This is a genomic window from Mycobacterium sp. 1465703.0, assembly GCF_001672975.1.
Classification (GTDB): Bacteria; Actinomycetota; Actinomycetes; order Mycobacteriales; family Mycobacteriaceae; genus Mycobacterium.
On the sequence record NZ_LZKU01000026.1, the window covers coordinates 1 to 47,171 of the forward strand.

42 protein-coding genes and 4 pseudogenes are annotated in these 47,171 nt (G+C 61.8%); 26 read left to right on the forward strand and 20 right to left on the reverse strand.

Annotated features, from left to right (window positions below):
• From A5625_RS29895 to A5625_RS02115, 4 genes and pseudogenes are all read right to left on the reverse strand, one after another.
• Positions 1-290: pseudogene (locus tag A5625_RS29895) on the reverse strand (hypothetical protein); the annotation flags it as partial.
• A gap of 155 nt (positions 291-445) precedes the next feature.
• Positions 446-562: pseudogene (locus tag A5625_RS30620) on the reverse strand (helix-turn-helix domain-containing protein); the annotation flags it as partial.
• Between the two features lie 232 nt (positions 563-794).
• Positions 795-1,457: a 3-oxoacid CoA-transferase subunit B gene (locus A5625_RS02110; protein ID WP_066988722.1), complete on the reverse strand. Its 663-nt coding sequence runs from the start codon at positions 1,455-1,457 to the stop codon at positions 795-797.
• A complete protein-coding gene (locus A5625_RS02115; RefSeq protein WP_066988757.1) occupies positions 1,454-2,230 on the reverse strand; it encodes a CoA transferase subunit A in 777 nt (258 codons plus the stop codon). The genes A5625_RS02110 and A5625_RS02115 overlap by 4 nt, the downstream gene beginning before the upstream one ends.
• A 130-nt stretch (positions 2,231-2,360) precedes the next feature.
• Between A5625_RS02115 and A5625_RS02120 the strand changes: the two genes are divergently transcribed.
• The 7 genes and pseudogenes from A5625_RS02120 to A5625_RS02145 all read left to right on the forward strand — a co-directional run bounded on the left by A5625_RS02120 (position 2,361) and on the right by A5625_RS02145 (position 10,019).
• Positions 2,361-3,263 (forward strand): LysR substrate-binding domain-containing protein, encoded by a 903-nt coding sequence (locus A5625_RS02120; protein WP_066988723.1) that lies wholly within the window; start codon positions 2,361-2,363, stop codon positions 3,261-3,263.
• A gap of 777 nt (positions 3,264-4,040) precedes the next feature.
• Positions 4,041-4,360: pseudogene (locus A5625_RS27970) on the forward strand (transposase); the annotation flags it as partial.
• 271 nt (positions 4,361-4,631) lie between these two features.
• A complete protein-coding gene (locus A5625_RS02125; RefSeq protein ID WP_066988724.1) occupies positions 4,632-6,080 on the forward strand; it encodes an aldehyde dehydrogenase family protein in 1,449 nt (482 codons plus the stop codon).
• Positions 6,081-6,147: 67 nt separating this feature from the next.
• Positions 6,148-7,374: a cytochrome P450 gene (locus A5625_RS02130; RefSeq protein ID WP_066988725.1), complete on the forward strand. Its 1,227-nt coding sequence runs from the start codon at positions 6,148-6,150 to the stop codon at positions 7,372-7,374.
• Complete coding sequence (locus tag A5625_RS02135) at positions 7,371-7,670, forward strand: hypothetical protein (protein WP_066988726.1); 300 nt, start codon at positions 7,371-7,373, stop codon at positions 7,668-7,670. The genes A5625_RS02130 and A5625_RS02135 overlap by 4 nt, the downstream gene beginning before the upstream one ends.
• Positions 7,671-7,768: 98 nt before the next feature.
• Positions 7,769-8,005: pseudogene (locus A5625_RS02140) on the forward strand (alcohol dehydrogenase catalytic domain-containing protein); the annotation flags it as partial.
• A gap of 1,312 nt (positions 8,006-9,317) precedes the next feature.
• Positions 9,318-10,019 (forward strand): PDR/VanB family oxidoreductase, encoded by a 702-nt coding sequence (locus A5625_RS02145; protein ID WP_232003360.1) that lies wholly within the window; start codon positions 9,318-9,320, stop codon positions 10,017-10,019.
• A gap of 103 nt (positions 10,020-10,122) precedes the next feature.
• Here the strand turns inward: A5625_RS02145 and A5625_RS02150 are convergent, their stop codons facing one another.
• A complete protein-coding gene (locus A5625_RS02150) occupies positions 10,123-10,755 on the reverse strand; it encodes a TetR/AcrR family transcriptional regulator (protein ID WP_066988729.1) in 633 nt (210 codons plus the stop codon).
• A gap of 337 nt (positions 10,756-11,092) precedes the next feature.
• Between A5625_RS02150 and A5625_RS30625 the strand changes: the two genes are divergently transcribed.
• The 8 genes from A5625_RS30625 to A5625_RS02185 all read left to right on the forward strand — a co-directional run bounded on the left by A5625_RS30625 (position 11,093) and on the right by A5625_RS02185 (position 19,878).
• Positions 11,093-11,512 (forward strand): heme-binding protein, encoded by a 420-nt coding sequence (locus A5625_RS30625; RefSeq protein ID WP_369829969.1) that lies wholly within the window; start codon positions 11,093-11,095, stop codon positions 11,510-11,512.
• 556 nt (positions 11,513-12,068) lie between these two features.
• Positions 12,069-12,824, forward strand: coding sequence for an IclR family transcriptional regulator (locus tag A5625_RS02160; RefSeq protein ID WP_066988731.1), 756 nt, complete (start codon positions 12,069-12,071; stop codon positions 12,822-12,824).
• 66 nt (positions 12,825-12,890) lie between these two features.
• Entirely contained in the window at positions 12,891-13,862 is a 972-nt protein-coding gene (locus A5625_RS02165) for a 2Fe-2S iron-sulfur cluster-binding protein (protein ID WP_369829970.1), read from the forward strand.
• A gap of 464 nt (positions 13,863-14,326) precedes the next feature.
• Positions 14,327-15,013, forward strand: a complete 687-nt coding sequence (locus A5625_RS02170) for a TetR/AcrR family transcriptional regulator (RefSeq protein WP_066988732.1) — start codon at positions 14,327-14,329, stop codon at positions 15,011-15,013.
• 403 nt (positions 15,014-15,416) lie between these two features.
• Positions 15,417-16,037, forward strand: a complete 621-nt coding sequence (locus A5625_RS02175; protein ID WP_066988733.1) for a TetR/AcrR family transcriptional regulator — start codon at positions 15,417-15,419, stop codon at positions 16,035-16,037.
• Positions 16,030-16,395 (forward strand): hypothetical protein, encoded by a 366-nt coding sequence (locus A5625_RS28905; protein WP_156747857.1) that lies wholly within the window; start codon positions 16,030-16,032, stop codon positions 16,393-16,395. The genes A5625_RS02175 and A5625_RS28905 overlap by 8 nt, the downstream gene beginning before the upstream one ends.
• A gap of 786 nt (positions 16,396-17,181) precedes the next feature.
• A complete protein-coding gene (locus tag A5625_RS02180) occupies positions 17,182-18,714 on the forward strand; it encodes an FAD-dependent monooxygenase (RefSeq protein WP_066988759.1) in 1,533 nt (510 codons plus the stop codon).
• A 204-nt stretch (positions 18,715-18,918) separates the two neighbouring features.
• Entirely contained in the window at positions 18,919-19,878 is a 960-nt protein-coding gene (locus A5625_RS02185; protein WP_066988734.1) for an SDR family NAD(P)-dependent oxidoreductase, read from the forward strand.
• A 1,160-nt stretch (positions 19,879-21,038) separates the two neighbouring features.
• On the opposite strand, the gene A5625_RS02190 is transcribed toward A5625_RS02185, so the two are convergent.
• The 11 genes from A5625_RS02190 to A5625_RS29455 all read right to left on the reverse strand — a co-directional run bounded on the left by A5625_RS02190 (position 21,039) and on the right by A5625_RS29455 (position 30,641).
• Positions 21,039-22,235, reverse strand: a complete 1,197-nt coding sequence (locus tag A5625_RS02190) for a Rieske 2Fe-2S domain-containing protein (RefSeq protein ID WP_197515934.1) — start codon at positions 22,233-22,235, stop codon at positions 21,039-21,041.
• A 116-nt stretch (positions 22,236-22,351) separates the two neighbouring features.
• The gene (locus tag A5625_RS02195) at positions 22,352-23,242 is read right to left on the reverse strand and encodes an alpha/beta hydrolase (protein ID WP_082984223.1); all 891 of its coding nucleotides are present in this window, start codon (positions 23,240-23,242) and stop codon (positions 22,352-22,354) included.
• Positions 23,187-24,200 carry an LLM class flavin-dependent oxidoreductase gene (locus A5625_RS02200; protein ID WP_066988737.1) on the reverse strand — a complete coding sequence of 338 codons (1,014 nt, stop codon included), beginning with the start codon at positions 24,198-24,200 and terminating at the stop codon, positions 23,187-23,189. The genes A5625_RS02195 and A5625_RS02200 overlap by 56 nt, the downstream gene beginning before the upstream one ends.
• A gap of 57 nt (positions 24,201-24,257) precedes the next feature.
• Positions 24,258-24,674, reverse strand: coding sequence for a heme-binding protein (locus tag A5625_RS02205; protein WP_066988738.1), 417 nt, complete (start codon positions 24,672-24,674; stop codon positions 24,258-24,260).
• 635 nt (positions 24,675-25,309) lie between these two features.
• A complete protein-coding gene (locus tag A5625_RS02210) occupies positions 25,310-25,870 on the reverse strand; it encodes a TetR/AcrR family transcriptional regulator (protein WP_082984224.1) in 561 nt (186 codons plus the stop codon).
• 1,667 nt (positions 25,871-27,537) lie between these two features.
• The gene (locus A5625_RS02215; RefSeq protein ID WP_066988740.1) at positions 27,538-27,753 is read right to left on the reverse strand and encodes a hypothetical protein; all 216 of its coding nucleotides are present in this window, start codon (positions 27,751-27,753) and stop codon (positions 27,538-27,540) included.
• Between the two features lie 183 nt (positions 27,754-27,936).
• The gene (locus A5625_RS02220; RefSeq protein WP_082984225.1) at positions 27,937-29,151 is read right to left on the reverse strand and encodes a DUF3500 domain-containing protein; all 1,215 of its coding nucleotides are present in this window, start codon (positions 29,149-29,151) and stop codon (positions 27,937-27,939) included.
• 432 nt (positions 29,152-29,583) lie between these two features.
• On the reverse strand, positions 29,584-29,814 hold the full coding sequence (locus A5625_RS30630) for a DUF3500 domain-containing protein (protein ID WP_082984226.1): 231 nt from the start codon (positions 29,812-29,814) through the stop codon (positions 29,584-29,586).
• The gene (locus A5625_RS30635) at positions 29,717-30,133 is read right to left on the reverse strand and encodes a DUF3500 domain-containing protein (RefSeq protein WP_197515936.1); all 417 of its coding nucleotides are present in this window, start codon (positions 30,131-30,133) and stop codon (positions 29,717-29,719) included. The genes A5625_RS30630 and A5625_RS30635 overlap by 98 nt, the downstream gene beginning before the upstream one ends.
• Positions 30,070-30,453, reverse strand: a complete 384-nt coding sequence (locus A5625_RS30640) for a DUF3500 domain-containing protein (protein WP_082984227.1) — start codon at positions 30,451-30,453, stop codon at positions 30,070-30,072. Before A5625_RS30640 ends, A5625_RS30635 begins: the two co-directional genes overlap by 64 nt.
• A complete protein-coding gene (locus A5625_RS29455) occupies positions 30,402-30,641 on the reverse strand; it encodes a hypothetical protein (protein ID WP_066988742.1) in 240 nt (79 codons plus the stop codon). Before A5625_RS29455 ends, A5625_RS30640 begins: the two co-directional genes overlap by 52 nt.
• Positions 30,642-31,056: 415 nt before the next feature.
• Between A5625_RS29455 and A5625_RS28910 the strand changes: the two genes are divergently transcribed.
• Positions 31,057-31,215 (forward strand): hypothetical protein, encoded by a 159-nt coding sequence (locus tag A5625_RS28910; RefSeq protein ID WP_156747858.1) that lies wholly within the window; start codon positions 31,057-31,059, stop codon positions 31,213-31,215.
• Positions 31,216-31,686: 471 nt separating this feature from the next.
• Positions 31,687-32,271: a 2-keto-4-pentenoate hydratase gene (locus A5625_RS02230; protein ID WP_156747860.1), complete on the forward strand. Its 585-nt coding sequence runs from the start codon at positions 31,687-31,689 to the stop codon at positions 32,269-32,271.
• Between the two features lie 1,461 nt (positions 32,272-33,732).
• On the opposite strand, the gene A5625_RS02240 is transcribed toward A5625_RS02230, so the two are convergent.
• The gene (locus A5625_RS02240; protein WP_082984228.1) at positions 33,733-34,815 is read right to left on the reverse strand and encodes an IS110 family transposase; all 1,083 of its coding nucleotides are present in this window, start codon (positions 34,813-34,815) and stop codon (positions 33,733-33,735) included.
• Between the two features lie 648 nt (positions 34,816-35,463).
• Here A5625_RS02240 and A5625_RS02245 point away from each other — a divergent pair.
• A complete protein-coding gene (locus A5625_RS02245) occupies positions 35,464-36,135 on the forward strand; it encodes a hypothetical protein (RefSeq protein ID WP_066988745.1) in 672 nt (223 codons plus the stop codon).
• A 14-nt stretch (positions 36,136-36,149) separates the two neighbouring features.
• Here A5625_RS02245 and A5625_RS02250 read toward each other — a convergent pair whose 3' ends face one another.
• On the reverse strand, positions 36,150-36,650 hold the full coding sequence (locus A5625_RS02250) for a hypothetical protein (protein ID WP_066988746.1): 501 nt from the start codon (positions 36,648-36,650) through the stop codon (positions 36,150-36,152).
• Positions 36,651-36,730: 80 nt separating this feature from the next.
• Here A5625_RS02250 and A5625_RS02255 point away from each other — a divergent pair, with 80 nt between their 5' ends.
• The 8 genes from A5625_RS02255 to A5625_RS02290 all read left to right on the forward strand — a co-directional run bounded on the left by A5625_RS02255 (position 36,731) and on the right by A5625_RS02290 (position 46,321).
• Entirely contained in the window at positions 36,731-37,087 is a 357-nt protein-coding gene (locus tag A5625_RS02255) for a hypothetical protein (protein ID WP_066988747.1), read from the forward strand.
• On the forward strand, positions 37,080-38,198 hold the full coding sequence (locus tag A5625_RS02260) for a hypothetical protein (protein ID WP_156747864.1): 1,119 nt from the start codon (positions 37,080-37,082) through the stop codon (positions 38,196-38,198). Before A5625_RS02255 ends, A5625_RS02260 begins: the two co-directional genes overlap by 8 nt.
• Positions 38,199-38,226: 28 nt before the next feature.
• Positions 38,227-39,159, forward strand: coding sequence for a conjugal transfer protein (locus tag A5625_RS02265; RefSeq protein WP_232003357.1), 933 nt, complete (start codon positions 38,227-38,229; stop codon positions 39,157-39,159).
• Between the two features lie 18 nt (positions 39,160-39,177).
• On the forward strand, positions 39,178-39,471 hold the full coding sequence (locus A5625_RS02270; protein ID WP_066988750.1) for a hypothetical protein: 294 nt from the start codon (positions 39,178-39,180) through the stop codon (positions 39,469-39,471).
• Positions 39,471-39,836 (forward strand): hypothetical protein, encoded by a 366-nt coding sequence (locus A5625_RS02275; protein WP_066988751.1) that lies wholly within the window; start codon positions 39,471-39,473, stop codon positions 39,834-39,836. Before A5625_RS02270 ends, A5625_RS02275 begins: the two co-directional genes overlap by 1 nt.
• The gene (locus A5625_RS02280) at positions 39,833-42,433 is read left to right on the forward strand and encodes an ATP-binding protein (protein ID WP_066988752.1); all 2,601 of its coding nucleotides are present in this window, start codon (positions 39,833-39,835) and stop codon (positions 42,431-42,433) included. Before A5625_RS02275 ends, A5625_RS02280 begins: the two co-directional genes overlap by 4 nt.
• Positions 42,427-44,451 carry a hypothetical protein gene (locus A5625_RS02285; RefSeq protein WP_066988753.1) on the forward strand — a complete coding sequence of 675 codons (2,025 nt, stop codon included), beginning with the start codon at positions 42,427-42,429 and terminating at the stop codon, positions 44,449-44,451. The genes A5625_RS02280 and A5625_RS02285 overlap by 7 nt, the downstream gene beginning before the upstream one ends.
• A gap of 94 nt (positions 44,452-44,545) precedes the next feature.
• Positions 44,546-46,321, forward strand: a complete 1,776-nt coding sequence (locus A5625_RS02290) for an AAA family ATPase (RefSeq protein ID WP_066988754.1) — start codon at positions 44,546-44,548, stop codon at positions 46,319-46,321.
• 55 nt (positions 46,322-46,376) lie between these two features.
• On the opposite strand, the gene A5625_RS02295 is transcribed toward A5625_RS02290, so the two are convergent.
• Together A5625_RS02295 and A5625_RS02300 are read right to left on the reverse strand one after the other, a co-directional pair.
• Positions 46,377-46,622 (reverse strand): hypothetical protein, encoded by a 246-nt coding sequence (locus tag A5625_RS02295; protein WP_066988755.1) that lies wholly within the window; start codon positions 46,620-46,622, stop codon positions 46,377-46,379.
• A gap of 131 nt (positions 46,623-46,753) precedes the next feature.
• Entirely contained in the window at positions 46,754-47,044 is a 291-nt protein-coding gene (locus A5625_RS02300; RefSeq protein ID WP_232003359.1) for a DUF4333 domain-containing protein, read from the reverse strand.
• Positions 47,045-47,171 lie beyond the last annotated feature (127 nt).

The window sequence follows — 47,171 nt, forward strand, 5'->3', positions numbered from 1 at the left end:
GCGGTTAAGTAATCACTGGGCGTGCATAGCCCGTCGATCGGCCGCTCATTGGGGCGTCGAGAGCGCAGTCGAGGGCTCGCAGACAGAGTTCGGGTGAGATCGGCACGCGAGATATTCTGCAACTGAATCCATTTCACGCAGGCCGCGCGAACGAACGCTAACCAGCCCTCGACGGCGATCTCCGCGGCGCCGCGCTGACATCCCTGCGCGGCGAGTTGATCGATCGGACAACGGCCCACGACGTTGAGTTCCTGGGAGATGATCGCTTGGATTGCCGGGTCATCCGACAATGCGCGCGGTTGATCGTGACGGCTTCAACGGGATGATCAACAAACGCTTGGATGTGGGCGTGGAGTCCAGTAACAAGCTGCTCAGCCGGCGGTAGCTGCGGATCAACGCTGCGCGTCCCAGACCGCCTAGTGGCGCGCTTGAATATCGCTACGTACAAGTCTCGCTTATTCGGAAAATAGCGATACCGCAGTCCTCTCGACACACCCGCGCTCGCGGCGATGTGCTCCATGAAGACATCTTCATACGGCTTTTCCGCGAACCACGCCGGCACCGGCGTCGAGCAACTGTTCGCGTCGCTGGTGTGAGTCTAGGCGGTAGCGAGTCACGTCCCGCCCCCAACCAGAAGCGACCCCGGGCCACTCACCGCCATGCGGCAACAGCGCCAGCTACGCTCACCGATGAACGACGCTCGCTCGCCGTGGACCAGTTCACGCCAGTCCGTCACGACCGTTTGCTCGCTGGCTGGATATCTCCATGTATTTCTCGCGATCATGGCCGCGCGATCAGACCGAGGCGGTACGAACAATGTGCTTACGCGCGTCGCTGACCCGAGCCGCGGTTTTTGCGGCAACTTCCGGGTAGCGGACTCCGGGTGCCAGCTCAACGAGGTCAAATCCGGTGCCCGTCACGTCGAGTACGGCGAGGTCGGTGATGACGCGGTCGACGACCCCGCGGCCGGTGAGGGGCAGGTCGCACGTCGTGACCAGTTTGGCCTGTCCAGTCCTGGTGACGTGATCGGTGAGCACGATGACACGGCGCGCGCCGTTGACGAGGTCCATCGCGCCGCCCATGCCCTTCACCATCGCGCCGGGCACCATCCAGTTGGCCAGGTCGCCGGTCATGGCGACTTGCATGGCGCCGAGAACTGCGACGTCGACGTGGCCGCCGCGGATCATGGCGAAGCTGGTGGCCGAGTCGAAGTACGAGGCTCCAAAGACCACCGAAACCGTTTGCTTGCCCGCATTGATCAGGTCGGGGTCGACCTCGTCGTCGTATGGAAACGGGCCAACTCCGAGGATTCCGTTTTCTGCGTGCAGCGTGACGTCAGAGCCTTCCGGCAAGTGGTCGGGAATCAGAGTGGGCAAACCAATCCCAAGGTTGACGTATTCACCGGCGCGCAGTTCTTGCGCGGCTCGTGCGGCCATCTGTTCGCGGGTCCAGCTCACCCTTTTGCCGCCCGAGTCCGGGTCGTACGTTTTTCAATGTCCTTGCGGGCGGCCTGTTCTGGCGTCAACGCGACAATGCGCTGAACGAAGATGCCCGCCAGGTGGATCTCGTCAGGGTTCAGTTCGCCGACGTCGACGACGCGCTCGGCCTCGACGACAGTGATCCGACCGCACATCGCAGCGGGTGGGTTGAAATTACGTGCCGCAGCGTGGAATCGACAATTGCCAGCCTTATCGACGACGGCGGCGCGGATCAACGCGTAGTCGGTGACGATCGCCTCCTCGAGTACCATCTGCTTACCTCCGAAGCCACGGACTTCTTTGGCCGGTGAAGCGAGCGCGACACTGCCGTCGGAGTCATAACGCCACGGGATGCCGCCGTCGGCCACCATCGTTCCGACTCCGGTGGGCGTGTAGAAAGCCCCAATCCCGCTGCCCCCGGCACGCATTCGTTCCGCAAGGGTGCCCTGCGGGGTGAGTTCGACCGTTAGTTCGCCGCAAAGGTATTGGCGGGCGAATTCCTTATTTTCTCCGACGTAGGAGGCGATGACGCGGCTGATCCGGCGGGCATCTAACAGGCGGCCCAGTCCGGCCCCATCAATACCACAGTTGTTGGACACGATGGTGAGATCCCGGGCGCCTTGCTCGAGCAGCGCGTCGATGACAAACCACGGGATACCGGCCAGGCCGAACCCACCTACCGCAACGCTAGATCCGTCGGAGATGTCGGCGACCGCCTCGAGTGCGGAATCGACCAACTTGTTCAAAGGCATGCGTTCTCCGCGGGTCATCCGGGCCTGCAAACTGACGATCTGAAGGGCCGCGCCACTTCACAGTAGGTGTACGCCCCGATATCAAGAAATACCTGTTTCACCCTTATTGAGAGGATGTCAGTATGAGTACGTGGAGCTACGTCATCTTCGTTACTTCCGGGCCGTCGGTGAAGAGTTGCATTTTGGCCGTGCAGCTGACCGGCTACATATCGCGCAACCGCCGCTGTCCCAGCAGATCCGTCAGCTGGAGCACGAGCTAGGAGTGAAGCTGCTCGAGCGCAACACCAGACGAGTGGAACTAACCCCCGCGGGCGCCGCCTACCTGCGCAGGGTGGTGACGATTCTCGATGCTGTCGATGACGCGACCTGCCACGCGCGGCGCATCGCTGACGGCATGGAGGGGCGTTTTGCGATCGGCTGCGTCGGATCGGCGACGTATTCGCTGCTGCCCCAGCTCGTCAGAGTGCTGCGCGAGGATCTGCCTGGTGTCGATGTGAGCATCCGCGGCGAGATGCTCGCACCGGCACAACTTACTGCGCTGCTCAGTGGTGAGATCGACCTCGCCCTGTTGCGCCCTCCCGTCCCGCGGCCAGACCTTGAAGTGCAAACGGTGCGCCGCGACCGATTGCTGGTTGCCTTGCCACACGGCCATGCCCTGACATCTCGCCGCGAGTTGCGCATCACCGACCTGCGCGATGAGGAGTTCGTGGCGCATGCCGGGAGCGGCCGGTCGGTGATGAATACCGTTTTGACGTCGCTGTGCGCCGACGCTGGATTTGTGCCGCGAGTCCGCCACGAGGTCGAGGAGACTTCTACGCTGGTAACCCTCGTCGCCGCAGGGCTCGGCGTCGCCGTAGTTCCGGACCCCACGGCATCCCTGGGACTCGCCGGGGTCTGCTATCGACCCTTGGTTCCGGCCCAGTTGGGAATTGAGTTGGTGGCTGCGCATGCGGCCCAGGCGAATTCGCCTCTCATCAAGCGTGTGTTGGCCATTTTGCGGAATGTCGCGCGGCACGTATCAGTGCCGGGGTAAGTCGGCGGAGCCAGCTCAATTCACATTCAGTCGTTATGAACACTATCCACCGCTACGGCGCTATAGACCGGCGCGAATAGTCGCGCCCAGTCCAGTCGGCGGCTAGCCAGCCCGGCGGGGGTTGCCCATCCGCCTAAAGCCCTTTTGCAATCGTCGTCGGCCACGCCGATCATGTCGGCCAACGGTCGAAGTAGTTGGCCCTGCTTTTGGTGGAACCCGCAGTCCTTCAATGACGATGCGAACCTAGCATTGCCCGCACTCGCCTTTGCGACAGTGTGAAATAACCCGGCCCAACTCTTCCAGCGCATCAAGAAAGGGGCCGACGGTCGCGGCAGCCCAACAGTGGCCTCGATGCCCCGCCGGAAAACCGAGCGACAAACACCTCAGCGTCGTACCATCCTTTTTCCCGCAGATTTCGTAACCCATAGCGGCGGCCGACAGTCCCCTCAAGCCACCGACGTGTGATCGAGTCCACGAGGCGCATCAGGCCGCGCATGTTCAGCTCTGTGGCCCGCGCTCGATACTTCGTCCAGCGACGACGGTGTTGCAGCACCGCCTCGTCGATTAGCTGCGTGATCAGACCAAGGAACCGCTGGAATGATCGGGGACTTACGGATTTCCGTGCTGGACGGTAAGGCCTTGTACTGCAGGCAGTCTCACACATCTGATACCTGAACGACCGAGCCGTCACCAAAACGAAACTCAACGTCGCAGCACCGCCACCAACGCGATTACCGCCACTGTGAACCGACACCCCAGAGGGAAGACATGGACACCCTGGCCACCTGTCACCTGCTCGGTGTGTCGACGCGGCGAATGGACAAGCTCGTCGAGAGCCTCGGGGACAGCAGCTTGTCGAAGTCGCAGGTGTCGGTTATGGCCAAAGAACTCGACACCGCCGTCGGGGCGTTTCGCACCCTGCCCCTAGACACCGGCCCTACACGTGTATGGCTGCCGGCGCCTTGGTGTCGAAAGTGTGGGAGGCCGGTCGGGTGGTCAACGTCCACACCCTGATCCGCCTCGTCGGCGCCGTCCTAGCCGAACAACTCGACGAATGGGCCGGATCACGCCGCTATCTCGGCCTGGATGTCCTGAGCAAATCCCAAGCCACGAACGCACCCCAACAGAACAGGAGGCCGCCCGGCCGCACTGACCGCCTAAATCACAAAGCCGGAGAATCACACGATGACGTCATACACCACGTCCCTGGACTTGACCCACTGCCCGTGGCGCCAGACAAGCAAGTTTGCAGCGGGCTGCCTTTTTCTCTCAATCGGTGAAAAGCCGGTAGTCCAAGCCTCTGCTCGCGAGTGATCCTGGCTGCGGCGTAGGCAACTGCGTCGTCGTTCTGTACCGAAAGGGCTTGAGATGACGACCGGGACCGCGGTTCCGCAGATCGGGCACTTGATCGGCGGAGAAGCGTCGGTGAGCAGCCTTCGGGACGTTCACGACCCGGGGCGTCTCAGCGACATCGTCGCCCAGGTAGCTGCTGGAAACGCACACGACGTGGATCTCGCCGTTGGTGCCGCACACGCGGCCTTTCCCGCATGGCGTGACACGCCCAGCGCCGAGCGAGTGCAACGACTTCAGGCCGCTGCGGAAGTCGTTGCTGCGAGCAGCGAGGAACTCGCCCCATTGCTGGTGCGTGAGCACGGTGGTGTCCTCTGGGAGGCTGCGGCCGACTTCGCCCTGGGCGCAGCGGTGCTCAAGCACACCGCGAGCCTCGTGGAGGACTTCCTCCGCCCCGTCCAGTACGACGACAAGCAGTGCTTTATCAGCGTGGAAAAAGTCGGGCGAGGAGTCGCGGCAGCCGTCGTGCCGTGGAATATGCCCGTGGTCTTGGCCATGATGAAGTTGGCACCCGCACTGGCCACGGGCAACACTCTGGTGCTGAAACCGTCGCCGTTCGCCTCGGCCGCGCTGACCCTGCTCCTGCAAAAGATCGCTGGAGATTTACCGGCCGGGGTGGTCAACGTGGTCCACGGCGAACATGACGTGGGAGCCGCACTATGTAGTCACCGGCTAGTGCGAAAAGTGGCGTTCACCGGCGGCACCGCCACCGGGTCTAGGGTCATCGAGGCCACCGCGCCGACGATCACGAACGTCACGCTCGAACTGGGTGGCAACGACCCAGCGATCGTCTTGAGCGATGTTGACATCGATGCCGCGCTGGACCGAATGCTGAATGGCATCTTTGCCCGCACCGGCCAAATATGTTTCGCCATCAAGCGCGTTTACGTGGCCCGAAGCATCTATCAGCAATTCGCAGACGCGCTCTGTGATCGGGTGAATCAGTACGCCGTCGGCCACGGCTTGGACCCGCAAGCCTCATTCGGTCCGCTCAACAACGAAACCCAGTACAACAAGGTGCTGAATCTGCTTGAACGTACCCGCAATTCTTCGGCGACGGTACTTGAGCTCGGCCGCAAACTTGACCCGTCGTCTTGGGCCAACGGTTACTACATGCTGCCCCATGTGGTTCGCGACGTCGAGCACAGCGCACCACTTTCGTGTGAGGAGCAGTTTGGTCCGGTTATCCCGTTGATCGCCTACGACAATGAGGAGCAGGTCATCTCATGGGCCAACGATGGCAACTACGGTCTCTGCTCGTCGGTATGGACGACAGATCCAGGGCGAGGGCTTGCGATGGCCCGTCGTATCGAGGCTGGCAGCACGTTTATCAACGCTCACTCGTTTGAGGCGCTGGATCTACGGATGCCTTTCGGAGGCATCAAGCAAAGCGGTCTCGGTCGGGAGTACGGCGCCGCCGGCCTGTCCGCGTACGTCGAGGAACACGCGATCCGTTGGCTCAAATGACCCAGCTTCAACCGAAATCTTCTGTTGCGCACGGTATGTGGGTAAGTATCGAATCGGAGGGGCCGCGATGAGGGTCGTCGGACCGCCTCGCAATTTGCCAACCTCTGAGGTGGATCCATTCTCCCACGAAGTACTCGAGGAACCTGGTGGGTTGCAGGCCGAGCTTCGGGACGCCGGACCGGTCGTTTACCTCACCCGTTACCGCGTATATGGCCTTGCCCGTTATGAGCAAGTACGCGACGCGGCGGTCGACTGGCAATCATTCCAGTCGGGCGCGGGCGTCGGGCTGGCGAACTTCCGTACCGAGAAGCCCTGGCGAACACCGAGCTTGCTCCTCGAGACCGACCCACCCCAGCATGACGCCCCCCGCGCGGTCCTGTCGAAAATTCTCGGCCAACTTCGGCTGCACAGCTTGCGCGAGGGTTGGTTTGCCGATGCCGAGGAATTGGTCGACGAGGTATTGCTCGAGCGCGAATTCGATGCGGCACAACGGCTGGCCGCTGCCTTCCCGCTGCGGGTCTTTCCCGATGCCGTCGGCCTACCCAAGGAGGGCCGGGAAAACCTTTTACCCTACGGCGACCACAACTTCAATACGTTCGGCCCACCCAACGACCTAGTAACAATGGGTATGCCAGGGGCGCCCAGATTTTCGGCATGGGTGGACGCGCACTGCCAACGTCCGACACTCGCAGAAACAGGCTTCGGCGCGCAGATCTGGGCCGCCGCCGACCGCGGCGACATCACTCATCGCCAGGCGCCGCTGGTTGTGCGCAGCTTGTTGTCAGCCGGCGTGGACACAACGGTTCACGGTCTTGCAGCAGTGCTCTACGCGTTTGCTACGTGTCCCGAGCAGTGGCAGCGATTGCGGGGAGACCCATCGCTGGTACGGGTCGCCTTTGACGAGGCGGTCCGCTGGGAGTCGCCTGTGCAGACGTTCTTCCGCACCGCGACCTGCGACATCGAGGTTGCTGGAACAGTGGTGCCGCGGGGCGAGAAGATTTTGATGTTTCTGGGAGCCGCCAATCGTGACCCTCGCCGGTGGACCGATCCCGATCGCTTCGACTTGACGCGTGATCCTTCCGGCCATGTCGGATTCGGGATGGGGTTGCACCAATGTGTCGGTCAACACATCGCCAGACTGGAAGCGGAAGCGTTGCTCACCGCATTGATCAAGCGAGTGGAGCGGATTGACATCGCCGGACCGATGGTGCGCCACCACAACAACACCTTGCGTGGATGGGATTCGATCCCGTTGCGTGTTGAGTTGACGCGAAAGGTGGTGTCTGAACCGTGACGGACGAGCGACCGGAGACGCTGTTTCTACGCTCCGAGAACGACGGAGCGGCATTACGCACGGGTGGCGAAGACTCGGGGTTCTATATGCGACCGCCGTTGTCTGCCAATCCCGCGGTGCTGGTTGCTGATGCAGGCCGCGCCTTTGGGTTTCTGCTGGCGAATGTGTGGGCGGCCGGCTACCGCGCGTTCGCGGGGGTGGCACTGTCGAATCTGGGGTCCGGCCTCGCCTATGCTGCGGTGAGCAGGAGGTCGGCTGATCATCGAGATATCCGAAACCCCAACGGGTTCCAGTGATACTGCAGAGCGAGCGGGCACGTTCAACGGTCGACGGCTGCGTGCGAGCTCATCAGCGATAGACGTCGGTAGCGAGATAGCACGTGAGGTCGAACCCGTTGAACCAGCACGTACGGGGCGTGATTTCGCGGAGAAGGGCCGAACCGGTCGAGTTGGTGGACATCGTCATCCCAGAGCCCGGTCCGTTCGAGGTGGTGGTCGAGATCGTCGCGTGCGGCGTGTGCCACACCGACTTGACCTACCGTCGGGGCGGTATCAACGACGAATACCCCTTCCTGCTCGGTCATGAGTCCGCTGGCACAGTGGATTCCGTGGGCTCGGGCGTCACGGCTGTCTAGCTTGAAGAATCCCGCTTCGATGCACACCTCATCTCCCGCGACAGGCGCGCTTGCCGATCTGGTCTGAAGCGTCGTCGTGATGACAGCGATTAGATTCGGTTCATCTAGACATGTCGGCCGCTCGATAGGGACAGTGGACCGCGGCAATGGCGACGCGGCGGTGTCCCGTAAGGGGATCCCCGTACGGGCCTTCGAAAACTATCAGCGTCGTTGGGTTGCTGAGGCGACGCCAATATCGCCCGTCCGCGTTATGTATTCCTGCCTCGTTTATGGGCGAGCAGGGTGCTGCGGTCGCCGGTGGTCGGCGGCGATCGACGTCAACAAACCCCACTCTGTCGGTGCGATCTCGGAGAATCCGATCATCGACAACGGCCTTCGGGGATCAGTGGTGAGTGGCGGCGATGGAGGTGATCTCGGGGGCCGACGGTACTGTCGGCTTGACGGGTACGGCGCGGCGCGGCTCTATCCCATTGGGCGGCGGCGCATTGGCGCAACATAACGTCTAATGTCGGCCCGACGCCGCTTCAAGGCCATCCGATGTATGTCGCCAACCAAGGCTGGTGTGGCTCATCCGCCAAGGCTGGTGTGGCTCATCCGCGGGCCGGAGGCTGGCCGTTGGCGTGCCATCCACTGTGCCTTGAATACGTGGAGGGGCGGCAGCAGCGAAAACCGTACCCGGATTTTGGTCAACATAGGCGATCGGGCGTCGTGACCACGGATTTGGGGCTCGCTGCGACGGGTGGCCGGCTTCGACGAGGACGCTTTCCTACCTCATCTCCAGCAGGTGACGGGCGCTCGCCTACGACTGTTTTCCGCGGTTTACATCTATTCAATGAATCTTGACAAATATTCATCAAGAGTAGACGGTGGGGGTGTTGGGTAGCTGCTGGAGTTCCGCCATGCGGTGACGGCTGGACATCTTGCGGCTCGCATGGTTGCCGCCGCGGATGTTACCGAGGGACTAGATCTCTAAGGGGAAAGTGTGTCAAATGTTCCGTCTTCTGGGTGGGACACTGGTGCGCCCCCAGGGGGGGCCGACCAGCCGAGCGCGTCGGGAGCGTGGCTGAACGCCGTCGTCATTGATCGAATTATGGTGACCCCCCGGGTGGTAGTGCTTGACCTCGAGCCGGCGGACGGCAAACCATTCCCCGAGCATGAGGCCGGCGCACACATCGACGTGCGGTTGGACCTACCCGAACTAGACCGACCGCTGGTGCGGCAGTACTCGCTGTGCGGAACTCCCGGCGATCGAAAGCAGTACCGAATCGCGGTGCTTCGCGACGAGCAATCCCGCGGTGGGTCGGTGGCCATGCACGAGCTTCACGTCGGCGAGACGATCGGGATTTCGGCGCCCCGTAATAACTTCCGCTTAGCTCCTGCACAGCACCACCGGCTCTTCGCGGGCGGAATCGGGATCACTCCATTGCTTGCAATGGCCAAGCAACTCGATGCCACCGGCGGCGACTACACGCTGCACTATTGTGCTCGAACCGCCGCCGAGGTGTGCTTCGCAGCGCTGTTCAGGGAACACCCACGAACCACTGTGCACGTCGATGACGGTCCGCATATCGAGAAACTGGACCTGTTGCGAGACCTCGGTACACCGCAGCCAGATACCGCCGTCTACGTCTGCGGACCGGAACCCTTCATCGCCTATGTGCTTGATAAGGCTACCGCCCTCGGGTGGCCTAAACAGGCGCTGCACAAAGAGCGCTTCAGCCCGAAAGCCTCCGCATCCGAACCGGGACAAGGTTTTACCGTCCGGCTGGCATCTACGGGCGCGGAGTTTCAGGTGGCGCCTGATGAGTCCATTCTTGATGTGCTGGAACGCAACGGCATTGAGGCAAGGTCGTCCTGCCAACAGGGCATCTGTGGTGAGTGCATTGTCAAGCTGCTCGCCGGTCAGCCGGATCACCGCGATGACGTGTTGTCAGACGACGAGCGGGCCGATGGCCTATTTACTCCCTGCTGTTCGCGCGCGTTGAGCCCGACCATCGAGCTCGACCTGTGAGGTGCAACGCCACGACTAGCAACCAATAGAACAGATTTAACTACGGTCCGCGGCGTGCGAATCGGGCCTCGTATGCCCAAATCGAGCCCCTGACAACATGAGTTCAGCCTGAGGCGGTAAGTGGTGCAGCGAGATATTTGGCGACCAGGCTCAGTTGCTGAGCGTAGTAGTCGACGAACTTTGGGTCGTCCGGTTCGATCTGACAAAGCGCTCGGGTGATGTGGGGGAGCGTCGTGGGGGCGAGGTTGGCCGCGATTAACATAAGCGTGACGATTCCGGGGTCGAGGTCTGGCGCGATCTCACCACGCTCTTGGCGCCGGCGAGAATCGTCTAGGAACGGCGCCAACCGCTCGACCAGGTGGCCGTGGTCTACGCCGGCAAGCCCCTCGCGGATCAATGTGCTGATCCACGAGGGATCTTCTCGCGCTAGGTGGATAAATGAGGTCAGCACATCGGTCAGCGGTGCGTCGCCTTCTAATTGGCTTCTGCTGGTGCTCACCCACCGGTCACTGAGTGCGTCGAACAGGCCCTTCTTGCCGCCGAAATGGTAGGTGATGAGTTGATGGGCGACGCCAGCGCGTTCAGCAATCCGCATCACTCGGGCGCCGTCGTAGCCGAAGCGTCCGAACTCGTCGTTTGCTGCGTCCAGGATTAGCTGTCGGGTGCGAGCGGGGTCGCGTTGCTGTCCCGGATCGTTGGAGCGGCGTCGCCGCTGCGGATTTGCGGTCGCGTCCACACGCAGTGAACCGTCTACAGAACGAGCGCGAGCTTTGGTTGCCGCAGCACGACGCGCCGGCGCGTCCGCGCGCTGATTCCCGGCAGACCGTGCGGAGGTACTGCGGGGCATGGGTTGAAGGTACCTCAGGCGTCTGACGGGGTGAACAGGCGCCACGCCGACGTTTCTGCAGGGAAGGGCGAGGTGCTGTCGCGGTCGTTGCTGGGCCACTTCGGAACAAGTGGGGATACAGTCAGTTGCTGCGCTGTATCGACCGGTCCGATGAGAACGTCATTGACGTGCGTACCGTGCAGGACTGAGTTGAAGTCAGTTCCGATGAATAGTTGTTTTAGATGATGTGCCGTTTGCCAACTACCGTTCGAAGCGAGGAGTCACCATTGCGCGAAGCCTTGCCTTCCGACGTCGCTCATACTGTTGCCAAAACCGTCATCGAACTGGGGCGCCATCAGAGCCTGCGGCTAAGCGGATCGGTCGCCGACATCACCAAGGTGTTCACAGCGATGACGAAGCCGGCCCGATGGCGGTCGGGACCGGACGCCGCAAGGCGTGCACTGCAGCGGTGACGCGGTTGCCAACCACTGTTTTTGCCCAGTTCGTCGCAGGCCCCGGATGGCTGCGGCCCACCCTGCGTGATTGGCCCTCAACTAGTTCCTGCCCTGGCGGGCTACCGATGTCGGTGGATGGCAGGTCATCGGTGGGATCGGTGTCGGTGATACTGATGGCGAAACCGACAACAGGGTGGCACAAGAGGCGCTAAAGCGGTTGGAACCGTGCTGTGACCGGGCGTCTTCGGTTCTGCCCACTGCGGATTTCACGGGTGCCTGACAGCGTCCCGATCGAGTGGGTCCTGACGCCACCAAGGGCGACTGGGGATATGGGCGATGGGCGCCCTTGCGCCGGACGGATTTTCGTCGTGGGAATGACGCGTGGTGCCGTCCTCGTCGGATCGCCGGATCGCTTATTCTCCTTAATTCGCGCGATCTAGCGTTGGATGGTGCCAAGCTTGCTAGCATATTGATGCTTATTCATCAGAGGGCGTTGTCGCACCGTCGCCTTGGAGTGCCCGGGGCTACAGCGTTGTCCTGTTAGCTTCGAAAGGAGTTGGTCGGCAGCGCCGGGCGGACGGGTCGTCTGGTCGGGTGGGTTGGCACTCGCTCGACGTGTGTGTCCGAGGATAGGTGTGCACGTTCGCGCCGTAGACCAAAGTAGTGTGCAGCGTCTACAGACGTGGGGCACGAATGCAGCGCACTCCGTCCAAGGACGGATCGTGGGCGCGACGGTCGCCAGGGGCTGCTGACCCGCAGTAAGACCCAATGTCGAGGACAGCGACAGGCGAATCCGTCTTTTCCAGAATGGTGCGCATTCTGGAGGCGTTCGATAGTGACGCTCCAGCATTACGGATGGGTGAGATCGCGCGCCGGTCGGCACTGCATGTAGCGACAACATCCCGGCTCGTTGAGGAACTTGTCTCGCACGGATGGTTGCAGCGCGAACCCGACCGGAGAGTCCGGATGGGAATCCGGCTTTGGGAGCTTGCGTCGCGCGCCTCTCCTACGCGAGGTCTGCGCGAAGCCGCGATGCCTTTTCTTCAGGACTTGCACGCGGTCGTTGGACACCATGTGCAACTCGGTGTGCTCGATGGCCACGAGGTTCTGTTCGTGGAACGGCTATCGGCCCCGGGAGCAGTCATCAACATTGCTCGGGTCGCTGGACGCCTGCCGCTGCATGCTTCGTCGTCGGGGCTGGTGTTGCTGGCGTTCGCTCCTGCCGATCTGCAAGAGCGCATAATGGCTGCCCCGCTCCGTGCGTACACGCAAAACACCATCACAGATCCGCGGCTGCTGCGCTCGGTCCTCGCCGACGTGCGTCGCAATGGGTACGCATTGTGCCCGGGTGCGCTACATGTGCGAGCCACCGGGATCAGCGTTCCGATACATGACCCCGGAAACCGGGTGGTTGCGGCGATGTCGGTCATCGTGCCCAACGATGGGAATGCGCGCAGTCAAATTCCTGCCTTGCAGACCGCGGCTCGCGGGGTCACCCGAGCCACGACGAGGCTGATGGACTGACCGTCTGTCTTTCAATCCATGAGACAACGGTAGTAGCCACCATTTCTCAGACCTCATCCTCGGGTTGTGGTGGAGCAACTAGAAACATCAGTGACCCGGCCCCGGCTGGAACTGATCGTGTCAGCCAAGCATGCGGTCGCGGACGGGGTCGTCGCATTGACGTTGGCAAGTTCTGAGGGGCATCGGCTTCCCGACTGGGCGCCGGGGGCGCACATTGATGTAATGCTGCCCAATGGGCTGACCCGACAATATTCGCTGTGCGGTGACCGTTGGGATCCCGCTACTTATCGAATTGGTGTGCTCGAAGAACCAGCCAGTCGAGGCGGCTCAGCCTACCTCCATCACAAGCTGCAGATAGGAGATCGGGTGGGCATTGGCGGACCCCGCAATAATTTTCGTCTCGTTCCGTCGGAGGACTATCTGTTCATCGCCGGGGGAATAGGCGTTACCCCGCTATTGCCCATGGTCCATCAAGCCGAGTTGGTGGGCGCACGATGGCGGCTCTTGTACTGCGGCCGTTCACGGTCGACGATGGCGTTTCTGGACGACTTGTCCCGCTATGGCGACAACGTCGTCGTGGCGCCGAGTGACGAACGTGGCCGGCTCAGCCTCGGGGCGTGGTTACCCGCGGCGGGCGTCGCCACCAAGGTCTATTGCTGTGGGCCCGACAGGATGCTGGCGACGGTGGCTGGTTTGTGTGCGCGCTATCCGGCTGGGCAGTTGCGTATCGAGCGGTTCGCGGCCAAGAAGAATGACATTCGTGCCCGGACCGAACGGTTTCGGCTCGAACTTCGCCGTTCGGCTCAAACGGTGGAGGTGTCGCCGGACGAGTCGGTGCTGGATGCGCTCACCCGTGTGGGGGTCAACGTGTTGTCGTCGTGCCGCCAAGGGGTCTGTGGCACGTGCCTGACGGCCGTGTTGGCAGGTGAGCCGGATCATCGTGACTCGCTGCTTGATGACGTCGAGCGTGCCGCGGGTGACCGCATGTTCGTCTGCGTGTCGCGATCCCTGTCCGAACGACTCGTTGTGGACCTGTGACACGACCTGTTGAGGTGGCTCGCGGATTGCGGCGCTGAACTTGCACGATATCCGCCCGGAGGCTTATTAGGCTGCCGGCTAACGTGATCGACCGGCTGTTGGTTTAGTCTGGCGCCGGGGGTACGGATCTTCTGTCTCAAATTGTTGAGAAGTAGATAGTGGCTTTCACTTTGGGGGCACCCTTAGGTAATGCTGGACAACGCGACAAGCATTGTCGCAGGCTGCGTGTGTATATCTCTGCTGGTGTGAGAGGTCGTTGCAGTAGTCCACAAGGCTATATGGCGACCGGTTCCAAATCCGTTCTGGCCTAGGGTAATTCGTTTCGCTCCTCAGCTACAACATTCGAGCGCCGAAGTGCCCAATGTTTATGGTTTGCGGTATTCCAGGTCGCTCGCGCCAGGCCTCCAGGGCTGCACGGCCGTAATGAACTCGGCAGCCCAGGTGTGTTAGGTACGCTAATCAGTGTGGCTGTCGTTACACTCGACGGCGTGACCGCATGTGGGATTGCGCGCCCGCTACGGAAGGATGCTCAACGCAACCGTCGACGGGTGATCGAGGCTGCCCGCGAACTGTTCGCCTCCCAGGGCCTTGAGGCGACCCTCAATGATGTCGCCCATCGCGCAGGTCTGGGGGTGGGGACCGTGTACCGGCGGTTTCCCACCAAAGAACAACTGGTGGAGGCGATCTTCGAAGACGGCATCAACCAACTCACTGAGCTAGCGGAGGCGGCGTTGTGTCATAAGGACTCATGGCAGGGGTTCGTCTGGCTCGTTGAGCAAATGTGTGAAATCACCGCGACCGACCGGGGGATGCGCGAGATTGTGTTCACCAAGGCCCATGGCGGGGAGAGGGTCGATGCGGCGCGAGCTCGGCTGGCGCCGACCCTCGCGAAACTTCTTGAGCGAGCACAGGATGACGGTTACCTACGCCCGGAACTGTCGCCAACCGATATGCCCATTTTTGGGCTGCTCGCAGGCACGGTCAGCGAGTATGCCGGCCATGTTGACGGCGAGCTGTGGCGTCGCTATGTGGCCATCCTCCTCGACGGTATGGGCCGGCGCAGCGGCCAGCAACGGATAAAGGCCAACCCGCTCGATGACGAACAACTCGACGCGGTGATGAAACCTTGGGATCCGGCGGGCCGACGTTGACCGTGCCGAATCAGACTGCGCCAGAGAGGGTTGGCTGCCGGTCGTCGAATTTCGACGTATAGTCGTTCGCTGCTCGCATTGGTTACACGCATTCCCCGCGTTCGAACTCCATAGCAAATCGGTTGCGTAGCCCCGACTACCACTGCGTTCTCGATGGTTGAGAGCAACGGCCGTCCGTAGACAACGGCGCCGTAGCGGAAAGGCGCGGCGCAAATTGATGGAGATTTAGCTTCCCACAGCTCGCAAGCTCCGCGAAACCCATCTGCGCGCGTAAGTCATATTACGAGAATAGATGAATATTCAGCTGGTAATGTCCCGGTGATGTGTGCATGCTCCGCGCCTCGGAACACTGGAGAGGAAGCCTATAGTGTCGCACCTGGACGGTTCGGCTAACCGGAAAAGCATGGCGGCGTTGGCACAGTCCTCAGCCTGGTCACAGCGCGAGTCCGACTTGCTTACAGTGACATTACAGCTGCTACAGCACCATGGGTATGAGAGGTTGACCTTGGACGCGGTGGCGACCAGCGCCCGTGCCAGCAAAGCCACCATATACCGCCGCTGGGGGTCGAAAGCCGAGTTGGTACTGGCCGCGCTTGTCCAAGGCGCCGAACACAACGCGAAGGCCCCCGATACCGGCACGCTGCGCGGCGATTTGCTGCAGCTGGGAAAAGCGATGTGTGAGCACGCCCGCAAGCAGGCGAGCACGATCCGGGCGGTGCTGATGGAGTTATCACGCAATCCTGCCCTCGCCGACGTAATGCAGCGTCAGTTCCTCGGTGAGCGAGCGGGCTCGATCAACCACATCCTGCGGCAAGCCGTCGAGCGTGGTGAGATCAAAAAGGACTCGATCGACACCGAACTGTGGGATCTCCTGCCGGGCTATCTAATATTTCGGTCCGTCGTTTCGCGTCGGCGTCCTACCCAACGCACCGTGCGGGCCCTGGTCGACGATGTCATCATTCCCGGCCTCAGTCGCCCCACTCAATATCGACTTCCGAACCTTGAGGCTGGCGGCGATGAGTGATCACCTTCATTCCGCAGCGGAAGCGGTATCACGAGTGCGCCTGCGGGATCGTTTCTTTGATCGCGCAGGACGATCGATTTCCCTTGATCAGTGGGCGGCCAAACGCCGCGATCCTGACTACTGTCGGATCGGATACCGGGAGGGCGAAGGCGGCGCCTGGATTTACACCTTCTGGATGGGGCTAGAGCCCAGTTTGGGTGTCGGCGCCGAGCCGACAATTTTCAACACACATGTCTCCGCCTTTGGAAATCAGCCATACCTGGAATGGGCATGCCCGAGTGATACCGAATCGCGAGCCCACGCATTGCACGATTGCGTCGTCTCCTATGTTGAAGCCGGAATCACTCCGCCGGTATAGGACCTCAGCGACATATTGTGCGCACCAACACAATCCACGCCCACCGCCATAGAGCATCATCGCAGCCAGTAGCAAGCGCGATGTCATCGGCGGGTCGGGCCCGACCAGGGTGGTAACCCAGCCACCGTTACCACGTCGCATATGTCAACGGGTGGAGCTGTCACATGATTTCCATCGCAGGGGCCCGAGCGCCAAGTCCGTCGTAAAGACGAGCGTAAATAACCTAGGCTGCGAGAATAGCAATGCGGCGAATTGTTGCATTTTTGCAGTGAGTGCGATCCAATCGCCACGCGGCCGCAGAGTGGTGGCAATGCCGGTTCACCAATGCCGGGAGAGGGGCCGCCATGGTCGACGGCGCCGGGCTCACCGAGCTTCTGTTCGCTCCTCTAACAATCAATGAGGTGAGGATCAGCAGCCGGATAGTAACGAGCCCGATGGCGGCGCTCGTCCCCCAGCGGATGGCCAGCCCAGGGATCCGCCCTTATCAATGGGCGACAATCAAGCTTGCAATTGATGAACATTCAGCGCATAGTTGCTCCGTGGTGAATGCCCACGTTCGAGCAACGCCAGCCCGTACGCGAGTCGACCGTGGCGACCGGTCGATGATCTCGACGGATCAGCCGTTCGTGGTCAACTGCTCGCGGCCCGCGCCGCTAGCACCGGCACTGCACTACTTTGGCCGCGAACGGGGACGACAGGATCGGGCCGCAACCTGTGTTGAGCCTGCATGACCGTGGGTACCACGCCGACGCGTCCCGCCTCGTGAAAGGAAACAAGGGGAAGTCGATGAGCCAGAACCGTGCCGATGTGGTGATCGCCGGGGGCGGACCGAACGGGCTGATGCTTGCATGCGAGCTTGCCCTGGGGGGAGTCCAGCCCGTCGTGCTTGAGCGGCTACGCGCACCGAGCGACGAAATCAAGGCAAACGGCCTTGTCGGACAAGTGGTTCGAGCCCTTGATATCCGTGGGCTTTATCACGAATTCAGCGGCGATCCGCAACCGCCGAGGGCGTTGGATGGGTGGATGTTCGCTGGCATCCCGGTCCGATTCTTGGGTGTGCCCGATAACCCGATGTACACGCTGCCGATACCACAGCCGCGCTTGGTCGCGCTTCTTGAGAGGCGGGCACACACCCTCGGCGTGGACATCCGGTGGGGGCATGAACTGACTGGAATCGCCGGCAGCGACGGCGAACTCGAGCTAACCGTGACCGCGGAGGGGAAGGTCTACGAGATCGGCGCCACCTACCTCGTGGGCGCGGACGGCGGTCGTAGCTTTGTCCGCAAGAGCGCCGGAATCGATTTTCCGGGCGTCACAACTCTGACGGTCTCTCGGATGGCCGACGTGCACGTCGCCGATGAGCTGCGCACTGCCGACGGCGGTATCCACATTCCTGGCTTCGGCCCAATTCCATTGGGGCGGCCCACTAGAACTGATGGCGGGACCTTCGTGTTCTTCGATCTGTATGGCAGCACTTGGGTGGCCACCGCGGAGTTAGGCACCGGGCCAAGCGACGAGACACCGATGACCCTGGAGGAGTTGCGCGAAAGCGCGCGGCGAGTGTTGGGCGTCGACTTGCCGTTCGAGCCGCCGCGCGGTCCTGGACCGCACAGGCTGCGGCGCATCGTCGGCCAGAATACGCGCCAGGCCGACCGCTATCGCTCCGGAAACGTTTTTCTGGTGGGGGATTCGGCGCATGTGCATTCCCCGATTGGAGGGCCCGGGCTGAACCTCGGGCTACAGGACGTCATGAACTTGGGTTGGAAGCTGGCCGCCGCCGCCAAGGGTATCGCACCGATTGGACTGCTTGACACCTATCAGAGCGAGCGCCACCCGGTCGGGGAAAGAGTCATGATGCATTCGTTGGCGCAATTGGCGCTCACCTTGCCCGCTCCTGAAATAAGCGGTCTGCGTGACCTTTTAGAGGAGCTCCTGCAGGTTCCAGGCGCTGCCGAGCACGTAGCGCACTTGCTGGCGGGCTCCGATGTCCGCTATGACGTCGGTGACAACCATCGGCTCGCCGGCCGGTTTCTCCCCGATCTGACGCTAGCCGACGGGCGACGCGTCGCCGAATTGCTACATCACGCGCGTCCCGTGCTGCTCGACTTGTCAGGTGGGCATGCCGTCGCAGCAGCGCAGGATTGGCAGGGGCGAATTGAGGCACTCGTTTCGGCGATTCCGGATTGCCCGCTATCCGCGCTGTTGATTCGGCCCGACGGCTACGTTGCTTGGGCAGCCGACGCATTCGAAAGTGGTGATGACATTCGGTTACGCGCCGCTTTGCGGCGTTGGTTCGGCGAAGGTGGCACCAGTGCCTAGCGGCCGCTGCCCGGCCCCTAAAGCTGCGCACGAACATTTTGGCGGTTTTGGCCAACAAATTACCCGAGACCAGTTACAGTCTGATGAACATTCATCGTGCCGTGCGGGTCGACGTGCCGCAGCCGGCGGTGGCGGAAGACCCAAAACGCATTAACGGTTCGGCCCTTCTGGTCGACCACGATCGAGTCGCAAAGGAGCGGTGAATTGGGATATTTGGATGGCAAGGTCGCGATCGTAACGGGCGGCGGGCGTGGCATTGGTCGCGCTCACGCATTGAAGCTGAGCCGAGAAGGCGCGGCAGTGCTCGTCAACGATCTGGGTGCGGCTATCGACGGTGAGGGTGCTGTCAGCAGTGGGCCTGCGGCCGAGGTGGCCGAGGAAATCATCGCGGCGGGCGGCCGCGCTGCGATTGATACCACAGACGTTTCTGATTGGGACGGGGTTGGCGGATTGGTGGAGGCGGCGCTCGACGCCTTTGGACGGCTGGACATCGTGGTGAACAATGCCATGATCGCGCGGTTCTGCACCATCGATCAAGTGACCCGTGATGATTGGGAGCGCACGATTGCCGTCGGCTTAAATGGCACTGCCGCAGTGTGTCATTGGGCATCGGCGCACTGGCGCAAACAAGGGCCTGAAGCCGGCCGCCGGATTATCAACACCTCGTCAGCTGTCGGACTGACACCAATGGGAAACAACCCGATGTATGTGGCGGTCAAGGCGGGTGTAGCCGCGCTGACCATCGCTTGCGCTGTCGAGCTCGCTGACCTTGGCGTTCGGGCCAATGCGTTGGCCCCGGTCGCGCGCACCCGCGTCAGCGAATTCGTTGCAGGTCCGCTAATGAGCCAGATTCCAGAAGGATTCGATCGCATGGCGCCGGATCATGTGGCCACTCTCGGGGCTTTCCTTGCATCGCCCCTGTGCCGATTCACCGGAAGGGTATTCGGGGTCGTCGGCGATGACGTGACAATCTTCGAGGGCTGGTCCGCCGAGCGCCACCTCGACAACGACGAGAAGCCGTGGACAGTCGAGGCCCTCGCTGCGGTGCTGCGGGACGTGCCCCTCCAACAGGACGGTTGGACGCAGGCCATCAAGGGCAAGCAGCCACATTTTACGCCCCCGCATGCGGCGCTCGAACAACTCGCTGCTGTCGAGAACGGGTGACCTGCAAAGCTTGTGAGCTGATTTGCACGGGCGGTTTTTAGCACGGGCGCGAACGTGTGTCCGGTGGTGCGGCAGTCAACGTCAGGGCAGCGAGTCGGTCGTTCAGGCAGGTGGCCGGCTGCCGATCTTTCCGCGCGTCGCTGCTGGCGACATATGAGTTCTGGACAGCCGTCATGAGAATAAGACTGCTGATTTATTGAGCTATGCGGGCATCGCGTCCATGCAGGGACACGATGTATCACGTGCGGACCGACCTGAAGTTTGATTCGCGGAGCGTGAAGCTATCTACAACGTGGAGGGTTACCCGCGGTCCGCCTCCGCGACGGCCCCAGTCGAACTTGGCGATCGCTGACCAGCCCTCCAAGTGAGAAGCGCGAAGACCACGTCGTCGGTGAGTACTCAACGGCGCGCTCACCGTAGCCGAGATCCACGACTGCCTAGTAGGTAGATTCCAACGCCCACAGTCGATTCCACAACGAGCAGGTTGCAGCGGTACCGTCGCGCCGTCCTGTCAATCGCCACGAAGGTCTCGGCTTGATTGTTGGGCATGAAATACACCAATGCTGGCGAGCGCGGTGAACGCTGCAGGCTCTATAGATCCGGTCATGACGAGCATGCTTGCCATCGGCGCCGGCCGTAATCAGAAAGATGCGGTGCGATGGCGGAAACGAAGGTAAGTGGATTTCCCATGACGTCCACGCCAGTACCGGCACCTGTGGTGCAACGATTAAACGGACACAACTGCGCCTTCCAAACGCAGAGCGGGCACCGCATTGTCCGGGCGCGGAGCCCCGATGATCACTAGTCTCTCGGTGGGGCGATCGGCATACTGTTCGCTTCGCTGCTTGGCGACAGCCGAAGGTGACTAGGTTGCGATCTCGATGACTGTGCGGTGGCGGCATCGTGCCAGGGGGAGGCTGACCGAGATGCACTAATTGACAACGTCGTCGGTGAGCCATCGGCGCATCTCATTAGCGCGTTTCGTGAACTCTTCTGGGGCGGCGATGAGGTCAGCCAATCGTGCTCCGTGTTGGCCACCCGCTCCAGCTGTGTGAAGTTGCACCGAGAGCCTCACGAGTTCCTCACCGCCCGCGTCTACGATTGCGGCTCAATCACTTCGGGTTGCGGTGTTTGTCTGGTTTGGCGCAGATGCGAATTCCCTAACCGGGCACCGCCGCGATGGCGGGGTGGGTGTGGTGGTCGGTGTGTCCCTCTGTGAACAGTCCGGACAAGACTTCGCGTGCACGCGCCTCCCCGCGCTCCACGTTCTGCGGGTCCCGGCCGGCTTCCACGTCGTCGACCATCTGGCTTAGCAGACGGCGGAGCATCACCACGCCCTTGTCGGTGGTCGCCAACGTCTCCTCGGAGTGCTGGGTGATCGAGCCCTGCGAAGTTTGGGCCTCCATGTCGCCGGGGTAGCGCTGGGCATCCTCTTCGGTCATTTCCCAGAAATACTTGCCATTTTGCTTGATGCCCAGAGCAATGCGCATCAGGCGCTCAATGCTGGTCGCTCGGACGGCGACGAAGCTCCTGAACGACGTGTCATCACAAGGCACGGCCCAAATGAGGCAGTCGTGCGGCTGATCTATCCGCAGCTTTACGAAATCTGGTAAGGCGACGATGTTGGGGAGGTGGCATTCGGTGGTCCACACCAGTTTTCGGGACCCACCATCGGGATCCTCTTTTTGGAAGCTCTGACGGTAGAGCGCACCGTGTTCTGACTTTTCGTACACGATGGCCCCCGGCAACGCGTAGGGGTCAAAGAATGACACGGGGAACCCATCTGCCTCGCCGGCGCCCTCGAATTGAGGGCCGCTGTGTGTGTAGTGCAGCCACGAGGCATGCACGGGGTCCATCGCATTTTCAAAGGACTGCAACCAGTTGCACTCGGTCAATAGACCCGTGACGTTCATGCCTGGCACCGGGATTTCGCTGAATAGTTCCTCTCCCTCGCCGAATTCCTCGAGCATCCGGTAGCGCGGTAGGGGGGGCTTGTGTTCGGGTGGGCCCATGTAGACAAACACCAGCCCGTAGCGTTCTTCCACGGGATACCACGGTTGGCGGGCAGCGTCGCGGCGCCGGCCACGATCGGGTTCGCACGCCTGCTCCAGGCAGCGACCCTGCACATCAAACTTCCAACCGTGATAGCAGCAGCGGATACCGTCCTCCTCGATGCGCCCGTAGTACAGGCTGCTGCCCCGATGCGCACACCGTTCGAACACCACTCCTGCGCGCCCGCGTCCATCGCGGAACACAATTAAGTTTTCGCCCAACACCTTTGTGCGGTGTGGCACGTCACTTGTCAACCCGTTCGAGGACGCGATTGGGTGCCAATAGCGGCGCAGCGCCTCACCCATCGGCGTGCCGGGGCCTACCTCAGTCAAGCGCGCGTTGTGCGACGACGGAGGACGGCCATAGCCCGTGCCGGTATCTGGCCCAGACGATGTGGTAGTCAACGTTGACCCCTTTCAGATCAGGCCGGGTCGGCGCCCGGCGCGGGCATCGATGCGAATGGATTGGCGTCGATGATCTCTTTGGCGACCAGTTCGCGTTCTGCGACCTCGGCACGTAGGAACGCAACGGCGAGATCGGTTGTGGCATCGCCATAGCGGGGTGTCATGTCGAATTCATGATCCTGGCCGGCGAAAATGTGTAGTTCGCTTCTGACACCCGCCACGGCGAGCGCCTCGAAGAGGCGCAGGCTAGCGACAGGCGATACGAATCGATCGGCTGCGCCGTGAACGAGCGCCGTTGGCGGGAATCGGGCATCGATATGGGTGAGTGGGCTCGCGCCTGCGGCGGCCTCGGCGGTCGCGTCGGGTCCTAGCAGCATCTGCGCGGGCATGTCACCGGCTGACGGTGCCAACGACATCGCGGCCGGCGGGTAGTAGGCGATCACTCCGCTGGCAACCGGCGTCGAGTCGTTGGCGAGGGTATCGGCACCCAGCAGGGCGAGTTGTGCGCCTGCGCTGTGGCCTTGCAGCACGATTCGCCCAGTGTCTACGGCAAATTCGCCGGCGTGCCGGTAAGTCCATCGCAGCGCCGCACGCACATCGTCGAGCTGAGCTGGCCATGGTGCCGTGTCCAGCAACCGGTAGCCGACGGCGATGGCGGTGATGCCCCGTGCGGCCAGCGCCTGGCATCGTGGGTGCACCACAGCGCGGTCGCCATGAAGGAAGGCTCCTCCATGTAGGACCAGGACAGCTGTGTGCAAATCAACTGCGGCAGTTGGTCTGACGATATCTAGCCGCTGGCGGGCGTCGGCGCCTGCGATGTAATCGAAGGTCGAAAAGCTACCCATCGCCGCGTCAGCCGATCTGTGCTTCGCGCAGGCGGGGGATGACCTCGCGACCATACAATTCATGGGTGCGGCGTAATTCGTCCGGGTCGAAGATGTTGAACGTGGTCAGAAAGTTTCCGACGCCAGCGGTGGTGCATTGACGAATGATCTCATCGGCTACCTGCTTCGGAGACCCGTAGATTAGCTCGTCGTTACTGATCGGAGCCTCACCCGCATCCGGGATTTTTGCGGCCTCGGCGCTTACGCGGAAGAACTCCTGGGTGCCTCGCTTTGCCGCGGCGCCAGCCTGATCGCGTTCAGAATCGTCCGTGACGACGGTGACGGCACGCCGGATCGCGACGCGGTCGGGCCCGGTCGGCATTCCCGCCGATTTGGCGCCTTCCTGGTAGGCCTCGACTACCGCTGTCAGTTGTTCGACGTCGGCGAAGCCGGTGCACATCTTCACCCCGCGCTGCCCAGCGCGCCGTGCCGAGTCCGGGCTGGTCGAGGCGGTCCATACTGACGGCGCGGACCGTAGGAAACTCGGTGTGAGCCGCACGTCATCGAACGAGAAGTGCTGGCCCTGATGCGACACGAGTGGCTTGGCGATCGCCGCCTGCAGTACGTCGAGTGTTTCGGCATGCACTTGTGCCGCGTATTCACGGGAAATTCCGACGACGGCCAGTTCTGGAGGAATGCCGCTGACGACGCCCATCTCTAAGCGTCCTTCGGTGAGGTGATCGAGCATTGCAAACTCCTCGGCTACCCGCCAGGGCGTGGCATACGGCGACACCGTGCCGAGCACACCCAGGCGCAGCTTCGTGGTGCGCGCCGCGAGGTGGGCGATCACGAGATTCGGTGAGGGACTGTATCCCGGCCCGAAGTGATGTTCGCTGAAGAAGATGCCCTCCCATCCGAGCGCTTCGTCGTCAACCCAGAGGTCGAGGTAGTTCTTGTACTGCTGGTGAATGGCGGCGGGGTCCTCGCGGCGGGCAGGATCGTGGATCGAATGGAAGAACTCAAAGAGCCAAGGCTTGATCATTGTGGTCTGGTGCCTCCGGATTTGGCTGACTTGCAGCGGTTTTCGGGCTGGGATAGTTCAGAGCAGTGTTTGAACCTGCTTCAGCGCCTCCTCGGCGACGTTGTTATCGGTTGCGCCATCGGCGCCACCAACGCCGATGCCGCCGATGACCTCGCCATCTACTGAGATCGGTAGTCCACCGGGGGCTGGAAGGAGCTGCGGATCCACCACGTGGGGCGGCGAAATGGCCATCTGCGGGTCAGCCGCGAACTGGGCGAAAAGAGTCGTGGGCATTCCGGTAACCGCCGCCGTGTAGGCCTTGCGCCGACTGGTCTCGATCGCCATAGGTCCCGCTCCGTCGTCGCTGAGAATCACTTTCGTGATGCCGCTGCGATTGACGATGGAAACACTGAGCCACAGCCCTTTCTTGCGTCCCAGGTCTATGGCAGCTTGAGCAGCGGCATGCGCCGCCTCATAAGACAGGGCCTCTCTCAACCGTGACTCCTTACGTTAGGACGGCGCGAAGGACTCGTAACCGCAGTGAATGATGATTATTCATCTCGAACAGTACTGACGCGTGACGCTACGCGAGCTGCAGCGGCTAGTCAATGAGTATTCATCAAGAGATCGAGGGGTCGCGGCGACTTGACGAGGATTCGCCGCACGGTTGATCGTCGTGCGTGGCAGGGGGGAACCCAGCATTCGCCGCCGGCGCAGACATTTCGAATGTTTGTCCGTGTATCGAGCTCGCTGGGTTAGCCTCTGGTCTTTGACTTGCGCGTAAGGGGTGGCCTGTACTGTCATTCTGCGTACCACCCAGCACAACTGCGACGAATGCGAGTTCGCGGCCGCGTCCAGTCGTATAGCAAAGCGGGCCAACCGATCTCATTGATTGAGTGGGTCGCTGTGCGCCGGGATCCTGGGGACTGGCGCGGTCGGTTATTGGCGAGGTAAAGCGGTGCCTGGAGTTTTACTTTCTGGCTGGACCTGGACGGGGGCTTTGACGTGGGCGCCACTGTGGCGAACTTCGAAGCTCACGTCGTGGGGTTCGGCAGCCAGCCACATGTCGAATGGATGTGGCCACCCGATATGCTCGCCCGCGCGCTCGCACTGCGCAGGCGGACAGTCGATTACGTTGAACGCGGGATTATCCCGCCGCAATGGGGATCTGCGCTCAATGGGAAGCCGTCGGCGATGAGGTCTGGGGCGATCTCACCGCGCTGCTGTCGTTGACGGGCATTGGTCAGCAACGGCGCCAACCGCTCGACGAGGCGGGCGTGGTCTTGGTCTTGAAACCATTCGCGGATCAGGGCACTACCCCAAGTGCTTTGTTCGCTGATGTAATGGATCAAAGCGGTCATCACGTCGATGAGCGGCACGTCGCTCTCCGAAACGCTCCGGCTGGTGTTCATCCAGCGGTCGCCGAGCGCCTCGAATAGGCCTTTTTTGCCGCCGAAGTGATAGGTGATGAGCTGGTGGGCAACGCCGGCGCGTTCGGCGATTCGCGTCACCCGTGCACCGTCGTAGCCGAAGCTACCGAACTTTCGGTGGCCGCGTTGAGGATCAGCTGGCGGGTGCGCGGGGTTTCGGTGCAGGCCGGGGTCCTCGGAACAGCGTCGTCGCTGTGGGCTAGCGGTCGTCTCCGACTGGGCTGAACCCTCGCTCGCGGGCAACCGGGTTTTGCCGGCCATGGTGCGGCGCGTCGGTCTACTGGCGCTTAAGCCCTTGGCGGACCGTCAGGATGCACTGCGACCCGGCCGTCGGTGCCGTCGAGTGTCAGGATCATCCGAGTGCCCGGCAGGCACTTCTCTACGCCAGTTTCGTCCTCGACGTCGCGGCCACACCGATCGAACGCGTTGAAACCTACGGCCAGGGGCGGCCCCCTCAACCTGGGTGGTTAGCCTCAGTGAAGATGTTGTCTACGCGGTGCCGGTTCAGTGCTCACAACAGCAGCCGTTCAGGCACATGTGCCGTTCAGGCGGTAGTCCCTGCTCTATGGCTTCCTCGCACCAGCCACAGAGCGGCTGGCCCGATTCTTCGCACGCACACGCCATAAATTCCCCTTTGGTCTCGACCATCGCCCGATCTGCTGGCAGACCGGGGCCACCAGCAATACATCACTGTGACGAAGTACCGCGGTGGCATGGGTATCGCAGGCGCGTGAGATTGACGGCTCATCGACCATTGGAATTGGCTTCGCGGTAGGGCCCATAGGCTGGGTGCGACTGGCAATCGAACCATGAACCGCCCGGCACAAATTGGCACTTCCAACGTCCCAAAGCGAGCGCCAGCGCACCTCATCGAACCACTTTCGATTGCGCTCGCCGGCACCTAGGCCGCGGGTCATGGACGACCGTGGGCTGAAAGTCATTTTCATCCAACGCCTTTCGGTAGTAGGCGGCGGCAGCGTCGATATCGACGCGGCTAATTCATGTCGATCAAGTAGGCGCCCGCTGAGCCTGCGCCGAACGCGTTCAAACGGGGAGGCGAGAAAGATTATCGCGCGTGTTAAAAACCCACGCGAAGTCAGGTTACATCCGCTTACCCTTGTTACCGCCGGGTATTTTTGGGTGAAATTGTGAGAATATAGACAGTTGATTGGCGTAGACAGTTTTGTAATCGACATGATAGTGGCGAGGGGCCTATATCTCGGTACGAGATAGCAACGGAGAGTGCAGCTTTCGAGTGCAGTGCCATGACGATCAGGCCTGGAAGTGTCACGCTCTTCGCTGGCGCTGCCACAGTTATGAATAATGTAACGCGTTACAGTTAGGAAAGGAAACCATCAGTATTTCTGTATGCAGCATTGTTTATTCGCAGCTCAGCGAAACGTACAAACCGTTCGTGCTTTCTGATAGGAATTAGTGGAGGCGGCGAACACTCGGCACGCCAGGCGATCCTTACCGGCGTTGCGTGAGCGCGGGCATGGGCGAGTTTGGCATGGCCTTCCCAGCGCCGACTGAATCTCGGTTACGTTTGCATCCTGCCAACCGGTGTCAGACTGGCTTCGCGAGGTAAGCGTGAAATTGGCCGACGGGACCGAACTGTTCTTCAACCATTGCGACGAAGTTGAGATACGACCCGCCGGGGAGGACGACTATCCGTGGCGCGGTGCGAGGGCTGACGGTCCCGTGGCTTTCGAGCGGAGCCATGAACTACTCGGAAGTCCGCCAAGTGTCTCGCGAGAACCGTCAATGACGAGATGGGACACCGTAACCGGTCTGCTGCAGCACGTTTCATAGTGTGGCGTACCTTACCGGTAACCCTGCATATCGAATGGGTGATTTTCGCGGTGCGGCGACTCGTTCTTGTTCCCTGATTAGCCCGTAATCGACTCTGGTCCTTGAAATATGCTTTATCAGCGGCAGCGGATTTCACCTTCGGCGAGGCGGCGCCGGAGGACTTCGCCGACGATGCGATCTTCGATATCGGCCCTGTGTTCTTCCTTGCGGGACCGACCGGCGCTGACCAGTTCGCCGCCCGGAAGCCGGGCGTCGCACCATCTGTGCACGGTGTGAACAACTTTCGAGTTAATGCAGTGGAGCGTCAGCTCGGCCGGTAGTTGTGCCGCCACGGCGACGCACCGCAAGAATCAGCAAGGGTCCATTGTCCGCGCCTCGTCGCGCCTAAACATCGCCGCTAGATCGGATCCGTCAGCACACCTCGGAGCGAACCCGCGCTGACGCCAGCACCGGTGCACCATTTGCGTATGAGCTCCGCGGTTGGCGCTGTAGGTGATTCGATCTGGGCCTCAGCCTTACGCAGTGGGACGGCCGATCAGGGCCATTCCGTAGTCACCACCGTTCGGTGCACGCATGATGGTATGCACGTGGTCGAGAAGCGGTTTCTCGAGAGGTGAGTCCAGCATCAATGCCGGATGATGATCGTACTCGATCCAGATGGTGGGGCCGTGCACCCGATAATAGAATGGCAAGCGCTCCGGGTCACCGATCCAGGCGATGTGTATCTCGTCCAAATGTGCTTGAATTTCTTCCCACCGCTGTTGCTTTCGCCGAGGGGGGAAGCGCTCAAGATACACGTTGATCAATTCGACCAGTAGTCCAAGCTGCTCGGTCGAGAGCTCACTAGCCGAGAGACCTTCGTACGGGACGACGCGATTGTCTCTGCCAGCGCCACCGATGTGGCGCCCGTCGATCGGCCCTCCTAATTCGGGCGGCAGATCTTTGGAGTTCATCGAGGGGAACAAGATAGCTCGTTGACGTTGCTTGCCGGTCAACGTCCTACCCAATTTGAGCGCGGCGTCACCCTCTGCGTGAAACAACGAAAGGCCTTGGTAAGGGCCAGATTTGATATCACGGATCTCAGCGCCGAGAAATAGCGGCTCAAGTATTACCGTGCCGCCGGCGATCGTGCAGTTGATGTCGATGTGGGTTCCCATGATCTGCCAGCCCCATGGCTCGTTGCTGGACGGCTCGCCGAAGATGGTGAACCACAGAGACCATTCGCGAAAGGTGTCGGTGTAGATGTTCAGGATTCCACCGAGTGCATCGTTGATGCGCATGCAATTACGCACAAGGTCGTAGCCGGATGGACTCAGGCAGTGCTTCACGATGGCCAGCGCTGCCTCTTGTTGTTCGGCGCGCATGTCGTCGAGCAACACACCGGCTGGCATGTATACCGGCGCGGCGTTGAACCAACTTCTGCGATGCCAGCTGTCGAACGGCTGTTGGACGTATTGGCGGTAGTCAAGTTGGTCGACGAGGTCGAGGAACTGTTTCACAGCGCCCACGATCGCATCGGTGGTTGAATCTGGTTCATTTGTAGCCAAATACAAGTCACGTAGCGCCTCGCCACCCGTCGTCAGTCCGACGAACGGCTCCGTGGCCCCTGATCGCATTAGCTCGACCACTTCGGACGGCGCGTTCATTAGGACCCCGTGAAAGGGCCTTAGCTCGCCGAACGGAGCCAGCTGAACGGTGTAGCCGTCATAGGTGCGGGGCCACGCGGTCATTGATCTCCTCTGTGTGGCTACCGGGATCTTTCGCGAAGGTCGTGATCCGCTGGCGATGAACGTTTGTCAATCATCTGAAGCATAAAAGATTTAGCGTCCTAGTGGTAGGGGCCAATAGACCGTATGATGGTCCATTGGCCCCAGATATGGACTGCCGTATTATGCTTTCGATCCGGCCCACGGCGCGGCCACGGCTGTTCGGAGAGTATCGAACATGTTAGGGATCGACGAGCCCCTCGGTGCGCCGAGCCCAAGCTCGTCGTTCACCCTTGAGCGCACGATGCATACCGTTGTCATTGAGCTACGTGGACGGTTGAAACCGAAATATCGACGGAGCCCAGAGTCGCCTAGTCCGTATTGTGGGCCATCGTTCTGTCCGGGGTCGGTTCGCCAGTTGGGTGGCACGCATCAGCGGCGGGTCGGACAAGTGCGCTAAACCAACCTCGGTGGCGTCGACGTTGCAGCCCGGACGAGTTGGACACCGTAGTCGTTTCCGTTTGGAGTGCGAACGAGGGTGTGGATGTGGAATCGTTCACATTCCGGGTTCGACAGTGCGAGTCCTGAATTATGGTCGAATTCGACTATGATGACTGGGCTTTGGATACGGTAGTAAAAAAACCTCGTCGTCGCCGGTACCGCCGATCCAGCAGAACCACGTGTCATCGAGATGTTTACGGACGTCGGCACTACGAGCGGCGAGTGGACCTTGGGGCTGATAGTCGAGGAAGAGCTCGATGATGTCCACAAGCCGGCCGCGTTGCACTTCGGTGAGATCCCGGGCGTTGACGCCTTCGTGGGGACTATTGTCTTGGAAGCAGCCACCGAGGTGTAGCTCGTCGCCGACGGCGATTCGGCCGGGCGGCATGCTGGGATCGCGCTTGTTATGAAAAAGGATTGCCTTCCTGGCCTGATCTGGTGTTAATGACTGCACCAGGTCCAGGGCCCGTGCGATCTTGGTCGAGGAACACGATCGTCCCCGCATATTCGCCCTCGTCGACCTCGTTGGGGCTCCGCACCAAAGAACACTGGGGTGAACACCTGCTGCGTTCCGAGAAAAAGCGTGTTCAGACATACGTGGTGTCCCCAAAAGTTCCACCCCCATGGCTGCTCGAGCGATGGTGTCCCGAAGATATTGATGTTGCAGCTTCCGAAGTTGATCGCGTTTGGCACGCCGATCTTGCCCAGAAATTCATTGATCCTCATCAGGTCAATGGTTTTGCGGTAACCCTTCTCGCTAACGGCCGCTTTGATCAGGGCCAGAACCAACGCAAGTTTCGACGCCTCGAGGTACTCGAGGCGCAAATGATGTTGCCATCGGACGTGATCCCCTTGAACGATGTCGTCTCGAAGAGCTCCATCCAGCGGTTGATGGCGTCGCGACGGATCGGCGTACGCCGCATCACGTCGGCGTATTCGAGCGGCGTGAGCTTGTCGAGTCCGGCGAGTAGCGGATGTTGGGGATACACGAACTGCCTAAAGCGCGCGGCCATTCATCGCCTTCCAGCACAAGAAACTTGACCGCACAAAACTAACGCGGGGTCTGGATTGCGGTCAAGCAGTCCACTTTGTGGACCACACGTCTACCGGGGCTGATGCTTGCATCGCCGCGTTAGGCGCGTGTAGGTCAATCGGGGCCGGCCGGTTGAACACTTGCGGCCTGCGCACCACAACTACCGTGGCAGCTGCCCGCAAACTCGTCGAGGACGGCGGCGCCGTGGCTCTGCTAACCGCCCAATGGCACACCGCAGATCAGCGCCAGCCTCTCATTTCTCGAAGATCACGGCGTACGGTTATCGACTCGTCGCACGAGAGGATCGTCTCCTACCGCCGCGCTGCGACACAACCCGTGCGGTGACATTGCACAGAATGCCGTGTATAACATCAATGTCGTGGGCCCCTGCGCTAATGACTGCCGTGGGGCAAAAGCGCTCTTGCCGGCTCCAATCCGAACTCCTTGCCGAGGCAGTGCCAGAGCTACGCAGGCTGGGCTGGTCCATGTTCTATTACGCCCCAGATATTGGCGTGCAGGGCAGCATCGAAGCCGCTGTCATCGCCGCGATGTGAGTTGCAACCCCACCCACCAGGGATTGCGGCCTGGGTTAACGGATCCATCGAAAATGGTTGCGGCAGACGGTGATCCGAACGCGTCCCCTGAGCGTTGCTGCACGGTGGCGTTGGCACTCCCCGCGCGATCCGCCTGCCTCCCTATTCAGCATCGCGTCGGCACATTATGCGGGCACCCAAGGGGGCGATAACGGAATATAGACACTTAGCAAACGGTCATGGAGAGCAAGGGATACCGAGAGTGGGGCAGAGATTACAGTGATAAACCAAGAGCTCGTGGACTTTTTGCTGGAATACGACGCATGGGCTGAGCCCCATGTCGACGTGCTCAGCAAAGATACCAACGTTTCTGTGTTGGATGCTTACGCGCTGCAATTCGAATGTATGCGCCGCCGGGTTGAACGCGGGAACCGGATCGTTGGGTATAAGGCGGCGGGGACAGGGCGGGCAGCTAAGGCAGTGCTACCCGGAATGCCCTTCCCGGTCGTGGGGACGCTGTTGGCCTCCAACCTTGCCCAGGATGGCGCAGAGTACGCGATCAAGTCCGGCTCGACGTATCTCGAAGCCGAAATCGCTGTGCGGTTGGACGCCGATCTCGAGGGCACCCATGTCAATGCGTTCGATGTCGCCAAGGCCGTCGGCGCGTTGTGCCCCGCGATAGAGATCGCGCCCTGGTCACCGAGCACCGTTGCCAAGCAGCGCAGTGAGCAGCACGCAATCGCGACTCAAAAAACCGATGGGCTCATCGTGGTGGGAACACCGCGAGAACCCGGCAGTGTCGCCGACCTCCGGGTGGAAGCGGCGATTATGGAGGTGGACGGCCAGAACCTCGCTTCGGGTGCCGGCGTGGAGGCGATGGGTCACCCGTTCAATGTGGTGGCCGCGATCGCACGTCACCTCGCCGAGTTCGACCTCGGTCTGAAAGCAGGGATGCTGGTGATGACGGGATGCCTCATTCCCCCGCTGACGGTGGACGAAGGTGCCGCGAGTGCAAGGGCGACGTTTTCTTCATTGGGGACTGTCGGAGTGCGGTTTACTGCCCAAGGCGCACGGTGATGGACGGCGAGCGTTCGGTGAACTGGCTAAAAAGCGTCGAGACGGACAGATGGGTTGAGGCGGCCGCTGTGCAGAACTTCTTGTGGACAATGGAGTGCGCCTATTGGGAAGACGTCGATTTCAACGCGGGGAAAGGAGCCGCGGAATTCTACTGTGAAAACGCTATTTTCGATGTCGGGTTTGCCCGGCGGTCGATTCGACGGCAAAGCGGCGATCGCGAAGTTCTATGCTGGCCGTCGGGCGCAAGGACGACGCACCACTCTGCATATCGTCAACAACTTCATTCTCATCGATTGGAGTGCCGACTCCGCACGCCCGCACGCACGCGATCGTGTCGCTCATCGCGGCTGACGGCGAGCCACCCCAACGGTCTGATATTGCGCAATTTCGGACGGCCGCGCAGCGGAGTACGTCAACATTGAGGGGTCTTGGAAGGTCGCGGCCCGAGTCAACGTGCCACAGTTCATCGACGCCACCAAGCGGCTCGTCGAGCGAATCTCTGACGCGGGCAGTGGACGATAGAAACATTCTGAGCGGGGCATCCATCGCGATTTGGCACACCCGCTAATGCCCGGAAGGCTGGTCGTCGACGCGTCCAGCCCACGGTTGAGCGTCGGTGCCCGTCATTCGCCATCTTCCAGCACCGGCTTCGCCATCTGCGACGCGTTCGAAATCCGGTGCTGCGCTCAGCGCTTTCTCAATCGTGCGGCGGATATGCCCGATACCGGTCTCTCGTGCGCGGTCGTCAGCCAATTCTTGATCGAAGTTCGCAGGAGCTTCGCGAGGGAGTCGTCGCCCATCGCCTGGCTGAGCAGCGCAGCTGTGAGCGGCTTGATGCGGTCGACTAGGAAGTCTTGCACGAAGTCCTCGAACTCTAAGTGCGCCAGTGGGAGTAACCTACGCAGTTCTTCCCGCAGAAACTTCTCGACGAGGCCTATGCACCTGCACCAAGATGGCCGAGGTGTTGGGATTCCTCAAACGCTGAGATCATCCGCCCCTCCCCATCGTTGGCCAGCTCAGTCTTCAGACTCGCAAGCGGCGCTGCAATTTAATGCTATTGGCGCGCACTCGCTGACCCGCGGAGGGCCGGCCCGATTAATGTCGCGAGCGTGGGACTAACTCCAGTGGTCACGCAAAAGGAGCTGACCTGGCGTTTTGCAGCGAAGATTAACAAGCTCCCGCGACGCGCCCGAATCTTGTCAAAGTACCTTGGCGTTCTTGTTCAATCTTCGTTGCATCTCGACACCGGCACATCGACTCAAACGTGCTGCCTCCGTTTGGTTTCGAACGCAATGAACGCCGGCAGTACGTAGAAGAGCACAAACCCGGGGCGGCATACTGCATGCAAGCCAGACGGCCGACGGTCAGGGCCACTCCAGGATAGTCCCGTGGTGGAACTAGCCGATATCCCGCCGCGTACCGATTCGATGCCGGACGCGGCGGGCTCTCAAAGGCGGACACTTATGAGATGTTGGCCGGTGGTTGATGAGGGCTTGACGCCCGGTCGTGGACCGTGCCGTTAGTGCTGAGTTGGTCGCGTTGGAGATGTTTGAACACGTGGCGAACGATGCGACGTTCGACGCGGCGGATGGCTTCAGCATGGGTGTCACCCGACTCGCGACGCGCTCGGTAGTAGGCCTCAGCGGGCGCACCGTGACGAATTTGGGTCATTGCGATGCGGTAGAGGGCGGCGTTGATTTTCCGGTTCCCGCCCTTGCTCGCCTTGATGCGTACATTTCTCGGACCTGACGAGTGCGGGACGGGGGCCACGCCAGCATGACGAGCGAAGGCGGCTTCGTTGCGAAATCGTCCAACGCCAGCTGTTTCGCCCACGAGTTTGGCCGCGGTTAGTGCCGCGCATCCGTACACGCTAAGTAATGAGGGTGCCGCCAGTCGCACACCTGCAGCGATACGCCTTTCCAGTATCTTGAGCACTTCGGTGACGGCGATGATTTCGGCCACCTCGTCACGAGCGATTTCGGCGACTAACCCGGGTTGGGCTTCGAGCCATATCCGCAGCGCCTCTTGATGTTTGTCATGGCTGAGTGAGCCGGCTTTGGGTGCGTGCAGCGGATCGAGCTCATGCACTCGCCATAGCAGTCGGTTGGTTAATGCGGTGCGGTGCGACACGAGGTCATCGTGGCGGTCGACTAACAGTTTGAGCTCGCGCGAAACCGGGTCGTGGCTGGCCACCGGTAAGTCGGGTTCGCGTAAAACCGCCCGCGCCACCGACAATGCGTCAATCGGATCTGATTTTCCCCGACTCCGCGCCGACGCGCGAGTCCGTGCCATCAACCGGGGTGGAACGCGCACCACCCGTTGGCCGGCGTCGAGCAGGTCGCGCTCGAGTCGCATCGACAAGTTGCGGCAGTCCTCGATGCCCCAAACCAGATCGGCGCCGAATGCGCGGCGAGCCCAGGCCAACGCTTTGAGATGTCCTTCCGTTGTTGCCTTAACGGTGAGCTCCGCGAGTTTGCGCCCGCCGACATCGACCCCGACCATCGTGTGAGTGGCTTTATGTGCGTCGACCCCGATGACCGTCATGACAGCAGTCCCTCGCCTAATTTTGCAAAGAAACGACCGGGCGTTGCTCCGGAATGGGCTGCGCGAGTTGGCAAACCGATGATAAGCAGCCCTGGTGCTGGTTATCGTTGCGCCAGCATCTCCGCCGAGCGATGGCATTCCCGTCAGTGGCGCAGCCCGCGGACCGGCAGGAGTGAGTAGGGCCCATACTCGGTGATGAGGTCCGCTCCAGCCTATCGCCATGCCGGTCATGCCGGAAGACCACAGCGGGACTCACTGACCGTTGTCGCCGCTCACCCCGGGGTCGGCAGCCTTGTATGGTGCGCGCCCGAGCCGGCATGACAACGATAAGCCAAACCCCGGGTGAGCGGGGCACGTCAACCGCTTAATGCGGCGGCCAACGCATTTGCTGAGTGACCTCACGAAAGGCCACACCAGCTGTCCTCCACCGAGCGGCAGCATTCTCGTCCCAAGCACAACCTATCGGCCGGCAATCAACTAAGTAGCCCGTCGCGGTGATAGACGTCGTCAGCCTAACTTCGCTTTGGCAGCAGCGGAAGCCACCAGTCATACACCAAAAGCTGTTGCCGCACCGGGACGCCGCATGGGCCGCTGCCGACCCAAAAAATTAGTGCAGGAGAGCGCCTTTGGGCGCTTTAGGCTCGATATATGGCCGTTGACCTGCCTCCGGACCGCTTCGATGACGTCCGGCGAGAATGGATCGCTTACCACCAAGGGTGGTCCACGATCCAGCGCCGCCGTGCCGAACAGCTGGGACGGATCGTGCGTAAACGGCAGCGCATTCGCACCTCGGCGGTACCCGATCCACACGACGACACCCGGATAGATCCGCTGTGGATGCGGGCCACCAAGTCACGGGCCGCGCACGCGGAGCTTGCCTTTGTTGCGGCCGCCGCCGTCATTTTCCCCATCGGGTGGGCGGCAGGGTGGTTGTTGAAGGGCGCGCTGGTCCGTCTGATTCCGCGGACGCTGTGTGGTTTTCCGGTCGCGGCCATGCTGTGGGCTGGGGCGGCGTTAGCGGCGCTGACGCTGCTGATTTCGCAACTCGTCTACGACCCGGCCGGATCATTCGGCCAAGTCGCGGTATTGCCCTGGCTGTGTTTACAGCTCGTCATGATTCCCACGGTCGCCGGTTTTTATGGCATCGCCGAGGGCTGGCTTGCCGTCGAAGGATCTGACCAGTGGTGGCCGTTGACTCCGGTCACAAGGCCGATAACAGCCGAGGACGCGGCGGCCATTTTGGGTGCCTACGACATGACGGGGCCAGGGGTGGTCGACTCCTGGCCGTTGCACGAGCCGGGCGAAAGGACACGACCGTGACCGTGGGCAACACGTCACGCGGTGTTTGCGTCGGGAAGCAGCGTGGCGGCGTCGTATTCGGCGACCAACTTCTCATCTGGAGACAGCTCGGCAATCACGCGTTGGAGCAGCTCGATGCGCCGATCGACGGCCGCGCGGTCCTCCTCGAGCCGGTCGAGTTCTTCGCGCAGCTGCGTGGTGAGCCGCTCTCCAATCTCGTCTTCATCCAGAGGCTGCAACGGGTTCTTACTCTGTTGCACCGATTTGCGACGGGCAAGGATGCTCACCGGGTAGCCACCGACCAAAGCGACGGCCGACGAGCCAGGATGCCATCCCAAAACAGCGTCCAAGCGCAGCAAGGTCGCGACCGTGGGAGTCTTCTGGCTTTGCCGGCCGCGGATTTTGCTCAGGGTGTCGTTGACGGGGCCGCCGCGCCGACGAATCTCCGCCTTGGACAGCTTCAGCTGCGCCAGCCGAGCGTCAACGAAATAGATGAGACGGTCGATTCCTTCAGCTGGAGCGGTCATATCTCGCACCCTACCGCACCGAATGGTCGAAATCTGATACCAGATTTCGACCCCGGATTTCTGTCACGTCCGAAAGCTAGGGTCGCATCATGAGAATATTGATCGCCTTCGTCTGCATGGGTTTTCTGGGGACGGTGGCCACCGTGCTGGCCGTTGTCCAGGTATTAGCCAGGGCCTGGCCAGCCCTCGTCGTTGTCCTGCTCGCCGTTATCGTGACCGCGCGGCTGCGCAATCGGCGCGCACATAGAGTTGGGGCACCGGTAGCAACCCTGCCTGCGGCCAGTACTGTCACCGGCGGGCCGCTAGCGTCTACCAGCCAGCCGACCTCAGCGCACCCTACAGCCTGGGTGCTTGTCCCGGTGTGGATGAACGCGCAAGGACAGGCATCGCGCCAGCACCCAGTCATCGATGGTGACGTGATCATGGGCGATGGCCGCCATGGCTGAGGGGACCGTGTCGGCTCAAGACTGGATGCTCGAGCAACTACTAGAAGACGGGCCAGCGTTGGCCTCGACCGATCATTCGGCGCCACCGGCGAATCCATCTGACGGTGAGGGACCGACTGACGTCGACGAGGACCTGGGCGATCACGACAACAGCTCCGTCACAGCCGCTGTGGAGGCCGGTACTGGTCCGGCACCGCATGAACTCGACGAACCCACTGGCGGCGGCGAACAGACCGGTCAAGACGTCAATCGTGGGGCGAAGCGAACAGCCGCGTGGCTGGGGTTAGCGGCCGTCGTGGTGGCGATTGTGATCGTGATGGCATTCGTTGGATTTGGCGGCGGCCCCGACCCGGTGACGCCGCCGCAGCACCACGCTGCCATCGCCCCGGTCGCAGCCGTTCCGACAACGAGTGCTGCTGTGCCGCAACAGGATCAAGCCGTGCCGTTTACCCCGTGGACGACCAGTTGCACCCCGGACGGGGGTGCGGGTGAGCAGCTCGCGGCCCGCTCACCGCTGGCGTTGACTGACACCGCGTCTGATTCGGCGTGGGTGTGCGGTCGTGGACCCCAGGAGAGCCGGTTAGATGGCCAAGTACTGCATGTGCAGTTCATTTGCGATCCGTCGCGGCCGAAGTCGGCATGCAGTTACATGCTCAACTCACTGTCGGTTACTCCGGGGTGGGTGGCGAAAACCCAAGGCGGCAAGGATGAATGGTTGCAGCACCGGGTCGTGACCAACTTGCAGTTCAACTTTTTCAACGGCAATGAACTCGTCACTGATCCGCTGCCCGTGGACACACACAGTGTCCACGGGCCGGTGTCGGTGACGTTGCCCAGCAAGGTGCTGGTCTCGCGTGTCGATGTCATCATCTTGCACACCGATCGCCCGCCGGCCAATCCCCTGCCGACCACGCAGGTATCTGGGCCCAGCACCGCCGCGCCCGGCGAGATGCCCCCCAGTGGGCTGGTGGATTCCCTCATCGGAGCCTCTGGCTCTGACCCGGCGGCCCCGCCACCGGCTGATCCGGTCAGTGGCGGCGCCACCAGCAGCCCAGTTGATGCCACCTTCGCGATGAGCCAACTGCAATTCTTCGGCCATTCGCCCAACTAGATGGAACGGCTTGATGAGCACTATCACAATGTCGAGGACCTGGCAGCGCCGCATCAGCCGCGGGCGGGGCCATCTGCGTCAGGCGGCGATGGCGGTCGTGACGCTGTTTGCGGTGTTCGGCTTCGCCGCATCGGTGAAGGTCTTTTTCAGCGCATCCCATCCCGACAGTAGCGACGTCGCCGCGATCGCCCATCGTGTTGATAATCAGCGTGCCGCGGCCGGTCAGTTCGCCGCCGATTTCGTTGCCGCGGTGTTGACCACACCGGGCTCCAAACACTCGACGTTGCAACGCTTCATCACGCTTCCTCAGGCCGAGACGGTTCCTGCAGCCGCGCAGTCGGCTCCGCCGGCGCCAGCGGTCATCAACACTCCCAAGGTGTGGTCGGTCGTGCCCAACGGCTCGGCCGGTGATGTCGACCTGTATGGGGTTGTAGTAGTCGTCCAACAGCGCACCTACGCCTCGGCGGAAGCGAGCACCGCGTTTTACGGTGTGCCCGTGGCGGTTTGGCACTACCAACCTCGCGCAATGGATTGGCCGGTGCCCATGAGCGACCCCGGCTCTGGCGCGGATGTAAAAGAAGGCTACGACCACCCCCTGAGCCCTAGTAACCCGGTGTATCCCGTAGTGAGCGGATTCATCAACACGTATCTGACCGCCACGGCCGGCCTAGACCGCTACGTGGTGGCCGACTCATGGATCAAACCGATCGGCGGCTATCAAAGCGTCGTCATCAAAAACGCCGACACCGCGACCGAGGTTCCTGACGCGCCAGCACCGGGGACGCGCCTTCACCTCCGAGCGCGAGTCATCGCGCAAACATCGCAGTTTGCCACCATCAATTTCACCTTCCCGTTGACGGTAGAAAATAACGGCGGAACTTGGATGATCACGGCCATAGACTTAATACCGCAGCTGAGTGATAACAGCGACCCTGTTCCGGCCGCCTCAAACCACAAGTAGCACAACAAGGAGATCCTCGTGAACGCAACTCATGTACAAATTTTGGCCGCAGGTCTCTTCACGTCCGGCACCTCCTTGGCCTACATGCTCGAAGGACTGCTCGCGGCGGCCGCACTCGTGGTGGGCACCGTCGCCACCTTGGGCAAAGCGAGCAAAGAAGGCGCCGGGGCGGGCATGACCCACCAGTTCCTGGTGATCGGTTTATCAGTCACGATCTTCTTGTCCGCGGGCATCGCGGCACTGTTCACCCACGAGTTCCAAAGCCACGGGGTGAGCAACCACGTCAACGTACCCAACCCGTACGGACAGTAGTGGCCGACGAGACACCGGCCAAAGTGTGGTCGGACCAACGCGATCTTCCGATTTACCTGGGCGACTCCGGAGACGGATTTCGCCTGCCGTTCAAGGAGAACTGGCGGCTTCCTGACACCGCCGCACTGCTGGTGGGCTTCGTGGTCACAACCTCACTGATGACGCTGAACCTGCAAAGCGGAAACGCCTTGACCATCGGTGCCATCGGCACCGTATTGACCGCGGCGGGAGTCTGGGCCCTGTCCAAGCTACCTGCGGCGCGGCCTTCACTGCGCACACGGCTGCACTTCTGGCTGGCCGACTTACGCCCGCTGGTGGTGTGTTCACACCACGCTCAAACACCGAACCAGGCTACGCCACAATGACTCTCACAACCGACGCCGGACCGATCGAGGCTGTCGGCAACCTACGCTTCACCCGCAGCGGGGTCTACGCCGAATACCTGTTATCGGGTCTGCCTTTCATCTTCTTGCCCAAAGAATCCCAGGATCTTGTCGCCGACACCCACGCCGAGCTCCTCCGAAGTCTGCCCTCCGGCTCGATCCTGAGCGGCCTGACGGCGCCGGTGTCAACTCGCAACATCACCCGACGCATGATTTATGCCCACCCAGACCTGCACCCTGACAACGTCATTGACGCAACTGCCATGCCCCAACACGCCGAAGCGTGGGTGCAGCACTGTCAGCGCTGGGCCCCGGCCCTACATGCCCGCAACTCGCGTCGCCGCATCTACTGGCTGAGTCTCCCGTTGGATTACGGCCTGTCCGGGGCCACCACGGCAGGGGGATGGCAGCGCCGCCTCGACTCCATCATCGGCCGCGACAAAGACAGCGCCGCCGCACTGGCGCACTATCGCCAACTGGCCGCCACGATGGTCGCCAAACTACCGCCGGCGCTATTCGCCAAACCAGTGAGTGTGGAACAGATTTGGTGGCACTGGAACTACACCGCCAGCCGCCATAGTTGGCAAAAGCCCATTCCTAATCAGCCCCATAATCCGGATGCCCGGCTACCCGGATCAGCGTTTACCCCAGTCTGGAAAGACCCCTCGGCGGCCGCCCTGCGAGGTCGGCGATGGCGCGCCGCCCGCACGGAGGCCGACATCTTCCTGCGCACATATCGGCACGCAGACGACGCTGTGGCCGACTCCTATCAAGCCATTGTCGGACTGGAAAAATGGCCCGACGCCGGTCTGCGTTGGCCACGCGCAACCATCTTCAAAGTGCTCGATGACGTGACCCAGCCGGGTATCACCCTGGATTGGACCATTCACTTCACGTTCGACACCGCAGAAGTGGCCGTGGCCACCGCACACAACGTCATCACCAACATCAAAGATCAGGCACGCCAACGTGGCCGCCACGCCGACAGCGACGACGAGCTGCTGCGCAAACTCGTCTCCGGCAGGCAACTGGCCTCCGCCCTTAAGCAGGGCAGCGCCGAGCGCGGCGTAAACGCCGCGGTCGTGGTCACCGCCGCCGCCGCTGACCCTGAGGCCGCCGACAGCGCAATCGCAGAAGTGATCCGCCGCTATCGCACCCAACGCCTCGAGCTCAAACGCCGACGCGGCAGCCAGACCACGTTATGGCGCGCCCTTAATCCAGGAACCGAAGCCACCGCCGCACTGCACGAAATCCGAAACCCCTCCACCACGAACGCGTTCGCGAAATTCGTACCCCTGCTGGCCACCAGCCTCGGCAACAACGTCGGGGTCCCGCTAGGGGAGACCATCACGAGTCCGGGCCTGCGCGAGATCGTTCTCAACGACCTGATCGGCGCCCCGGGCCGGGAAAATCCGGGCAACCTCATCATCGGAGGATCCCCGGGACGCGGCAAGTCGCAATGCGCCAAAAACCTCGTGCGGTCATGGCTGGAATTGGGTGCCGGAATCCATCTCATCGACCCCACCGAGGCGCGAGAACACCAAAAGGCGCTTTCCACGTTTGACGACAATAAAAAGGTCGTCATCGACCCCAAGAATCCGAGATTCAGCCTTGACGGACTGCGTATTTTCCCGTTCGAGCACGCCGCGGAGCGCACTGTCGACCATTTGCTACCGCAAATGGAATTCTCCCCGTTGAGCCCCCAGGCGTCGCGACTCAAAGGGCTGCTCGCCCCGGCCGCACGTCACATCAACGGTATCGGCTGCCTCAATCAGCTGATCGGGCTGTTAGCCGACCGCAGCAGAGCCGACCGCGTCAGCGTCGACGACGATTTATTGATCGCGTTGGAAGGGCTACGCGCCGAGCGCCTGCTGGCACCGATGTTCGATGACACCCTGCCGCTGCCGGACTTGTCCAAGCAGCTTGTCATCTGGAACTTCGGCGGCCTCAAACTGCCGACCGTCACCGAGGAATACCAAGCCCATCTTCACCACCAAACCACCCCGAGTCAGCGCGCCGCCCAAGCGTTGTACGGCATGGCTGCCGATCTCGCCGAGTCGCTGTTCTTTTCTCGCGACACCCAGCCAGACATCCTGGTCGTCGAGGAGTGCGCGGCGTGGACGCATTCTCCTGGCGGGCAGCGCTGTGCGAATAACGTGATCCGCCAAGGACGTAAGGCATGGACCCTGTTTCTGGGTATCAGCCAGTCACCCAGAAATGACTTTGGTGTACTCGAAGACGAATACATTGAGCAACGGCTCTGCCTGGGCTTCAAAGATGCCGCGATCGCCGAGGACACGCTGCTGTGGTGCAACCGCGACCTCGACCGACACCCACAGTTGCGCAACGACTACGTCAGCAACACCAGCCCCGCGGCGATGCCCAACTACGGCGACGATTCGATCGACAGCCGCCACGGCAAAGTCATTCCCGGCCGCGAAGGTGAAGCGTGGTACCTCGACGAATTCGGCGGGTGGGGCAAAGTCAAGTTGTTCGGCGCCCCGACCCGCGAGCTCGCCGAGCTCTATGACACCAACCCGCACCGTAAACGGCAACGCCACAGGATCAGCGCATGCTAGCCAGAGCACAGTACTGGCTGCTGCGCCATCCGCGTGTGGCTCGCCCGCTCAAGGTGTATGCACTATTGCAGCTCCTGGCAACCCTCGCGGTCACACTGGCCCCGGGAGCAAGCGCATCAACTAACGCCGCCGTGCTCAATTGGACTGGCCTGCACGATAATTACGGTGTTCCTATCGGCGACTTCTACCTGTCGCTGGCCAGCCTCCCTGATCAGATCACCCAAGGCGGCCCCGACACCCAAGTTCATGATCCTAGTTCCTGGTTCCCTTGGGTCATCCACGCTCTCGAGGTGATGTCGACAGGTTTCGCAGCCTCCAACATCTTGACCGCCGAGGCGGCCACCTTCATCGGGATCATCGCTTTATCGCTGTGGATCATGAAACTGACCATTTCAACCTACTGGCTCACAGTGTTTGGTGAGATCGCCAAAGCAATCACCGACGCGGTCATCACCGTCACCACCCGGTGGGGTCTGGTCGCCCTCACGGTGCCGCTCGGGGTGTTCATGGGTGTGTTGGCTATCCGGCGGGGCGAGGCTGGCCGCGGCTGGACGATGGTTCTGCTGGCGATCATGATGCCGGCCTTGGCCATCACCGTATTCTCCGACCCCGCCGGAATGATGTACGGCAGCGACGGCATGCTGGCGTTCGGCCGCAGCATGGGATTTAGCACCGCAGAAGCGTTCACCCACAATGGCGCTATCGGCGCAAGCGGTGGTTTCACCGGTCAAGTCGACACCCTCACCTCGAGTCTCATCACCCACGTCGTACGAGAGCCTCTGCAAGTCTTCAACTTCGGCCACGTCGTAGACACAAAGCCCGGGTGCGCAGCGCAATACACCGCAGCACTACACCAAGGCGTATCAGACGGTCCGATCAAAGCAATGGCCCGCTGTGGGGATGCAGCCGCTGTGCATTACGCCCAAAACCTTGACGGCTCGAACACTTTCGGCGGCTTGATATTGGTTGCCGCGGCGTTTCTGTTTGGTTGGTTCATGATTTCCGCGGGAGCGTCGGTATTCACGGTGTCACTCAAAGCGATGTACACCACCGCCAAACTCTTGCCCAGCGTGTTCGCCGGCGGCATCTCCGGAGCGGCGCAAGAACACGCCAAAGCCACTGTGTGGCGTTTCTTTAAACACCCGATCGAAGTCATGGTGTTCGTCACTTTCGTCAGCGTGATGGGGCTGGCGATCGAACGCCTCATCTCCCGCCCCTTGCCCGCCGAGTTAGGCGGCAGCAACCCCTTCGCGCATGTGCTGATCATGGCCGGCGCCTCGATGGCGGCGCTGTATCTCCTCCGCCATATCCGCGCCGACCTACAGGGCCAACACCCCGGTCGCGGTCTGCTCGGCCGCGCCGGCGACGTCGCGATGGGCTTGGCCATGCACGCCGGACTACGCGGTGCTGGCTCAGCAGCGCTAGGTGGCCTGCGCGGCCTGCGCGGCAAAACCAAAACCCCCTGGGAACAGCTCGACGAGCAATCATCAATCAATAACCCCGAAGACGTCCTCGGCCAACCTCACGAAGGCTTCGCGCCGGTTCCCGCAGCAGCGCAAAGCGACGCAGCGGCCTCAGGACAGCCCTCCGCGGTCGCTGAGACGTCAACGACCGCAGCGGCCGCAGGCGCCCACCCTGCGGTCGCTGCGACCACAGCAGCCGGGGAGATCGACCAACTGATCGCCAAGGCCGGTGCCGGAATAGACCCTCGCCGCCGCCCCCAACGCCAGCCCCGCGGCCGGACCGCCGGGCAGATAAACGCCCCCGGGCAAGCGGTCCTCGACACCCGCTGGGCAGCGGCCGCAGAGCCGGGCGCAGTCGCCGAACTCCAGTCCACCAGTTCCCATTCGGCTGCCGCGTCGAACACCGGTTGGGACACCACACCACCACTGTGGGCATACGCCGATCACACTTCCAGCGATATTCCGCTTCCGCCTGCACCCCCGCCCGAGGATCACACCGGGCCGCCGCCCGACGACGAACCCCCGGCGGCGGTCGATCCCATCTCGGGCCACTGACGATGCCGTTCTCGCAGTACGCCGGGGCGTTTACGATGGCACCTGTGGAAGAGGGAGCGGTGAGCGCTAGACGACAGGCCGATTGGGGAGCCCGATGACCACGACTTCCCCCACAGAACAACGGCGCGCTTTCGATGCGGCGATCAATCGCTTCAGCGCGGGCGACCCCGCAGCGGCCCAGCGGGCGTTCGCCGAGATCACCGACCAGAACCCGGCCATGACCGATGCCTGGCTGGGTCGACTGGCGTGCGGCGATCACAGCGTTGACGCCTTAGCCGGCGCGTATCTGAACTCGCGGGCTCTTTATCGCGAAACCCGCCGCATCGGCCAGCAAGATGGCGCACTGCAAGCCGTGGTCCCGGCGCCGCTGTACTTGCAGCTGCAGGTGTGGTCACGAGGCACCATCGCTCTGGCCTTTGCCAGTGCCCTCATTGGCGCGGGTGACTTCGAGCAGGCGATGACGGTTCTCAACGACAGCGAGCTGGCCGCCGACGCGCAAGCGGCAACCTGGCGACAGTTCGTGACCGCCGCCTTGTATCACGCCACCCAGCGCTGGCCGGATCTGTGCGCGGTCACTGATGTGTGTCCGCCGGCGATCGCCACCTATGTGCCCAACGACGTGTTGGCCGCAACCCAAACCCTGCGCGCGATGGCGTTGGCCTCGCTGGGACAAGCGCAGGCAGCACTAGACCTGATGGACCAAATATCCACCCAAAACGCCTATATTGCAGCAGATTTGGCGCTCACCAAGGGGTGGTGCCTGCGCGAGCTGGGCGAGTTCGACGCGGCCGATGAAGCCTTCCGCAGCGCTACGATCGACGGCGTGGTGATCCCGCAGGCACGCAAGGCCCTCGAGGAACCTGACTATCGCATCGTGACCACTGATGCTGAAACCATCGCCACGCGCACCAACAAGTGGGATTCGGCGACTGAAACGAGCCGCGACGCCCGAGCGGCCGCGGCCCTGGCCAGCGAGCGCCAAGAAGTCCTCAACCGAGCTCAAGCCCGCGTCGACGAGTTGATCGGTCTCGAAGACGCCAAGGAACAGATTGCGGTGTGGCGCACCGAGGTTCAGATCGAGCAACTGCTCGCCGAGCAGGGCGACGGCGGGGCCACCAGCAACGAAAACCACATGGTGTTTCTCGGCCCGCCGGGGACTGCCAAGACGACGTTCGCTCGCGTTGTCGGAGAAGTGCTCTTTGGTTTGGGCACGATCGCGCGCCCCGACGTCAAAGAGGTGACCGAGGAAGACATCGTGATCGGCTACGTCTCCCAGACGGCGGCCAAGATGAAAGAGGTGTGCGAGGAAGCGCGCGGCGGCGTGCTGTTCATCGATGAGGCCTACCGGCTGGTTCCTAAAACAGAGGGGCACTCCTTCGGTGTTGACGCGATCAACACCTTACTGAAGTACATGGAGGACTACCGTGACGAACTGGTGGTGATCGTCGCGGGCTATCCGAAGGAAATGCGGGACTTTCTCAAGGCCAACGCCGGCCTGGCCGGCCGATTCCATTTCACGCTGACGTTTAACAGCTACACACCCGATGAGATCGTGGCGATCGGACGCCATCTGGCCGGCAAAGAGCGTCTGGTCGTCGACGACGCCGCCTGGGACATGCTGCGTGCGGAAGCAACTCATCTGCGGTCTCAACCCTATGAGAGCGGCACCATGCTCGACGTGGCCGGCAATGGACGCTACGCCCGCAAAGTGGCGGTGGCGTGCCGGCGTGAACGAGCCCGCCGACTACACAGGGTGGCTCCTGATCCACAAGATCTGGATCAACTCGTGCGCACCGACCCGTCAGTACTGAATGTTAGCGTCGATGACATGCAGCGTGCGCTTGCCGAGTCGCGCCCGGCGACGGGTTAGGCGACAGATCCGCGACCGCCATGGTTGCTATCGGTGCAACGGGATCTGCTGCAGGTCAATCGGTTTCGTCTAGATCGGTGTCCTCGTCATCCCAGAAGGCCCATTCGGGTAGTGGTGTATTCGGCATCGCACCATAAACCATCGCCTCATATCCTGGCTGCCCGCGACCGCGGTGTGCGTTCCACCGAGGATCTCGCCGGTTGGCGCGCGAGCGTCGAACCGCGCGCAGAATCAGCGCAGCAGTGCCTGCGATGTTGAAGGCGATCAGTGCAACCTTGAGGAGCAGCACTAGCAGTTCCACGGTGTGGTTGTCTCCTCAGGGATTCGGGGTGATGCTGCACCGACAGCGGTGGGCTCAGTTGGCCGTGCGTTTCAGGCTGTGAGGAACTGTCCGCGCTCGCCGATCATCGGCGGGTGCTGGCGCCTGGGGTGTCAGACCTTGGTGCCCTTGGGTGCGCTGATTTCATAGCTTCCTGCGTCATCGGTGAAGGTGATCAGGAACTGATGCGCGATGTGATTGATGGTTGCTTGGCAGCTGAAGGAGCCGCCCTTGGTGATGGTGGGGTTGCGCCCGTCGTTGCAGGTGACGTTGCTGACGTTCTTGGCGCCGTAGCCGCTGGGATCGGAAAGGATCCGTGCAACGTCGGCCTGAACGGAGGTGACGGCGAGTTCTTTGGTGACGAAAAGGCCTGGGGCCCAAAATCCTACGATGGCGAACAGCACGACGGCCACAGTGAGGGCCACGCCCAGATACAGCGGCGCCTTCGTGCGGCGCGCGCAGGCTCGAAGAGTTCGGTGCGTGGCTGGGCTCTGTCGCCGTAAGTGCAGCTGACAACGGGCAGCGGGCCCC

Bases quoted from the DNA above. Each gene is read 5' to 3' on its own strand.
- A5625_RS02260 (WP_156747864.1), top strand. From the start codon at position 37,080: ATGGCTGAGGGGACCGTGTCGGCTCAAGACTGGATGCTCGAGCAACTA.
- A5625_RS02145 (WP_232003360.1), top strand. From the start codon at position 9,318: ATGCACGAGCTTCACGTCGGCGAGACGATCGGGATTTCGGCGCCCCGT.
- A5625_RS02115 (WP_066988757.1), bottom strand. From the start codon at position 2,230: ATGCCTTTGAACAAGTTGGTCGATTCCGCACTCGAGGCGGTCGCCGAC.
- A5625_RS02210 (WP_082984224.1), bottom strand. From the start codon at position 25,870: ATGGCCGGCAAAACCCGGTTGCCCGCGAGCGAGGGTTCAGCCCAGTCG.
- A5625_RS28905 (WP_156747857.1), top strand. From the start codon at position 16,030: ATGAGTGATCACCTTCATTCCGCAGCGGAAGCGGTATCACGAGTGCGC.
- A5625_RS29455 (WP_066988742.1), bottom strand. From the start codon at position 30,641: ATGGCCGCGCGCTTTAGGCAGTTCGTGTATCCCCAACATCCGCTACTC.
- A5625_RS02245 (WP_066988745.1), top strand. From the start codon at position 35,464: ATGGCCGTTGACCTGCCTCCGGACCGCTTCGATGACGTCCGGCGAGAA.
- A5625_RS28910 (WP_156747858.1), top strand. From the start codon at position 31,057: ATGACTGCCGTGGGGCAAAAGCGCTCTTGCCGGCTCCAATCCGAACTC.
- A5625_RS02255 (WP_066988747.1), top strand. From the start codon at position 36,731: ATGAGAATATTGATCGCCTTCGTCTGCATGGGTTTTCTGGGGACGGTG.
- A5625_RS30630 (WP_082984226.1), bottom strand. From the start codon at position 29,814: ATGACACGTGGTTCTGCTGGATCGGCGGTACCGGCGACGACGAGGTTT.
- A5625_RS02220 (WP_082984225.1), bottom strand. From the start codon at position 29,151: ATGACCGCGTGGCCCCGCACCTATGACGGCTACACCGTTCAGCTGGCT.
- A5625_RS02125 (WP_066988724.1), top strand. From the start codon at position 4,632: ATGACGACCGGGACCGCGGTTCCGCAGATCGGGCACTTGATCGGCGGA.
- A5625_RS02180 (WP_066988759.1), top strand. From the start codon at position 17,182: ATGAGCCAGAACCGTGCCGATGTGGTGATCGCCGGGGGCGGACCGAAC.
- A5625_RS02200 (WP_066988737.1), bottom strand. From the start codon at position 24,200: ATGATCAAGCCTTGGCTCTTTGAGTTCTTCCATTCGATCCACGATCCT.
- A5625_RS02160 (WP_066988731.1), top strand. From the start codon at position 12,069: ATGTCGAGGACAGCGACAGGCGAATCCGTCTTTTCCAGAATGGTGCGC.
- A5625_RS02190 (WP_197515934.1), bottom strand. From the start codon at position 22,235: ATGGGTGAGGCGCTGCGCCGCTATTGGCACCCAATCGCGTCCTCGAAC.
- A5625_RS02265 (WP_232003357.1), top strand. From the start codon at position 38,227: ATGTCGAGGACCTGGCAGCGCCGCATCAGCCGCGGGCGGGGCCATCTG.
- A5625_RS02240 (WP_082984228.1), bottom strand. From the start codon at position 34,815: ATGACGGTCATCGGGGTCGACGCACATAAAGCCACTCACACGATGGTC.
- A5625_RS02280 (WP_066988752.1), top strand. From the start codon at position 39,833: ATGACTCTCACAACCGACGCCGGACCGATCGAGGCTGTCGGCAACCTA.
- A5625_RS02175 (WP_066988733.1), top strand. From the start codon at position 15,417: ATGGCGGCGTTGGCACAGTCCTCAGCCTGGTCACAGCGCGAGTCCGAC.
- A5625_RS02195 (WP_082984223.1), bottom strand. From the start codon at position 23,242: ATGAATTGTATGGTCGCGAGGTCATCCCCCGCCTGCGCGAAGCACAGA.
- A5625_RS30635 (WP_197515936.1), bottom strand. From the start codon at position 30,133: ATGCGGGGACGATCGTGTTCCTCGACCAAGATCGCACGGGCCCTGGAC.
- A5625_RS02285 (WP_066988753.1), top strand. From the start codon at position 42,427: ATGCTAGCCAGAGCACAGTACTGGCTGCTGCGCCATCCGCGTGTGGCT.
- A5625_RS02230 (WP_156747860.1), top strand. From the start codon at position 31,687: ATGCCCTTCCCGGTCGTGGGGACGCTGTTGGCCTCCAACCTTGCCCAG.
- A5625_RS02130 (WP_066988725.1), top strand. From the start codon at position 6,148: ATGAGGGTCGTCGGACCGCCTCGCAATTTGCCAACCTCTGAGGTGGAT.
- A5625_RS02290 (WP_066988754.1), top strand. From the start codon at position 44,546: ATGACCACGACTTCCCCCACAGAACAACGGCGCGCTTTCGATGCGGCG.